The organism is Halobaculum sp. XH14, assembly GCF_032116555.1.
Taxonomy (GTDB): domain Archaea; phylum Halobacteriota; class Halobacteria; order Halobacteriales; family Haloferacaceae; genus Halorarum; species Halorarum halobium.
The window spans coordinates 1,498,645-1,552,149 of the sequence record NZ_CP134949.1; the positions used below are offsets into that span (position 1 = coordinate 1,498,645).

Below are 53,505 nucleotides of genomic sequence, written 5' to 3' on the forward strand. Positions count from 1 at the left end.
CCCGATCGGGACGCTGACGACCGACCGGTAGCGTCCCCGCGCCGGGTCGCCGTCCTCGACGGTTCGAACGTCGTCGACGCGGAGGCTCCGTCCCGACTGGAACGTCTCGCCGGCGAGCCCGTGGTCCTGCGGGACCGAATCGTGGAAGTCGCCGGCGACCCCGGAGGTGCTCGCTTTCGTGACCAGTTCGTTCCCCTCCGCGACCGCGACGGTGCTCGTGTCGAAATCGAGAATGTCGGTCGCCGCACCGACGGTCAGCTCGTGGACGGCCGACTCCTCCGAGCAGGCCTCGAACTGTGTGGCGACGTCGTGGAGCCGTTCGACGGGGCGAACCGCCCAGTCCTGCCGGGTCCGTGCCGGCGTGTCACGCACGTGGAGGACCACGACGTCGTCCTCGGACTCGGTCGCTCGCGCGGCGACCTCGGTCGTCACCTCGTTCCCGGCGCCGGTCTCGAACACCCAGTGGAAACTGCCGCCGGTCTCGACGCTCCGTGTGATCGTCTCCCACAGGCGGTCCGCGTCGTACATCGTCGGACTCCGCGGGCAGACGAGCGACAGCGGGCCGCCCCTGAGTTCCGTCGGTGCGAGCGCGAACAGGGACGCGGCGACGTCGTCCACGTCGAGCACCGTCCCGTCGGCCACGACGAGCACGCCGTCCTCGAACGGGCTGTCCGCCCGGGAGGAGGCGGTCACGTCGGTGGACTGTTGCTCGTCGGTCATCGGTTCTGGACCGGCCCCACGCCGAGGCCGGTTCCTATCTATGGGGAGGAAGCGAGTGGAATTTATATAAGCTTCGCCCCGGCCGGAAGACGAGGGCCGGCACCGCGACCTCGTCGCACCCGACCACGACGTACCGCGGTTCGGGGGTCCCATCTGGATCGACTCCCGTCGGGAGTTCACCGATCCAGCGCGTCGGCGACACGCTCGGTTGCGCTCTCGAGCGCGCCGGCTTTCGCCATCGCCGTCACGTAGTGACCGACGGGCCTCGAGAGCGCGTCCGCCCGGATCTCCGTCCCGCCACGGTCGACCAGGCGGTCGCCGTACTCGACGTAACTGGCAATTTCGGGGACGAGCGCGGCCGTGAGCGCCGGCTCGGCCGGGGCCGTTCTGGCACGCTCGATGGCGTCGACGGCGGCACCGCGGCGCTCCCGCACGTCGTCCGCATCCGCGACCCCGAACCGGGTTCCGTCCTCGACGCTGGACCGGACCGCGTCGAACCCGGCGAGCGCGGCGAGGCCGGAACCCGCCGCGAGGACCGTCCCTGCCGGCCGGAGCGTCACGTCCGCGTCCTCCCGGACGCCGCCGAGGGACGCCCGCTTGAGTTCGCTGAGCGCCCACGTCGCGGGGGTGTCATCCACGTCGCGTTCGACGTACGAGGCCGCGTCCCGATCCTCGGCGAGGGAACGCTGTTCGGCCCCCGCCCGGAGCTCGGCGGTCGACGACTCCGCCGCGGTTTCCAGCCCACTCGTCAGGTCTCGCGGTTCAGCGAGCGACTCGACGAACGCGTCGTAGAGCACTCGAGCGTGTTCGAGCAGCCCGCGGACCCCCTCCAGTCGTGCCGCGAGACGACCGACTCCCTGGACGCCGTCGTCGTCGCCAGGGCGGGCGATCGGCCGTTCGAGCCGCGCGGTCGCCCCGCGGCGGAACCCCTCCAGCGCGGCGTGGACGGCGACCGCCCGGCCGGGGTCCTCACCGACGTAGCTGACGTGGTCGTGGAGGTCGGCCAGCGCCCGCTCCAGCTCGTTGGACGCCGTTTCGAGGTCTCCACGCGTCACGTCACCCTCGATCGCTCGCCAGGTCGCCGAGGCCCGCATCGCGGAAACGCGGGCCGACCGCGCCGCGGCGAGCCCCTCCCTGGTCGATGCCGGGTCGTTCGCCCGGCTCAGCTCCGCTTCCGCGTTCTCGACCTCGAACGAGATGTCCTCCCTGATCACGCCGTTGGGAACCTCAGCCGGACCGAGCGGCGTCGGGAGCTCGTCGAGGAGGTTCCGGGCACGGCTCCGACTCTCGCCGATCGCACCGTCGTCGATTTCGACCGGGAACGTCTCCGGGACCGCGGGCTCGCGGTCGGCCACGACGGCTCGCACGTCGGTGCCGTTCAGCGTCGTCGGGCCCGAACCCGGGACCCGGAGGTCGCCACAGCCGGCGAGGAGGACCCCGCCGGCGAGCGCGAGCGCCCCCCGCCGCGTCGGGTTCCCGTCGCTCATTCCTCCTCCCCCGTCGTCGCCGAGGAACCGTCGCCAGCGGTGGGCTCCCGGATCCACGGCGGGAGGCGACAGCCGCCCGAACTCATCCCGGAGCCGTAGCTGCTGATCCGCTCGGGGTCGATCGCGGCCGGGATCCGAACGAACGTCGCCACGCTCGCGCGGACGTCGGCCCCGCAGGAGACATCCGCGTCGCGGAGGGTCCGGCCGTACCGCGTCTCGATCTCCGCGTCGGACCACCCGACGTAGCAGAGTTCGAGCCGATAGCACTCGCCGACCGACGAGAGGTCGACGTACACCGTCTCGGTCTCGAACTCCGTGGCCGCGATGAACTCCCTGACCGGTGCCGAGTCGACGCTCTCGGCGAAGCGCAGCCGATCGGCCGAGGCCTCGTCCACGATGAACCGGTCGGAGAGGTACCGTCTCGGGGTTCCGTTCGTCCCGGACTCCCCGTCGTCTACCCACACGATGCTCGCGTCGGTCGTCGCCCGCAGCGTCCGGTGTGGCGGGTCGGTCGCCACGTTCTCCAGGTCGCGCTCGCGCCCCGCGGTCGCGGTGGATTCTCCCGCCTCGAAGTCGCTACAGCCCGCTGCACCCGCGAGGAGAGCCGTCGCTCCGCGGAGGGCGGCCCGTCTGGTGATGGGGACCATCGCTTCGATGACTCTGGCTCGGCCGGGCACAAATAACGGGTGGATGGCTCCCCGTGGTCGGTCGAGGCCGATCCGGAACGGGCGAGAACCCTCGCCAGCCGCGCTTGGCCCATCACTTATCGGCGCTCCGCCCGACTGGCCACGTATGCCCTCGGTGACACTCGTCGACCGCGGTCGCGTCCGCGCGGACGCCGGCTACGTGCTCGACGGCCACACGATGGCGAGCGCCGGCGAGCCGAACCCCGACCACGAGCGCATCGACTTCGTCGTCTGGTGCGCGGTCGTGGAGGCGGGCGACCGGACGTTCCTCTGGGACACCGGCCCGCCGCCGAACGCCGCCGACTACTGGCCGGACCCGCTATACGGCGCGTTCGAGGCCTACGACGCGACCGAGCGCTCGCTGGCCGTCGACCTCGAACGCGCCGGCTACGCGATCGACGACGTCGACGCCGTCGTGGCGAGCCACCTCCACCTCGATCACGCGGGCGAACTGGCGGCGTTCGCGGGCACCGGGACGCCGGTGTTCGTCCACGAGTCGGAACTGAAGTACGCGTTCTACTCCGCCAAGACCGACGAGGGCTCCATCGCCTACCTGTCGTCGGACTTCGACGGCGACCTGAACTGGTCTCCCGTCCACCGGCATCGACGCACCCTCACCGAGGGGTTCGAACTCCTCCACCTCCCCGGACACACGCCCGGCGTGCTCGGTGCCCGCATCGAGACGGCAGAGGGGACGCTGCTGGTCGCTGGCGACCAGGCGTACGTCGAGGCGAACTACGCCGAGGGCGTCCCGCTCGGGCCGGGGCTGTTGTGGAGCGGACCCGAGTGGCGCGAGAGCCGCCGGACGCTGCTCGAACTCGAGACCCGACACGACGCAGACGTGCTGTTCGGGCACGACCTCGACCGGTTCGAGTCGCTGGCGACACGGTACTGAACCGGCGGACGGCCGGAAGCCGGTCGGAGCACGTGGGGGGCCGGGTCAGCCGAACGACCGGAGGTCCGCCACCGCGGCCATCACGTTCCGTTCGGCCTTCCGGAGGTGTTCGGCGGCGGTCCCCGCCGAACAGCCCAGTTCGTCGGCGACGGCTTCGGCCGTCGCCTCGCTCGGGACCGCGTAGTAGCCCAGGTCGACGGCGACCTCGACGGCCTCCCGCTGTCGGCTCGTCAGGCCGGGGTCGAACGTGGCCTGCCTGTCGTCGTACTCCCCGATGCGGTCCACGGTGACGTCAACGCCGTCCGGCGGGTCGTCGACCGCGGACTGGAGCGACGCGGGGTCGCCAAGCACCGTCAGGTTCGCCTCGCCGCCGCCGACGAACTCGATCGGCGGGACGACGATGACGCCCGTGCGGGAGAAGCGCTCGAACAGGCCGGCCTCGAATGCGGTCCCCTCCTGTTCGATGTACGCGTAGAACGAGGACTCCCCCAGGGGCGTGAGCTCGAAATCAACGATCGTTTCGGCGGCCGCCAGGGCCGACGCGTAGGCGTCCGCGTCGCCCTCGGCATAAAAGAGGAGCGTGTCCCAGCCGTCGCTGGCGGTGTTGCCGTGCAAGAGCAGGTCGCGCTCGACGTCGTCGCTCCGGTCGATGAACTCGTGGACCGGGTGGATGACGTCCTCGCGAAATCGGAGGGTCAACCGGACGTACTTCATCGGTCGCTCGGAACGTGTCTCGGCGGCGCTTATAAATGGCCTCATCGACGCGGCGAAACGGACTGGTCGCCCACGGCGAACGTACACCCATGAGCACGCAGTCGACGCGGCACGACGAGCGTTCGACCGACGGGGCGCTCGCGGAACAGACGCCGGACGAACTCGCGGCCCTGCTGGGCGAGCACGTCATCGGGCGGGAGGAGCATCTGAACGCGCCGGGCTACGTCGTGCGGCCCGACGAGGTGCAGGACGTGCTCTCGGCGCTCCGCACGGAGGCCGGTTTCGACCACCTCTCGTGTGTGACCGCCCAGGAGTACGAGGACCGGTTCGAGTCGATCTATCACCTGAAGAAGTACGACGACCCGACCCAGGAGGTCAGCGTCGTCGTCCCGACCGACCGTGAACGCCCCGTCTCTCAATCCGGCGAGGCGGTGTTCCGCACCGCGGACTGGCACGAGCGGGAGGCGTACGACCTCGTCGGCATCGAGTACGACGACCACCCCGACCTCCGCCGCATCCTGCTCCCCGAAACCTGGCAGGGACATCCCCTGTCCGCCGACTACGACCAGAACCGACCGCAGGTCGTCACCCACGCCGAGAACGTGAACCCGCTCCGGGAGGACACGCCCGGCGAGGGCTCCGCCGACGCGGACACGATGTTGATCAACATCGGCCCCCACCACCCCGCGACCCACGGCGTGCTTCACCTGGAGACGACGCTCGACGGCGAACAGGTCGTGGACGTCGACCCCGACATCGGCTACATCCACCGCTGTGAGGAGCAGATGTGCCAGAACGGCACCTACCGCCACCAGATCATGCCCTACCCCGACCGCTGGGACTGGGGCGGGGCGGGCCTGCTGAACGAGTGGGCGTACGCGCGGGTCGCCGAGGATCTCGCCGACATCGAGGTGCCCGAGTACGCGCAGGTGATCCGGACGATGGCGGCTGAGCTCTCGCGGATCCTCTCGCACATGCTCGCGGTCGGCGCGTACGCGCTGGACGTCATCGGCGACTTCACGGCGACGTTCATGTACGCCATCCGCGACCGCGAACGGGTCCAGGACGTTCTGGAGGACCTGACCGGCCAGCGGCTCATGTTCAACTACTTCCGGCTCGGCGGCGTCGCCTGGGACCTCCCCGAGCCCCGCGAGGAGTTCATCGAGAAGGTCCGCTCGCTGGTGAACGACCTGCCCCGGAAGCTCGCCGAGTACCACGACCTGCTGTCGGCCAACGAGATCATCCAGCTTCGAACCGTGGACACCGGCGTGCTGCCGGCCGAGGTCGCGAAGAGCTACGGTTGCACCGGTCCTGTCGCTCGCGGTTCGGGCGTCGACTACGACCTCCGGCGGGACGACCCGTACGGCTACTACGACGAACTCGACTGGGACGTCGTCACCGAGGACGGCTGTGACAACTACGCCAGACTGCTCGTTCGCATGCGCGAACTCGAGGAGTCCGCGAAGATCATCGAACAGTGCGTCGACCTCCTCGAGGACTGGCCCGACGACGAGCGGACGGTCCAGGCGAACGTTCCCCGGACGCTGAAGCCGGCGGACGACACCGAGGTGTACCGCGCGGTCGAGGGCGCGAAGGGCGAACTCGGCATCTACATCAGATCGGACGGCACGGACGAGCCGGCCCGATTCAAGATCCGCGGTCCCTCGTTCTCGAACCTCCAGGCGCTCCCGGAGATGGCCGAGGGCGAGTACGTGCCCGACATGATCGCCTCGCTCGGGAGTCTCGACACGATCATGGGGGAAGTGGACCGCTGAGGCCGACTGCCATGGGGGAGGTGGACCGCCGAGGACGATTACCGCCGTCGCGGCGGGTGAGGACCGTCGTTGCGGGGCGACTGCCAACTCACGGACACGGTCCGGCGTCCGCCATCGGCTCCGACGTCGGAACTTCGTAAACCATTACTTGTGCGTCGGTTTACGGACGCTCGATGAGCACTGACACTCGGCAGGTCGATCTCGTCGGCGACGCGGTCGTCGGCAACCTCGCCCGCGCGGCGCTGTTCGCCGCGCTCACGGGCGTCTTCGCGTACGTCTCGTTCCAGCTTCCGGTGACGTCGGTGCCGTTCACGCTGCAGGTGCTCGGCGTCTTCCTCGCGGGCGCGTTCCTCGGGCCCGTCTGGGGCGGGGCGTCGATGCTGCTGTACCTGCTGGCGGGCGTCGTGGGCGCGCCGGTGTTCGCCTACGGCGCCGCGGGCGTCGGCGTCCTGTTCGGCCAGTGGGGCGGCTACCTCTGGTCGTACCCGTTCGCGGCGGCGGTCGTCGGCCTCGCCACCCACGGCGCGGGCGACCTTCGCGACCCCGGTGACGTCGGCCTCGCGCGACTCGTCGGTGGCATGGTCGCCGCGACGCTCGTCGTCTACGCGTTCGGCACGGTCGGCTACGCCGTCGTCGGGAACGTCGGCCTCGTGGCCGCGCTGCTGGCCGCGGCGGTCCCGTTCGTGCCCGCCGAACTCCTGAAGATGGCTGCGGCCGTCGCGCTCGTGCGCAGCGACGACGTCGTGGCGCGGTAGGTCCGCCGGATGATCTCGGTCCGCGGGCTGGCTCACCGGTACGACGACGCGGTGGCCCTGGAGGAGGTCTCGCTGTCGATTCCTGACGGGGAGTTCCTCGTCCTCGCCGGGGCGAACGGCTCGGGGAAGACGACGCTCGTGCGCCACTTCAACGGCCTGCTGACGCCCGACGAGGGCGAGGTCGTCGTCGACGGCACGCCCGTCGCGGACGACGTCGTCGCCGCCCGGGCGGCGGTCGGGATGGTGTTCCAGGACCCCCGCGACTCGTTCGTCGCGGCGACGGTCGGCGCCGACGTCGCGTTCGGACCCGAGAACCTCGGTCTCCCGCGCGAGGAGATCGACGCCCGCGTCGCCGACGCGCTCGACGCGGTGGGGATGGCCGGCCGGCGGGACGAGCGGATCGACCGGCTCTCGGGCGGCGAGCGCGAGCGGGTGGCCGTCGCTGGCGCGCTGGCGATGGAGCCGAACCACCTCGTGCTCGACGAGCCGTTCACGGGCCTCGACGAACCGGCGAGGCGATCGCTCCGCCGGCACCTCGCGGAACTCCACGCGGCCGGCACCAGCGTCGTCGTCGTCACCCACGACCTCCGGGACGTGTTCGAGCGTGCGGACCGGGTCGTCGTCCTCGCGGACGGTCGCGTGGCGCTGGACGGATCGCCCGCGGAGACGCGGGAGGAACTCCACTCGCTCGGCGTCCGGCCCCCGGACTGATGCTCGCGTACGCTCCCGGTGACACCCTCCTCCACCGGCTCGACCCCCGGACGAAGCTCGCCGTCCAGGTCGCGTTCGTCGCCGCGGCGTTCGCCCACACGACCCCCACGGGATTGCTGGCGCTCACGCTCGTCGCGCTCGGCGTCCTCGCGCTCGCGGGCCTCGGTCCCGGGCGAGCCCTCCGGGAGTTCCGCGTCGTCGCGCCGTTCCTCCTCGCCGCGCCGCTGCTCGAAGCGGCGCGGCTCGGGTCGCCCTGGTTCGTCGCGGCCGACGCGGTCGCCCCCGCGATGGCGAGCTATCGGACGCTCCTGCTGCTCGCGCTCGCGCTGGCGTACGTCCGAACCACGCCCGTCCGCGAGTCCGAGGCGGCAGTCGCCCGGGTGCTTCCGGGGCGTGTCGGCAGACTGGCCGCGCTGGGCGTCGGACTGGTGTTCCGGTTCCTGCCGCTGCTGCAGGCGGACGTGGCCCGTGCACGTGCGGCCAGTCGGGCGCGCCTGGGCACCGAACGGCCGCTGCGGGACCGGATCCGACTCGTCGCGACGGCGGGGCTCGGGCGGGCGCTCGGCCGCGCGGACCGGCTCGCGGTCGCGCTCCGTGCGCGCTGTCTCTCCTGGGAACCGACGCCGCCGGCGCTCGCGGCCGGGCGGGCCGACCTGGTCGGCGGCGCGGTCTCGCTGGTACTCCTCGTCTGGGCGCTCGCACCCGTTTTCGGGGCGGTGCCGTAGGTCCGCGGGCGTCCGTGCGGGTCGGGTGATGCGTTCGGAAGGCCCGGCGGGTCGCTCCCGTCGGTCAGATGGCGACCGGATGACGACGGCCTTTTGAGGGTGCCAGTTGGACTCTCCCCCAACAATGGCCGAGAGAGGGGCGGAGGACTGGCTGATTCGCTATCTGGTCGTGCTCGTCGTGGGCGGCGTGGCGCTCCTGGCGCTGCTGTACGGCATCGCCCTGGAGTGGTCACCGGTCGCAGTCGTCGCGTCGCTGGTCGTGCTGGCGATCACGTCGGTCGTGGTCGCGCGCGACCTCAGAAACTGGCGGACGGCCTGAGCGGGACCGTCGCTCGGGTCGCTTCCCCGGCCGCTGGGGGCTCAGTCGCTCGCGCTTCGCAGGCGGTCCAGTTCGTCGTCCGCGAGCGAGAGCTCGGCCGCGCCGACGTTCTCCTCGAGGTGGTCGACGCTGGAGGTTCCCGGAATCGGGAGCGTCACGTCCGAGCGGGCGAGCAGCCACGCGAGCGCGACCTGCCGCTCGGTCGCGTCGTGGGCGGCTGCCACCTCGGCGAGCGGCTCGGCCGCCTCACCCAGGTCACCGGCCGCGAGCGGGAAGTAGGGGATGAAGCCGACGTCGTGTTCCTCGCAGGCCCGCAGGACGTCCTCGTGTTCGCGGTCCGCCACGTTGTACGAGTTCTGCACCGTCGCCACCTCGACGTGCTCGCGGGCCTCGTCGAGCTGCTCGACCGAGACGTTCGAGAGGCCGACGTGGCGCACGTGTCCCTCGTCCTTCAGCTCCGCGAACGCCGTGACGCTGTCAGCGAACGGCGTGTCGGGGTCCGGACGGTGGAACTGGTAGAGGTCGATGGTGTCGACGCCGAGCCGGTCCTTGCTGACGAGCACCTGGTTCCGGACGTACTCGGGGTCGCCGTGGGGTTTCCACTCGTGGGTGTCGTCCCGCAGGAGCCCGGCTTTCGTCGCCACGACCGCGTCCTCGGGCGCGCCAGCCTCCCGGAGGATGCGCTCGGAGACGCCGGGGCCGTAGGAGTCGGCGGTGTCGAGAAAGTCCACGCCGAGTTCCATCGCCCGCTCCACCACTGCGCGGGCGACCGCTTCGTCCTCGGGGCGGCCGATGATGCCCTCCCCGCAGAGCCGCATCGCGCCGAAGCCGAGCCGGTTCACGGTCGTCTCACCGTCGATGTCGAACGTCCCCGCGGCCGCCGCGTCGGGTGTCTCGCTCATGCGTCCCACCGGTTGGGTGCCAGCGGCAAAGTCCGTTCGGCCCCAGCGAACCGGGCTGGGTCACCGTCCCGCCCCGCTCAGCGTCGGACGTCGAGTTCCGCCCGACGTCGGACGCCGTGCTGGCCGCTCACGGGCGGGTGAAAATCTGGAAAGTGAGTGCGTCGCTCGGGGCGACGGGGTTCTTTACAGGCGCTCGAGGTTCGTGGCGCGCGGGCCCTTGGGGGCCTGCTCGATGTCGAACTCGACTTCCTGTCCTTCTTCGAGGTCGTCGCCGCCGATGTCTTCCATGTGGAAGAACACGTCGTCGTCAGCGTCCTCAGTCGAAATGAAACCGTAACCGCCCGTGTCGTTGAAGAAATCAACCTTGCCTTTCGCCATTGCGTGAGAGCATACTGTCGAACGGGGCATAACCTTTCCGAGAGTCGAGTTACCACGGCACTGCCGAGGGAAGCTGGTCGATTTCGCGCGGTTCCACCGGTAACCGGCAGCCCTCGCGTCCGATGCGGTTCGACCGGTGATCGGCTCGCTGGGGGGCCACGGATCAGTTCGGCGGCGGCGTTCCGGGCCGTCGGACCGTCACGACGACCAGTCCGTCCGCGCCCTCCGCGCGAACTGGCGTGATTCGAATCGAAACCCCTTTGACTGACTGGCCAGTCAGTTTCGGTAGAGCCGGTCGTTCGACCGGACCCCCGCTATCACGATGACGAGGACCCACGATACCGAGACGGCCATCATGGAGGCGACCCACTGCGCGCTCTGCGAGCACGGGTACGCGGACCTCACGATGCAGGCTATCGCCGACGAGACGGACAAGAGCAAGGCGGCCCTCCACTACCACTTCGAGGGGAAGGACGACCTCCTGCTGTGCTTTCTGGAGTACCTCCGGGACGACTTCGCGGAGCGGACCGCCGACCCGGCCGGCGACACCCCCGTCGAGCGCCTCGTCGCGCTCGTGCGGACGGTGCTGGGCACCGAGGGCGACGAGCCGAACCAGCAGTTCAACACCGCCTACATGGAGATCAAGGCCCAGGCGCCGTTCCGGGAGGGGTACCGCGAGGTGCTCCGCGAGATCGACGACCGCCTCCGGGTGCAGGTCCGGGACCTCGTCGCCGACGGCATCGAGGCCGGACAGTTCCGGAGCGACGCCGACCCGGACGAGGTCGCCGCGGTCGTGGTCACGTACATCCACGGGACGTGGACCCGATCGGCGGCGGTCGGCGAGGACGTCCCGGCGATGCGTGAGCGCCTCGTCATCTACGTCACTGACCTGCTGGTCGAGGACGTCGCGCTCCCGTTCGAGAGCGACGCGGATGCGGACGCGATCGGCGACGAAGGTGGGACCGGCGATGAGGCCGCGAACGCCGAGAGTGCGAACGCCGACGGCGACGGGAACCCACCCGCCGACTCAGACACGGAGGCCCGGTCGTGAACGTGGGCGACAGGCTCTCGTCGCTGTTCAAGAGCCGCGACGAGTTCGACCTCACGTCGGGTGAGATCGGCAAGCCGCTGTTTTATCTCTCGCTCCCCATCGTCGTCACGAACCTGCTCCAGACCGCCTACAACCTCGCGGACACGTTCTGGCTCGGCCAGTACAGCACCGAGGCGCTGGCAGCAATCTCGTTCGCGTTCCCGATGGTGTTCCTGCTCATCTCGCTGGGCATGGGCATCTCGGTCGCGGGAAGCATCCTCGTCGCCCAGCACACCGGCGCGGGCGAGGAAGGTCAGGCGAAGTACGCGGCCTCACAGACGGTCACCTTCGCGGCCCTCGCGTCGCTCGTCCTCGGCGGCGTCGGCTACGTGTTCGTCGGCGACTTCCTCGGCCTGCTGGGTGCCTCACCGGAGGTCCTCCCGCTCGCCACCGACTACATGGAAGTCATCGCGCAGGGGCTCGTCTTCATGTTCGGCTTCTTCGTGTTCGTCGCGCTCATGCGGGGGTACGGCGACACGATCACGCCGATGCTGGTGATGCTTGGGACGGTCGTGCTGAACATCGTCATCGACCCGTTCCTCATCTTCGGCTTCGAGTCGAACCCGCTGTTCGGGATGCTCGGCGCGCGCGGACTGGAAGCCAGCCTGCTCGCGGCGACCGGTTACACCGGCTCCGGCATCGCCGGGGCCGCGTACGCGACCGTGTTCTCGCGGGCGCTCGCGTTCGCCGTGGGGCTCGCCATCATGCTCCGTGGGACCCGCGGCGTCGAGATCACCCTCCGAGACATGGTGCCGGACCTCTCGTACGCCCGCCGGATCGTCAGACTCGGCGTCCCGGCGTCCATCGAGGGCACCGGCCGCTCGCTGTCGGTGAACCTGATGCTCGTCATCGTCGCGCTGTTCCCGACGACGGTCGTCGCCGGCTACGGGATCGGCGTCCGCGTGTTCTCGGTCATCTTCCTCCCCGCCATCGCGGTCGCCCGCGGGGTCGAGACGATGACGGGCCAGAACATCGGTGCCGGCAAGCCCGACCGCGCCGCCGCGGCGGCACGGCTCGCCGCGAAGGTGATGCTCGGCGTGCTGCTGGCCGTCGGGGTGGTCACCTGGCTCGCCGCCGCGCCGATCGCGGCGGTGTTCACCGACGATCCGACCGTCGTCGCCGTCACGAAGGACTTCCTCCGCTGGGTCGCCCCGAGCTTCGGGTTCATCGGCGTGATGCGGGCCTACACGGGGAGCTTCCGCGGCGCGGGCAAGACGCTCACCGCGGCGGCCATCTCCGTCCTCATGCTGGGATTCATCCGGCTGCCGATCGCCTACTTCGCGGTTCGCCCGCCCGCGTTCCTGCCGTACGCGCCGTTCGACGAGTCCGGCATCTGGCTCTCGTTTGCCGTCTCGAACGCGATCGGCGCGCTCATGGCCTACGCCTGGTACCAGCGGGGCACCTGGCGCGGCGGCGACCTGACCGAGAAGGGCGGTCGGGTCCCCGACGAGAGCGACGCGGGCACGCCCGCAGTCGACGACTGAGCCGGAAGAGCGGAGCGGGCGGCCCGCGGAGCCTTTTTGGGAGCAGTCCGCCTCGACGTACGTATGAGCGGAAACGCCGACGCTGCCGCCGACGAACGACGCCTGTGGCTCGTCGAGCGAACGTACGGCGACGACGAACTGAACCTCATCATCCTGGTGTACGCGACGCCGGACGGGAGCCGGTACGTCAGGAAGGAGCGCGCCCTCACGAGCTTCGCGGACGAGCGTCCGACTCGCGCGTCGATCACCGTCCCGCGCCACGACCTCGGCGACGTGACCGACGAGTCGGAGCGGCAGCGCTACGCCGAGGAGGCCTCCCGGATGGCGGCCGCCCACGACCCGGACGACCACATCTGAGTCGCGTCGCTCGCTCCGTGTGACGACCGGACGAGCAGGGTACCGGCTCCCGGTTTCGGAGCGGCTTTACCGGCACGCCGACAACGACCGTCGATGACCGGTCACTCGACTCCCGGCGGGGATGACGGGCGGTGGTCCGACGAAGACCGGGCCGAGGACGCGGGTACCGACACGTTCGGCGTCGGCATCCACGTCGCCGCCGAGGAGCTCCGGTTCGTCGTCCACGTCCCGTCCGACATCGACTCGGGCTGGGCCGACCCCGAGGCGTTCCAGCGTCGCATCGAGACGGTCACGTGGGAGACGCTGGACAGGGAGGCGACGCTCGCAACCGTGTCCTCGTCGGCCTCGACCGGCGAGACGGTGACGCTTGGCACCGTGACGATGCGACCCGGCGGCGACGTGGTCTCGCACACGCTCTCGGTTCCCGACCTGGACGACTGACGACCACGACGTGTCGAAAAACTGCGGAGAACGTGGCGACCGGGGTCAGTCCTCGAGCGACTCGACGGCCTCGCCGATGGCGGCGACGCGTTCGGGATCGTACGCCGTGAGGTCGTAGCGGTTGGCCGCCACCGTGTCCCCCCAGAGGCCCAGCGCGCCGAGTTCGACCAGCGCGCCCAGCGCCGCACCGAGCGTGCGCGGGGACGTTTCCGGGTCCCGGAGCGACGCGTGGACCTGCTTCGCCTGGGGGTAGCACATCTCCACGCTGTCCAGCCCGGTCCGCGCCTCGCGCCAGTGGCTCCGGAGGTAGCCGAAGTTCGTCGGGTCGGTCCTTCGGAGGTGTTCGAGCCCCGCCCTCGCCGCCGATTGCAGCACCGTCTCGTCGGCCGGGGTGAAGTGGCGGGAGACGACTGTCGCCGCCTCACAGTCCGCCGGGAGGCCGACGTGGAGGTCCGCGCCGGCCTCGGCGGCCACCGACGAGAGCGATGAGAGGGCCGCGTCGGGGTCGCCCGCGTCCTCGACGATGAACGTGGGATCGTCGACCACGACCGAGCCGCCGGCCGCCTCGTCGAACGCCTCGTCGACGACCGACGTCGGGTCGCTCACCGGGCGTTCCAGCACGGAGACGAACACGCCGCCGCCGACCGCGCGCCCGCCGGCCGCCGCGGCCGCCCCGCGGACCGTGTCGTCGACGCTCACGTAGTGGCACCTGCTGGGACCCGTGGCACCGAACGATCGGTGCCAGTCGTCGATAGTCGTCGACGAGAGCAGCGCGAGGTGGGTGCCGCCGGCGGCGGCCGCCGCCGCGCGCAGGCCCTGAGCGTCCCCGTGGAGACGGGTAGTGGGGGCAGGGCGCTCACTTGAAGCCATTCAGAATTCGATAGCCGTTCTATTCGCTTAAAATTATGGGTCTCACTCGATTCGGAGTTGTTCGGCGAACCGCACCGTTCACCCGAGGGCGTCGCAGTAATGGGTCGTTGCCCGGCCGTAACTGTAGCCTTTCGGAGACGCCGTCCCCGAACGCTGGAGAGACACACGGCTTTATAAACCATCGGTTTATAAATAGGGACGAGGAACGACGACGCATGACGGACCCGGCAGACTCAATCGAAATTCAGAACGTGGTCGCATCGACGGGTATCGGGCAGGAACTCGACCTCGAAGCGCTGGCCGAAGACCTCCCCGGGGCCGACTTCAATCCCGACAACTTCCCCGGTCTCGTGTACCGGACCCAGGAACCGAAAGCAGCCGCGCTCATCTTCCGGTCGGGGAAGATCGTCTGCACCGGTGCAAAGAGCATCGCCGACGTGCACGACGCGCTCGGCATCATCTTCGAGAAGCTCCGCGATCTCTCCATCCCGGTCGAGGACGACCCGGACATCACCGTCCAGAACATCGTCTCCTCGGCCGATCTGGGCCACCAGCTCAACCTCAACGCCCTCGCCATCGGGCTCGGCCTGGAGGACGTCGAGTACGAACCCGAACAGTTCCCCGGCCTCGTCTACCGCATGGACGAACCGGACGTGGTCATCCTCCTGTTCGGCTCGGGCAAGATCGTCATCACCGGCGGCAAGCGGACCGACGACGCCGAGGGGGCCGTCGAGGAGATCGTCGAGCGCATCGAGGCGCTCGGCCTGCTCGGCTGAACGGCGGCCGAACCGGGGGAAAACATTTATACGAATATTTGCAAGTGTCAGGTAGTGGCATCCCGACACGGGGGCTCCGGCGCCGGCCGGGCGGCGGACCCCAAATCGGCCGACGTGTCGCTTCCGACCGCCCCGCGCGGGCCCGGCGGCTCGCGCCCGGACCTCGGCGGACGTGACGTTTCCGCGCCCCCTTCACGCGACCCCACGACGTACGCGCAGACTGACCACTTCCGCCAGCGACTGTGCCAGCAGGGCCGGTACGTCACGCTTCCCACCGTCGGCGAGGCGATCAGGCGGGGACAGCTCCGGTGGAACACCAGCGACGGCTGGCGGTTCGCGCTCGTCGAGGACGGCGTCAGGTACGTCATCGTCGTCGGCGACACCGAGACGCCCTCGCCGGTGCTCGTCACCGGCTGGACCGAGATCGCCGACTGGGACGCCGTCGTCGACTCGGACCGCTGGAGCGAACTGGACGCCCACACCATCCGGCTCCGCGCGGACCTCTCCTCGCACAAGGAGCGACAGATTCCGGGCCGCATCAGGCCCCGCGTCGTGAGCCGGGCGTTCGAGATCGGCGGCCACCGCGTCGCCACCGCCGCCGGCGAGGGCTTCGTCGAGTGTGCCGACTGCGGCGGCCGCTTCCGCTCGAAGCGCGCGCTCCGTGAGCGGCACTGCCAGTGATCCGACCGGGCCGGTGAACCCGCCGGCCGACCCGCCGTCCAACTCGCCGCGGGAACGCGACCCCTTTACCCCGCGGCGTCCTACGGCCGGCAATGACGGACGAGGGCGGCGGCCGGTCGGGGACGGAGACCGACCCCGACGGGGCCGCTGACACGGGGGACCAGGGTGCCGGCGAGCCCGACCCGCTCGCCGACGATTCGGACCCGGACGGGGTCACGATGGACGAGTTCTACGACGTCGTCGAAGCCGAGGAGCGACCGGTGCTCACGGCCTCGCAGGTCGCCCGCAGGGCGGGGCTGAGCCAGGCCGGGGCCCGCGACGCGCTCGACGACCTCTCCGACGGCGGTGACCTCGAGCGCGTCGACGTGGAGACGGATCCGGTCGTCTACTACCCGAGCACCTGGGGCGAACTGGCCGAACGCGAGCGGGTCGTGCTGTTTCCCGAGCGTCGGGAGGTCGTCGTGGATCGGCCGACACAGTACACCCGCGCACGGCTCTCGCAGTTCGCCCACCTCGTCGACTCGACCGGAACCGAACCCGGCACTCGCGGCTACCTCTACGAGATCCGCCAGGAGGACGTCTGGGCGGCGCCGTTCGAGGACTGCTCCGAACTGCTCGCGCGGATGCGGTCGGTGTTCCCGCGTCGCTCGCCGCACCTGGAGGGCTGGGTCGAGGACCAGTGGAACCGGGCCAACCAGTTCACGCTCGAAACGCACGAGGAGGGCTACGTCGTCCTCTCGGCCGAGCGCGAGGAGCTGATGGGCAACGTCGCCCGGCAGAAGCTCGACGAGTCGCACCTCCAGGCCGACATGTCGGACACCGAATCCTGGGTCAACACCGAGGAACTCGGCGCGATCAAGCGCATCCTCTACGAGGCCGGCTACCCGGTCCGGGACGAGCGCGACCTGGAGTCGGGCGACCCGCTCGACGTCTCGCTCGACGTGGACGTTCGGGCGTACCAGGCGGACTGGCGTGACCGCTTCCTGGAGAAGCGTGCCGGCGTCTTCGTCGGCCCGCCCGGGAGCGGGAAGACCGTCGCGGCCATCTCGGTCCTCGCGGCGGTCGGGGGCGAGACGCTGATCCTCGTGCCGTCCCGGGAACTCGCCGGCCAGTGGACGGCGGAACTGCGCCGACACACCGACCTCCCCGAGGACCGGATCGGCGAGTACCACGGCGGGACGAAGCAGGTTCGGCCCGTCACGATAGCGACCTACCAGACCGCGGGGATGGATCGGCACCGCTCGCTGTTCGACTCGCGCGAGTGGGGCCTGGTCGTCTACGACGAGGTCCAGCACATCCCCTCGGACGTGTTCCGCCGGACGGCGGACCTCCAGACGAAACACCGGCTCGGCCTGTCGGCGACGCCGGTCAGGGAGGACGACCGCGAGGAGGAGATCTTCACGCTCATCGGGCCGCCGATCGGGACCGACTGGGGCGCGCTGTTCGACGCGGGCTACGTGCAGGAGCCGGAAGTCGAGATCAGATACGTTCCCTGGCGACACGACGACGCGCGAAACGAGTGGGCGAGCGCGGACCGCCGGGAGAAACACCGCGTCGCCGCGCGAAACCCGGCGAAGGTCGAGGAGATCCGACGGTTGCGGGACAAACACGACGACGCCAAGGCGCTGATCTTCGCGGACTACCTGGCCCAGGGTGAACGGATCGCGGAGGCGCTCGGAGTCCCGTTCGTCTCCGGGGAGACGCGCCACGCGGAGCGTCGACGGCTGTTCGAGGAGTTCCGGCAGGGCGAGCGGCGGACGCTCGTCGTCTCCCGAATCGCCGACGAGGGGATCGACCTGCCGAACGCGGAACTCGCGGTCGTCGCCTCGGGACTGGGCGGCAGTCGTCGGCAGGGGGCACAGCGCGCCGGCCGGACGATGCGACCCGCGGGCTCGGCGCTGGTGTACGTGCTCGCGACGCGGGGGACGAGTGAGGAGGACTTCGCCCAGCGGCGGATGAACCACCTCGCGGAGAAGGGCATCAGGGTGCGCGAACGGACGGTCGAGTAGACGCCTTCCGGAGCGACCTCGACCTCGATCCCGTTCGCGTGACCGGCCTCACTCCTCGAACTCTGGTTCGGCCCACTTCCCGTCGGCCTCGACAGAGGCGAGCGCGTGTTCGATCTCCGCCCCGGAGAACTCGACGTCGTACAGTTCCATGTTCCGCCGCTGCCACTCCGCACTGAGTCCGGTTTCGCCCTCCGGACCAACCCGAGCACCGTGGGTCTTGAAGAACCGAGCGCCGCGGCCGAGCCGGGATCCCTCGCCGGTGTGTTCGTCGAACGCGACGTCGTACTCGCCGCCGGGTTCGAACTCGCCGACCGGGAAGTCGTCCTCCGGCTCCTCGCCCCGCTCGCGGGCCGCCGCACGCTCCTCGGCCGCGTTCCGGAAGTACTCGTCGGCGTTCGGGCCCTCACGGGTCGAGGTCGCGCGGGCACAGGCGAGCGCGGCGTGGATCGCACAGAGCCGCCCGCGCCACTCGCCGGGCTCCCAGCGCTCGGTCGCCAGTTCCTCGTAGCGCTCGACGAGCAGCGCGACGTCCTCGCCCGCGCGGAGGTCCTCCACGACGTAGAGGGTCAGCCGGTCCCAGAGGTTCCACGCGAACCCGGAGCGGGCGAGTTCCCAGGCCGCCCACGCAGCGACCTCCTCGTCGGAGCGCCGGACGGCCTTCTGGAGCAGGCTGGACACCGCGTAGCGGCTGTAGCCGCCGTCCGTCTCGCCGGCGTCCTTGGGCTCGCCGAAGTCGTTCGTGTCGTCCGCGTCGGGGTCGCGCTCGGAGAGGTCGCCGTCGGCCCCGAAGGTGGCCTGTCTGCCCTCGTCGTCCATGTCGGTCGAATGTGGAGCGTGCGCGATAAACCCCCCGACGGAGGCGTGGTTCGACGTGGCGAACGGCCGATGAATGAGAATCCTTAAGTTCGCAACCGGGCGAGTAGCAGACGGACCGCCCTTAGCTCAGCCTGGTAGAGCAGCCGACTGTAGATCGGCTTGTCCCCCGTTCAATTCGGGGAGGGCGGACTTTCTCGCGAGTCGATACACCGCGGAACGGAGTCACGCAGTCGGACGGTTCACACCCGCAGTGTTTGGGCGAACGGGTAACCTGACTCGTGGTAGCGCCGTCGCTCGTCAGCGAGCGGCCGAGCGTATCGAGGGAGCGAGGACCGTTCGATCGAAGCGGAGGCCCGTTCTCAGTCGAGCCGGACGGCCTCGTGCGGGATGGTTTCCCTGAGCCTCCGGAAGGGTTCTCAACGGAACGTGTCGCCCCAGTCGCCGCCGTGGACGTGTTCCTCGACGTCCTTCCGCCGGCGAGTGTCTCCAGATCCCTCGATTCGCTCGTCCGCAGGATGGCCGACGGTGATCGCGCCGATGGGGTCGTACGCCTCGGGCACGCTGAAGGCGTCCCGGAGCGCCGGCCAGTCCTCGTCGGGGATGCCGAAGAACAGCGCTCCGAGTCCCTCGGCGACTGCGGCGTGGAGGACGTTCAACGCGGCCATCCCGGTGTCGATGTACCAGTACGGCACCGGCCAGCGCGACTCCTCGCGGTCGGTCCACCCCTTGTCTGGCTCGGCGTACCGGTCGAGATAGTCGTCCTTGCAGGCGAACGGTACCACCACCAGCGGCGCCCTGCGGACGCGCTCGGGCTGGACGTTGTGCTCGTTGGTCGACCAGAACCGCTCGCGGTCCTCCGGCGACTCGAGCACGAGGAAACCGAACCCCTGGCTGAACCCGGCCGATGGCCCCTGTAGCCCGGCGGTGACGATCCGCTCTGTTGCACCCTCGTCGATCGGATCCTCGCGGAAGTTCCGGACCATCCGACGGCGATGGATGACCTCGTCGTACTCCATACGCCGCGGTACGAACGTGCCCACTAAAGTCCTGCAGGCGACGTCGGCTGGTGGGTTGTCGCCGCTCCCGAGGGCAGTTTCCGATTCGTCGTGGTTCCGCTCCGGGGAAATCGTGGCCCGGTCGAGCAACGCGTTCGGACGCGTCCTCGACTGCTACGCGGAATCGAACCGGTCAGTTCTCCACCACCACGCGGAAGCAATCTGACGGCTAGAGGTCTCACGGCGGTTACCCGGCACGGTGCCGCTCGAGCGTCCCGATGCCGCCAGTACACGGGCTCACACCGATCACAACTCAGAGGGGGTCCAGTTCGTCCTCCTCGTCGGTGATCAGCTCCTGGATCTCCGCCGCGCGCTCCTCGGCCTGCTCGGAGACGTTCTCCCGGGCGTCGACCGCCTTCTCCTGCAGGGCGTCGATCCGCGGCGCGTCCGTCACGTTCGAGAGGAGGACGACCGCCGACACCGTGTCCGCGTACGGCCGCGGGCTGTCGCCGGCGAGCACCTCGATGCTGCCGGTCCGCTGTTCGAGCCAGCGGCGGGCGCTCTCAATGCCCTTCCGCGAGAACTCCTCCGGCGGGCCGGAGACGACGATGAGCGACCGCTCGGCCGACTCCACGTCAGCCGGGAGGGTCAGCCTGGACTGGATGGCTTGTCGGACCAGCCCGCTGAGCTTCTTGGCCGGGTCCGTTGGCTCGTCGGCACCGTTCGTCCGGAGTCGGGCGAGCAGGCCGCGGGAGTCCTTCGTCGACGGCTCGACGTCGGTCTCGGCGTACGCGATCGTGCTGACCCCGCCGGTCCCCAGCGTCCGCCTGATGTCGCTCGCGTCCATCGCGTTCTCCGAGACCGTCTCGCCGTCGACCTCGCCGGCGGAGAGCAACGCTTCGATCCGCGTTGCGATCTCCCTGTTGGTCCGGTCGTATCCGGCACCCACGGAGTCCTGGTGGCCGCGCCACGAGTCGTTGTCGAAGACGAGCAAGTTGTCCGTCGACTCGGCGAACGAGCGGAACGAGCGGGCCGCGTTGTACGACGCCCGGCCGCCCTCCTCCTCGCTCGGCAGGATGCCGAGCCCGTACACTGGCTCGTCGTACGTCTCCCGGAGCGCCGCGCTCAGGACCGGCGCGCCGCCGCTGCCCGTTCCCCCGCCCAGCCCCGCGACCACGAGGAACGCGTCGATGTCGTAGACTGGCACTTCGTCGAGTGCGCGTTCGATCTCGTGGAGGTCACGTCGCGTGACCTCGGCGCCCAGGTCCGGGTCGCTTCCGACGCCGTGGCCCTTGACCCGCTCGTCGGTCTGCCCGATCAGGAGCTGTTTCCCCTCGGGGATCCGGTCCAGCTTCGCAAGATCAGTTCGTGCCGAGTTGACAGCGAGGACGGCGCTACAGAGCGTGCGCTCCCGGTCGAGCTGGTAGGTGAACACGGCATCGGCGACCTTGCCGCCGGCGTTCCCGACCCCGATGAGCGCGATCTTCATGCGTGCGGAAGCGTCTCTCCGTGAGCCGGTTAGTTATGAAGATGATTATCGAGGGTCGCCTCGCTAGGTTCTGCTTACTCCACGGTCACTCGCCGGCCTTCGGTCGGTGCTCTCGGCCGCTCGCGGTCCAGTTTTATGCCCCTCGCATCCGAACGTCGTCCCATGGCTCACGTAGCTGTGGTCGGTGGCGGTGCCGCCGGACTGTCGGCCGCGATGTTCGCCGCGAAGAACGGGCTCGACGCGACCGTCTTCGACACGGACGCGAGCTGGCTGCACAAGGCACACCTGTTCAACTACCCGGGAATCGACTCGCTCGACGGCGACGCGTACCTCGACGTGGCGCGGGAGCAAGCGAAGCGGTTCGGCGCGGAGATCAACCAGGGCGAGGAAGTCACCGCGGTCACGGACGAGGGCGACCTCGCCGTCACCACCGAGGACGGCGAGTACGACGCCGACTACGTCGTGCTGGCGACCGGCGCGAACCGCGACCTCGCGGAGGAACTCGGCTGTGAACTGACCGACGAGGGTGCGGTCGACGTGGACGTGACGATGGAGACCAGCGTCGACGGCGTGTACGCGACCGGCGCGATGGTCCGGACGGAGGAGTGGCAGGCCGTCATCTCGGCCGGCGACGGCGCGGCCGCGGCGCTCAACGTCCTTTCCCGCGAGCGCGGCGAACACTTCCACGACTTCGACACGCCCGCAGACGCCGACGAGGCGCTGGGAACCCTGATCGACGACGAATAGCGCGGGCGGACTCACCCCACATCGTCTCATCTCACCTCGTCTCATCTCACCTCTTCCCATCTCACCACATCTCGTCTCATGCCGCACCATCTCGTCTCCTTCCGGCGAAGGTTGAAAGCCGATGAGGGGACCAGCCCGTCCGTGACCTGACCGACCGACGGCGGGGGGTCAGCGATCGCGCGGCCGCCCCCTCGCCGAACCGACCGTGCCGTCTGTCCGCAAACACAAGCGATAACGGCGTTGCCCGGAAGCGGGGAGTGTGTCGTCGTTCGTCGTCGTCGAGAACCGCGTGCCACCGTTCGCAGCGCTCGCGGTCGCCGTCGTCGCGATCTCGACGAGCGCCATCCTCGTGGAGTGGAGCCGAGCGCCGAGCCTCGTGAAGGCGCTCTACCGCGTCGTCTTCACCGTCGCGGCCCTCATGCCGGTCGCGCTCGCTCGGCCGAGCGACCGCGCCGGGTTCCGACAGCTTCGCCGTCGGGACACGCTACTTGCCGTGCTCGCGGGAGTCGCGCTCGCGATCCACTTCGCGTCGTGGTTCGAGAGCCTCCGCTGGACGTCCGTCGCCGCCAGCGTCACGCTCGTCCAGGCCCAGCCGCTGTTCGTCGCACTCGGCGCGTGGGCGCTGCTCGACGAGCGGGTCACGCCCAGGATGGTCGCCGGCATCGGCGTCGCGCTCGTCGGAATGGCCGTGATGAGCGGCGGCGACGTCGTGCTCGGGACGGCCTCGCTCGCCGGCGAGCGGCCGCTGTTCGGCAACGCGCTCGCCGTCCTCGGCGCCGTCACCGCCGCGAGCTACGTGCTCGCGGGGCGGTCGCTCCGCCAGCGACTCCCGCTCCTGCCGTACGTCCTCGTCGTGTACGCGAGCTGTGCCGTCGCGCTGTTCGCGGCGACCCTCGCCAGCGGCCACCCGCTATTCGACTACCCGGTGCGGGAATGGCTGCTGTTCCTCGGGATGGCTGCGGGGCCGGGCATCTTCGGCCACACCGTCATCAACTGGGCGCTCGCACACGTCGAGTCGAGCGTCGTCTCCGTCTCGCTGCTCGGCGAACCCGTCGGGAGCACGCTGCTGGCGGTGGTCCTACTCTCAGAGTATCCGACGCCGGTGACGCTGGTGGGCGGAGCCATCGTCCTCGGCGGCGTGTACGTCACCGCCGCGGCACGGGCGAGGGGAACCTGACCGGACGTCACGCGGACCGGTTCCGTTCTCACTCCTCCAGTAGCGCCCTCGTCCGCCGGTGACGGTCGCGGAACATCGGCTCGAAGCCGACCTGAGCGAACGGTCCGAGTACCCTCCCGACCGCTCCGCCGGGGAGCCGATACTGCACCTCGTCCTGGACGAGGGTTCCGCCGTCCTCGGCGCGAAACCGGTGGGTGTGTCGCCACCTCGGAAACGGCCCCTCCTCCATCGTGTCCACGAAGTAGCCCTGGTCGTCGCCCCTGGCCCGCTCCCGAATCAGCGCGGTCCACGGCTGTCGGGGGCCGACGCCGAACGGCCTGACGCTCATCTCCAGTCGGGTCCCGGGCTCGAGCACCTCCGGGTCGAGTTCGCCGTCCGGACCGACGACGCGCTCGATGCGGAGGTTCATGAACGCGGGCGTCACCGATTCGAGGCCGGATTGCCGCGAGTGGAACGACCACACCTCCTCGAACGGCGCGTCGACGTGGGTCCGACGGCGATAGGTGCTCACGGTCGGATCGTCGGCCCGCCGGTAGAAACAACCTCCGGCGGTGACCCCGTCGGCCGGAACGACCGTCCGTGACGACGCTGCCGGACCGCGAACGACGACGGTATCGGTGGCTTTTACGACTCGTCCCACCGAGAGTCGAGTATGAGCGAGGACGGAGACTTCCGCATCGAACGGGACAGCCTCGGCGAGATGGAGGTGCCGGCGGACGCGTACTGGGGCGCACAGACCCAGCGCGCGGTCGAGAACTTCCCGATCTCGGGCATCGGGTTCGGCCGCCGGTTCGTCCGCGCGCTCGGCGTCGTCAAGAAGTCGGCCGCGCAGGCGAACCGCGACCTCGGACACGTCGAGGAGGACGTGGCGGCGGCGATCACCGACGCGGCGGACGAGGTCATCGCCGGCGACCACGACGACCAGTTCCCCGTCGACGTGTTCCAGACCGGCTCGGGCACCTCCTCGAACATGAACGCCAACGAGGTCATCGCGAACCGGGCCGCGGAACTCATGGGCGAGGGGATCGGCGACCGCGTCGTCCACCCGAACGACCACGTCAACTTCGGCCAGTCGAGCAACGACGTGATTCCGACGGCCATGCACGTCGCGTCGCTCGAGGCGGTCGAGAAGGACCTCATGCCGGCCCTGGAGGAACTCCACGCGGCGCTGGAGGAGAAGGAGGCCGAGTTCGACGGCGTCGTCAAGACCGGGCGGACGCACCTGCAGGACGCGACGCCCGTCCGGCTGGGCCAGGAGTTCGGCGGCTACCGCGCCCAGATCCAGAAGGGCATCAAGCGCGTCGCCGACGTCCGGTACCACCTGCGGGAACTCGCGCTCGGCGGGACCGCCGTCGGCACGGGGCTCAACACCGACCCCGAGTTTCCCGAACTCGCGGCCGAGTACGTCTCCGAGGAGACGAACACGCAGTTCCGCGAGGCGGACAACCACTTCGAGGCCCAGGCCGCCCACGACGCGATGTCGGAGGCGCACGGCGCGCTCCGCACGGTCGCCGGCAGCATGAACAAGATCGCAAACGACCTCCGACTGCTCGCTTCGGGCCCCCGGAACGGCCTCGGCGAGATCGAACAGCCGGAGAACCAGCCGGGCAGCAGCATCATGCCGGGGAAGATTAACCCCGTCGTCGCGGAGGCGGTCAACCAGGTCCACAAGCAGGTCGTCGGCAACGACGCCGCCGTCTCGGCCGGGGCCGCCGAGGGACAGATCGACCTGAACCTCTACAAGCCGGTGCTCGCTCACAACTTCCTCCAGTCGGCGGAACTGCTCGCCAACAGCGCGTCGGTGTTCGGCGAACGCTTCGTCGCCAAACTCGAGGCCAACGAGGAGTACTGCGCCGAGCGCGTCGAGCAGTCGATGGCGCTGGCGACGGCACTCAACCCCGCGATCGGCTACGACAGGGCCAGCGAGGTCGCCAAGACCGCGCTCAAGGAGGACAAGACCGTCCGGGAGGTCGTTCTGGAGAAGGGGTACCTGACCGAGGAGGAGGCCGACGAAGTGCTCGATCCGGAGGCGATGACCCACACCGGGATTCTGGGCGAGGACTGAACGGAACTGGGAGTCCGTGAAGGTCGGAGAGGACTGAACGGAACTGGGAATCCGTGAAGGTCGGCGAGGACTGAACGGAACCGGGAATCCGCGGACGCCGGCGAGGATTGAACGAACGGTCACCGTGGAGCCGACACCTATCAGTTTTTCTTGGCGGCGTGACAACGACCCACGCGTGACCGACGAGATCGCACGCGGGCTGGAGGGCGTCACCGTCGCCGAGACGCGCTTGAGCAGCATCGACGGCGACGAGGGCGAACTGATCATCGGGGGGTTCCCGCTCGCGGAACTGGCCGGCAACGCGACGTTCGAGGAGACGGTGTTCCTGCTCCGGGAGGACCGACTCCCCGACGAGGGGGAACTGGCGTCGTTCCGGGCCGACCTCGCGTCGCGTCGGGGCATCGAACCGGAGACGCGGGAGACGCTTCGCGCCGCCGCCCAACGGGAACTGCCCGCGATGGATGCGCTGAGGATGGGCGTCGCGGCCGCGAACCTCGGCGACGACGCCGGCGAGTCGGGCGACCCGGAGACCGACTCGCTCACCGCGATCGCGGTGCTGCCGACGATCGTCGCGACGTACTGGCGATGCCGACAGGGCGCGGAGCCGGTGGAGCCGCGGACCGACCTCGGCCACGCCGCGAACTACCTCTACATGCTGGAGGGCGAGGTGCCGGACGACGCAGCGGTTCGGGGGCTGGAGACGTACCTCAACGGCGTCGTCGATCACGGACTGAACGCCTCGACGTTCACCGCGCGCTGTATCGTCTCCACCGAGTCCGACGTGTTCTCGGCGGTCACGGGCGCGGTCGGCGCGCTGAAGGGGCCGCTCCACGGCGGCGCGCCCGGGCCGGTGCTGGACATGCTGCTCGACATCCACGAGTCGGGCGACCCGGCGGCGGCCGTCCACGAGCGGCTCGATGCCGGCGAGCGACTGATGGGGTTCGGACATCGAGTGTACTCGGTCCGCGACCCGCGCGCGGCGGTCCTCTCCGAGGCCGCCGAATCGTTCTACGCGGACGCCGGGAACGCCGACTTCTTCGAGTCCGCCCGGGAGGCCGAACGCGTCGGCGCCGAGGCGCTCGCGGAGCACCGGCCCGACCTGAACCTGGAGACCAACGTGGAGTTCTACACGGCCGTCCTGCTCCACGGCATCGGGATCCCGCGGGAGCTGTTCACGGCGACGTTCGGCGTGGCCCGGGTCGGCGGCTGGACCTCCCACTGTCTCGAACAGCTTTCGGACAACAAGATCGTTCGACCCCGCGCGCGGTACGTCGGCGACGAGGGGCGCGAGTGGACGGCCGTTGGTGAACGGTAGCGTGGTCGGCCCCCAGTTTGCGGATCACCGACGAAACGGGGAAATAACCCCACGCTTCGGGAGCGCGGCATCGGTACGTTCAACATCCATCCCCCCGAGGGTTCGGATATGCAGCAACTCATCTCCCGGAGTACCGGCCGGGATCTCCTCCGGTGTCGCCGGTGTGGCACGGAGTTTCCGGAGGGACGCGCGACGACGGACGGCTGGCACTACGCCTGCCCCACGGACGGCTGTGACGCGACCGGGATCGGCGACGGGCTGAAGCGACTCGACTGATCCGTCTCGGCTCGAAGCGACCTGACTGTCCCTTCTCTCTCCCGACATCTCCCTCAAAGCAGTCTGTTCACTGTCCGGTGATCCAGCGTCGCCGCCGCTCACGAGTGTAGGTTCGAAGAATCGGACCGTCCTCAGGTGTCGCCGCGTGGCGACGGGCTGAAGTCGGCGTTAGTTGCGGACGACGTTCGTCGCGCGGGGGCCCTTCGGGGCCTGTTCGATGTCGAACTCGATCTCGGTACCCTCCGTCAGATCCTCGCCGCCGACATCCTCCATGTGGAAGAACACGTCGTCGTCAGCATCCTCGGTGGAAATGAAACCGTAGCCGCCTGTGTCGTTGAAGAAATCAACTTTTCCGTTCGCCATTGCAAATGAACGTGGGGACGACACGGGTAAAGCCCTTGCGAGGGTCGTGGTACCACGACCGCCGGGCCATCGATCCGTCCCCGAACCGAATCCTTCGGACCGTTTCGACCCACAGCGACCGTGACTCACACCCTTTTTGCCCCGGGCCGCCCCACGTCCGACAATGACCGACCGCGACTACGACGACCTGGGGCTCGTCGCCGGGCTGGAGATCCACCAGCAGCTCGACACGGAGACGAAGCTCTTCTGCGGGTCGCCGACGACGCTGCGCGAACCCGAGGACGCCGAACGGACCATCACCCGCTTCCTCCACCCGACGAAGTCCGAACTCGGCGAGATCGACGAGGCCGCCCTCGAGGAGTCGCAGGTCGAACGCGAGTTCGAGTATCTCGCGTACGACACGACCTGTCTCGTGGAGGAGGACGACGAGCCGCCCTCCCGGGTCGACGACGAGGCGCTCTCGGTCGCGATGCAGATCGCCGCCCTGCTCGACGTGACCGTCGTCGACCAGGTCCACGTCATGCGGAAGATCGTCATTGACGGCTCGAACACCTCCGGCTTCCAGCGGTCGATGCTGCTGGGCGAGGAAGGCGAGATCGAGACGCCCGACGGCCCGGTCGGCATCGAGGACCTGATGCTCGAGGAGGAGTCCGCAAAGCGCGTCGAGGAGACCGAGGAGGGCGTCCGCTACTCGCTGGACCGGCTCGGCATCCCGCTCGTCGAGATCGGCACGAAACCGGACATCTCCTCTCCGAAACAGGCGCGCGACGCCGCGGAGCGAATCGGCATGCTGCTCCGCTCGACGGGCACCGTGAAGCGCGGGCTCGGCACCATCCGGCAGGACGTGAACGTCTCCATCGAGGACGGCGCGCGGGTCGAGATCAAGGGCGTCCAGGCGCTCGACCAGATCGACGAGATCGTCGCGCTGGAGGCCGACCGGCAGGCTGAACTCGTCGGGATCGCCGCGGAACTCGACGAGCGCGACGCCGCGGTGGGTGAGCCGGCCGAGGTGACGGACGTGTTCGCCGACACCGACTCGGGCGTCATCGCCGGCGCGCTGGACTCCGGTGGGGAGGTCCACGCGGTCCGCCTCGCCGGATTCGACGGACTGGTCGGGTGCGAACTCCAGCCCGACCGCAGGCTCGGCACCGAACTGTCCGATCACGCGAAGCGCCACGGCGCGGGCGGCATCTTCCACACCGACGAACTGCCGGCCTACGGCGTGACGGAGGCAGAGGTCGACGCGCTCAGCGATGCGGTGGACGCCGCCCCCGAGGACGCCGTCGCGCTCGTCGCCGACGACCCGGACGTCGCGGCGCTCGCCATCGAGGCCGCGGCCGAACGTGCGGAGACGGCCACCGAGGGCGTCCCCGAGGAGACGCGCGGCGCGAACGACGACGGGACGACCCGGTACATGCGCCCGCTGCCCGGCGCGGCCCGTCTCTACCCCGAGACCGACGTCCCGCCGGTCGAACTCGACCCGACCGACGTGGAGCCGCCGGAACTGCTCACCGAGAAGGCCGAGCGCTACGCGGACGAGCACGGCCTCGACGCAGGGCTGGCCGAGCAGGTCGCGTACGGCCGACGGATGCCGCTGTTCGAGGAGGCGGTCGCGGCCGGCGTCGACCCGACGTTCGCGGCCACGACGTTCGAATCGACCGTGACCGAGCTCCGGCGCGAGGACGTGCCCGTCGAGCGCCTGACCGACGACCACCTGCTCGCGGTGCTGCTCCTCGTCGAGGACGGCGACCTGGCGAAGGAGGGCGTGAACGAGGTGCTGGCGACGCTCGTTCGGAACCCCGAGCTCTCGGCCGGGGAGGCGGTCGAGGAGGCGGGACTCTCGGGCGTGGACGAGGACGACGTGCGCGAGGCGGTGGCCGAGGTCGTCGACCGCAACGCCGACCAGATCGAGCAAGAAGGGATGGGCGCGTTCTCGGGGCTGATGGGCGAGGCGATGGGTGCGCTCCGCGGGAAGGCGGACGGGGAGATCGTGAGCGACGTGCTACGCGAGGAGATCCGGAAGCGGGCCTGATTCCGATGCCCGTCCAGGAGGACCTCGCGAACCCGTTCGGGATGGACGAGGAGTGCCGGAACTGTCCCGAGCTGGCGAGCTGTCGGAAGCAAGTCGTCCACGGCTACGGCGACGCCGGGGGGGAGGTCATCTTCGTCGGCGAGTCGCCGACCGCGGCGGCGGAGGCGAACGGCGTCCCGTTCACCGGCGACGACGCGGGTCGTCGCATTCAGCGGATCCTCGGCGAACTCGGCCTCTCCAGGTCCGAGCCGAACGCCGCGGAACCCGAACTGCAAAACGTCTATCTCACCTACCTCGCCCGCTGTCGGCACCCCGACCGCCGGGCGACCGACGAGGAGGTCGCCAACTGCGAGCCGTACCGCAACGCCGAACTCCGGATGATCAACCCGGAACTCATCGTCCCCGTCGGCCAGCGCGCGCTGGAGGAACTGGCCATCGAGTACACCACCCGCGCGCCGGAGAGCTTCGACGCCGACGAGGAGCACGCGACGACGGTTCGCGGACGTGGCTTCGAACTCCTCCCGATGAAGGACCTTGCTGACCTGACCGACGCCGACGCGGACGCGTTCGTCGAGCACGTCCGTGAGAACGTCTTCTCGCGCGACTACCGACAGACGAAGGGGCGGCGGAGCCGGTAGTCTCCCGTGTTCCCCTCGTCGCGCTCATGCGGTCACCAGTAGGTCGTCCGCCAGCGCCGGGGTGCAGTGTGTCGCCCCCAGGCGACGGCGAGCGCGACGACTGCGACCAGCATCGCGAGCGTGATCGCGACGCCGCCCAGTGAGAGCCCGGTCAGGGAAAGCGAGACGAGCGATCCGAGCGCCAACAGCGCGACGAGCAGCGTTCCGAGCACGCCGAACCGTGTCACGTCCATACCGTGGCTGTCGAGCGCGAGAGTATAAGGTTGAAGGACGCGCCCCGCCGAGGTGCGGGCATGACCGTCGTCGTCGTCCTGGCCGACCCGCCGCGCCCCGGACTCGTGCTCCCCGACCTCCCCGACACGTCCCCGCTCTCGGCCGGGGCGGCGACCGACCTGTACCGGGCGCTGTTGAAGGACACCGTCCGCGCGGTGGAGCGCTCGGGAGCGAGTCTGCTCGTGAACTACCGGCCGGACGACCTCCTGCCGGACGGGTTCGTGACCGACACAGCAAGCGAGGCCGCGTTGCGCTCGCTCGCGGCGAGCGCCCTGGAGGACGTGACCGACGCGCGGTTCGAGGAGCAGGTCGGCTCCGACGTCTCGGCGCGGGCCGGCAACACGATCTCGCACCTGCTCGGCGAGGAGGGCGCCCAGTCCGTGGCGGTCGTGCGCGGCACGGCGCCGCTGCTCACGCGGTCGCTGCTCGACTCCTCGGCGATGAAGCTCCGGACGAACGAGACGGTGCTCGGCCCGTCGACCCGCGGCCGAACGTACTTCGCGGGCTACACCGAGCCGGCGGACTTCGCGGCCGCCTTCGGCGACGCGGAACTGGAGACGCTGACGGACCGCGCACGGGACGCGGGCCACGACGTCGAGTACCTCCCGATGCAGGTCGCCGTCGAGACGGGTGCGGACCTCCGGGACCTGCTGCCGGTCCTCTGGTCGCGAATCTCGGCGGAGCGCATCGTCCCCGAGCACACGGCCTCGTTCGTCCACGAGCACGGGCTTCGGGTCCGCGACGGCGAACTCGTCATCGACAATCCTTAAGTCGGCTATCGAGAAGACCCACTCGTGGTGGGATGGCAGAGTGGCCCATTGCGCCTGCCTTGAAAGCAGGTAGCCTCACGGCTTCCTGGGTTCGAATCCCAGTCCCACCGCGACATTTTACGCTGCGTTCGCCGCGGCGAGCCGCGGCTCTCTCGGTAAACTGTCGATTAAAAGCACTCCTCACTCCCGTCGCTCGCTCCGCTCGCTCGCTCTCGGAGGGGCGCGTGGTGCGACCGCACCGTTGCTGCCGTGGCGCGCGGCCGCTCGCGCGAGGGACGAGCACCGCAGCGAACGAGCGGAGTGTGCGAGCACGAGGAGCGCAGCGGCCGCACCGAGTCGACAGCCGCGGGGGCTTTCGAGCAGTTGCCGTCGATGGATGCTGACACACATCCAGCCGACCCAGAGCATCGGACCCATCCCGCAACGCCCAAACGCCCACCCCATCAACCACTGACCAAGAAGATGGAGCCGAAACGCGAGATGACGTCGGTCGACCTCACCGCCCTGGTCGGGGAACTCGGGCGCTACGAGGGCGCGAAGGTCGACAAGGTCTACCTCTACGGCGACGACCTCGTGCGGTTCAAGCTGCGCGACTTCGACCGCGGGCGCGTCGAACTCCTCGTCGAGACGGGCGAGGTGAAGCGCTGCCACGTCGCGGACCCCGCCCACGTTCCCGACGCGCCCGGCCGACCGCCGGAGTTCGCAAAGACCCTCCGGGCCCGCATCGGCGGCGGCGAGTTCGCCGGCGTCGAGCAGTACGAGTTCGACCGCATCCTCACCTTCGAGTTCGAGCGCCCGGACGAGGACACGTTCGTCGCCGCCGAACTGTTCGGGCAGGGGAACGTCGCCGTGCTCGATGAAACCAGGGAAGTCCAGCGGAGCCTGGAGACCGTCCGGCTGAAGTCCCGGACCATCGCGCCGGGGAGCCAGTACGAGTACCCGCAGTCGCGGCTCCACCCGCTGAACGTCGACTTCGAGCCGTTCAGGGCACGGATGGACGAATCCGACACCGACATCGTCCGGACGCTGGCGACCCAGCTCAACTTCGGCGGCCTCTACGCCGAGGAGGTCTGCACCCGCGCGGGCGTCGAGAAGGGCACGCCGATCGACGAGGCGACCGAGGAGCAGTACCGGGCCGTCCACGACGCCATCGTCCGCTTCCGCGAACGGCTCGATTCGGGCGATCTCGACCCTCGCGTCTATCTGGATGACGGGGAGGTGGTCGACGTGACGCCGCTCCCGCTGGAGGAGCACGAGGGACTGGAGAGCGAGGCGTACGACGACTTCAACGCCGCGCTCGACGCGTACTTCCACCGCCTCGACCTCACGGAGGACGAGGGGATCGACGACTCGCCCGACTTCGAGGCCGAGATCGAGAAGAAGCGGCGAATCATCGACCAGCAGGAGGGCGCCATAGCGGAGTTCGAGGAGCAGGCCGAGGCCGAGCGCGAGCGCGCCGAACTCGTCTACGCCCACTACGACCTCGTGGACGACGTGCTCTCGACGGTGCAGGCGGCCCGGGAGGAGGGTCGTCCCTGGGAGGAGATCGAGGCGACGTTCGCCGAGGGGGCCGACCGCGGCATCCCCGAGGCCGAGGCCGTCGAGGACGTGAACGGCGCCGAGGGGACGGTCCGCCTCTCGCTCGGGGAGGCGTCGGTCACGCTGGACGCGCTCACGGGGCCGGAGAAGAACGCGGACCGGCTCTATCAGGAGGCAAAGCGCATCGAGGGGAAGAAGGAGGGCGCGGAGGCGGCGATCGAGAACACCCGCGAGGAGCTCGCGGAGGTACGAGCGCGCAAGGAGGCCTGGGAGGCGGCGGACGAGGAGCAGGGTGCGCCGGGGGACGGTGCCGAGTCGGACGCGGATGGCGAGGCGGACGACGACGGGGAGGAGCCGGACGTCGACTGGCTCTCCCGGCCCTCGGTCCCGATCCGCCAGCAGGACCACTGGTACGACCGGTTCAGGTGGCTCCAGACGAGCGACGGCTTCCTGGTCATCGGCGGCCGGAACGCCGACCAGAACGAGGAACTCGTGAAGAAGTACATGGACGCCGACGACCTGTTCCTCCACGCGCAGGCCCACGGCGGGCCGGTCACGGTCATCAAGGCGACGGACCCGTCCGAACCCGCACGGGACGTCACCATCCCCGAGCAGTCGCGCGAGGAGGCCGCCCAGTTCGCCGTCTCGTACTCCTCGGTGTGGAAGGACGGCCGCGGGGCGGGCGACGCCTACCTCGTGACGCCCGAGCAGGTGTCCAAGACGCCCGAGTCGGGCGAGTACGTCGAGAAGGGCGGGTTCGTCATCCGCGGCGACCGGGAGTACTACCGCGACGTCCCCGCCTCGGTGTCGGTCGGCGTGCAGGCCGAGCCGGAGACGCGCGTCGTCGGCGGGCCCACCTCGGCCATCGAGGACCGCGCGGAGACGACCATCAAACTCCGGCCGGGCAAGTTCGCGCAAAACGACGCGGCCGTGAAGTGCTATCGGGAGTTCAAGCGACGCTTCGCCGACGACTCGTTCGTCCGGAAGATCGCCTCCGCCGACCGGATTCAGGAGTTCCTCCCGCCGGGCGGGAGCGACCTGCTGGGGGTCTGAGATGCTACAGGAGGCGCTGGCGTTCCCGTTCCGTGGCGACCGCGGCGACGCGCTCGAGACGCTCGCGATCGGCGGCGGGCTCCACCTGCTCGCCGCGTTCGTTCCCCTCCTCCCGCTCGTCCCGGTGGTCGGCTACCTCGTCGGGCTGTTGCGAGCGGATGGCGGTGGCGTCGGTGGAAACCGGGCCGATGGCGGCGGCGACGACGCTGCCGATCCGAGCGGAGGTGTCAGCGACGACGGTGAGGCCGTCGCCGAGGGTGGCCCCCACGGCCACGGTGTCGAGCTCCCGCTGTTCAGGGGGCCGAGGCGACTGCTCCGGGACGGGCTGTTCGGGTCGCTCGTCTGTCTCGCCTACCTCGTTCCGCCGGTCGCGTTCCTCCTGCTGACGGTCGGCCGCGCCGCGATCGAGGGGGTTCCCGCCGACGTCCCGTCACGCCTGTTCGTCGTCGCCAGCACGCTCTCGCTGCTGCTCGCCGCCACGTTCGCGTACGTGCTGCCGGCGGCGCTCGTGGGGCTCGCACGCTCGGGGCTACGGGCCGCCTTCGACCCGCGGGGGCTGTGGGGAACGGTGACCGACGGCCGGTACTTCTACGCGTGGAGCGTGGGGGCTGTGACGATCGGGTCGGCCGTCGCGCTGGCCCAGCCGCTCAACCGGATCGCCCTGGGATTCTTCGTCCTGTTCTACGCCGAGGTCGTCGCGGCGCGGGCGATCGCCGACGGCGTGCGGGGAAACGGTTTTACATCGGCTCGGTGACCCATCACGCATGCTGGAAGAATCACTGCGCTACCCGCTGGAGAGCGACGACAGCATCGCCACGCTGCTCATCGGCGCGCTGCTCACCGTTCTGAGTATCCTCATCATCCCGGCGTTCATCGTCCAGGGCTATCTCGTCCGCGTCCTGCGCTCGTCGGTCGCCGGCGAGACGGAAGCGCCGTCGTTCACCGACTGGGGTGACCTGTTCGTCGACGGCCTCAAACTGTTCCTCATCAACCTCGTGTTCGGCATCATCGTCGCCATCCCGTTCGTCATCGTGACCGTGGTGTTCCTCGGCGGCGCGTTCGCGGCCGGCGACGCCGGAGGCGGATCCGGTGCCGCGGCGCTGGGCCTGCTGAGTCTGCTGCTGTTCGCGGTCGTCGGCCTGCTGGCGCTCGTGCTCGCGTACTTCCTCCCGGCGATGTTCGCGAACTTCGCCGTGGAAGGTCGCCTCGGCGCGGCGTTCGACCTCTCGACCGTGCGCGCGGTCGCGTTCACCTCGGAGTACTTCGTGGCCGTCCTGCTGGGCGTCGTGGCCGGTGCCGTTCTCAACTCGGTCGGCGGGACGCTCGCGTTCATCCTCGTCGGCCTGCCGATCCTGTTCTACGGGCAGGTCGTCACCTACTACCTGTTCGGCCGGGGCTACGCCGAGGGACGGACCGCCTCCGGGCTCTCGCCCGCGCCCGGGTCGACGGCGACGACGACCGACCGCTCCGGCGGCGTCTGAGAAGGCCTTAGTAGCCGGGTCGCCCATCCCCCTCCATGCGAATCGAAGGCCGCGGTCGCGGCGCGGAGGGCCGCGAGCGGCTCACGGTCGTCCCGGAGACGACCGACGACCTCTGGCACCTCTCGCACGTCCTGGAGCCCGGCGACCGCGTGGAGGCCGACACGACACGGCGCGTCCAGCGGGACGACGAGAACCTCCGTGACACCGGCGGCGAGCGCGAGCACATGCACGTCACCATCGAGGTCGAGGACGTCGAGTTCGCGCGCTTCGCCAACCGGCTCCGGGTCGGCGGCGTCATCGTCGGCTGCTCTCGCGAGGACCAGCTGGGCCACCACCACACGATCAACGTCGAGGAGCGCTCGGAACTCACCGTCGAGAAGCAGTTCAAGCCCGACCAGATCGAACGCATCGAGGAGGCCGAGGAGGCGACCGACGCGCCCGACGTCGCCATCGCCACCGTCGAGGAGGGGGCCGCGTACATCCACACCGTCCAGCAGTACGGTACGGAGGAGTACGCCAGCTTCACGAAACCGACCGGGAAGGGCGAGTACGCCCGCCCCCGCGAGGAGCTGTTCGGCGAACTCGGCGACGCGCTCGCACACGTCGACTCGGACGCGATCATCCTCGCCGGCCCAGGGTTCACGAAGAACGACGCGCGGGACCACGTCACGGAGCAACACCGCGAACTCGCCGACCGCATCACCGTCGTCGACACGTCGGCCGCGGGGGACCGCGGGGTCCACGAAGTGTTGAAGCGCGGGGCGGTCGCGGACGTCCAGCGCGAGACCCGAATCGCCCGCGAGGCGGAGCTCATCGACCGGCTGACCGAACACATTGCGGAGGGCGCGAAGGCGACCTACGGCGTCGCTGAGACGATGGAGGCCGCCGAGTTCGGCGCGGTCGAGACGCTGCTCGTCCTCGACGAGCGGCTCCGGCAGGAACGACAGGGCGAGGGCGACTGGGACGTCGACGCGAACGAACTCATCGAGTCCGTCGAACGGAAGGGCGGCGACGTGGTCGTCTTCTCGGCTGAGTTCGCGCCGGGCCAGCAGCTCCGGAACCTCGGCGGCGTCGCCGCGCTGCTCCGATATCGGCTGCAGTGAACGGCGACGGGTCCGCCAGACGCCCGCACCTGACGGCAAGCGTTTGACCCAGACGGCTCGACCCTGACGGTCGACGCTGAAGGGGTCTCCCGAACGCTCGACGCCGGACGTCCGGAACCGCCCGTGCCGCTCGGAGACCGTTTCGACCGACGTGGCGCCCGGCGTGTCGGTGACCCCGGCCGGGTCGAAATCGTGACATTTGGTACCAGTAGGCAAGAGATAAGCCCCGGCTTCTCCTATCGGGAACCATGGAGGTGATCGAACGCCCGACGTTCGAGTCGGAGGCGAGGAAACGCATGTACGAGTACGTCGAGCGGCACGGGACGGCCGAGCGCAACTTCCTCTTCGAGGTGGTGTCGGTGCCGAGCGAGGAGTTCCGGACCGAACTGGAGCTGTTGAAATCCAGAGGCTACCTCGAGGAGGACGGGGGGACCCTCAGCGTCGCCCTCGACGCCGGCTCCGTCGGGGAGTACGCGACCGGGGGCGTCGCGTTCACGATCAGGCCGGCCCGGCAGGACGACTTCGAGGGGCTCGTGAACGTGATCCGGGACGTGACCGCCGAGGAGACGTACGTCGTCGCCGAGAGCATCGCCGAACAGCTGCTGTACGAGGACACCGTCACGCGCCACAACACCGTCGAGTCGCGGCTGTTCTTCGTGGCGACCGTCGAGGGGTCGGTCGTCGGCTGGACCCACCTCGACCTGCCGCAGGTCCGTCGCGTCCGGGAGACCGCACAGCTGACGGTCGGCGTCGAGACGACCTCCCGCGGGTACGGAATCGGGAGCAAGCTCCTCCAGCGTGGGCTCGACTGGGCGGAGGCGAACGGCTACCGCAAGGTGTACAACAGCATCCCGGTGACCAACGAGAACGCCCTCTCGTTTCTCACCGACCGCGGCTGGAACACGGAAGCGATCAGACAGGAGCACTACACCATCGACGGCGAGTACGTCGACGAGGTGATGATGGCCTATGCGTTCTGATCGGGACGCTCCCGACCGGGGTCCGAGGGCCCGGGTCCTCCACGATTAGTCACCGACTACTATTGTCGGCGCACGGGCGTTCTCCCGTTGATGTCGAACACATGGGTGAGGGACGCCGCTCCCACGGCGGCGCTCCCGGACCCCGTCGAATCCCCGGCCGTCACGTACGACCCGTCGCTCGAACGGCTCCGGGAACTGGCAGCGGACGACGAAACGACCACGGAGTTCGGCTGTCCGGCCTACGTCAGCGAGCACCGCTCGCGCAACGCCGAGCGGACGAAAAACGCCGTCGACGACGAGTTCACGGCCGTCGACGACGCGCTGTTCGAGGACGCCGCCACCGCCGCCGGCGAGCGGGGGATGCTCTGTCTCGACCGCAGGATGGGCCGGCGTCCCGAACTCTCGTTCGTCTGTCGCTACTACGTCCCTCGCGAGCACGCACGCATCGCGCTCGCGTGGGCGACGCTGTTCGAACCGGTCGAGTCGGCCTCGAGGCTCGCGGAGCCACCGGAGCCGGACTTCGTGACCGTCCAGCTTCCGGACCGGAGCGAGACCGCCATCAGGGTCCTTCCCGACGAGGGGTTCACCGTCGTCCTCGGGACCGACTACACCGGCGAGGCCAAGAAGTCGTTCCTGCGGCTGTTCATGTACCACGCGAAGCAGGCGGGCGGGCTCGGGCTCCACGCCGGCAGCAAACGGGTCGTCGCGCGCGACGCCGACGGCGATCTGAACGAGGTGGGACAGCTGTTCCTCGGTCTCTCCGCGACGGGGAAGTCCACGCTGACCGCCCACGGCTTCGGGTTCGAACCGCCGGAGGGAGCGCGGATGTGTCAGGACGACGTCTGCGCGCTCCTCCCCGACGGCACCGTCGCGGGCAGCGAGGGTGGGGGACTGTACGTCAAGACCATCGGGCTGGACGCCGACGAGCAGCCGGCGCTGTACGGCGCGGTCACCCACGAGTCGGCCGTCCTGGAGAACGTCGCGATCGAGGAGGACGGGACGGTCGAGTTCGACGACGACGCGCTCACCAGGAACGGCCGCGCGGCCATCCGCCGGGACGAACTCTCCTCGGCCGCCGACGAGATCGACCTCGACGGGGTCGATCAGGTCTTCTTCATCACGCGAAACCCGGCCATGCCGCCGGTGGCGAAGCTCGACGCCGACGAGGCCGCGGCCGCGTTCATGCTCGGCGAGTCCGTCGAGACCAGCGCGGGCGACCCGGAGAACGCCGGCGAGTCCATCCGCGTCGTCGGCACCAACCCGTTCATCGTCGGCCCGGAGGGCGAGGAGGGGAACCGGTTCCGGGAACTCGTCGCGGCGCTCGACGTCGACTGTTTCGTCCTCAACACCGGCTCGGTCGGCGAGGACGGACGCGACGTCGGCGTCGACGACACGGTGACCGTCCTGCGCGAACTCGCCAGGGGACGCGTCGAGTGGCGCGAGGACGGGGCCACGGGGCTGACCGTCCCGCGGTCGGTGCCCGGGATGAACGTCGACGAGTTCGCGGTCGAGGAGAACGTCGAGGGGTACGAGCGGACGCTCCGGGACCTCCGCGCGGAGCGGCGGGCGTACCTCTCCGGGTTCGACGCGCTCGAGGACCGGGTCGTGGAGGCCGTCTACTGACGGGCCCCGCCCGGGTTCCCAACTCAGACGGGAGACGATCCGACTCGGCCGATCCGGCCGACCCGGCCGAACTCCTCCGTCCCGGCCGGCGTTCGCCGGGGGCACCAACGCTAAGGGCCGCCTGTGACACGAGCACCCATGGCAGGATTCGACCGCCGTCACCTCATGTGGGCGGCGCTGGCGTTCGGTTTCCTCTTCGTGAACTTCTTCCGGAACTCGACGGCCGTCCTCGCGGGCGAGCTCGCGGCGGACTTCTCGACGACGGCCGCCGAGCTGGGCCTGCTCCACTCGTCGTTCTACTACATCTACGCCGCCGCACAGCTCCCGGCGGGACTGGTCGCCGACCGCTACGGCCCCCGCAGGGTCGTCGCCGGCGGACTGGTCGGGATGGCCGTCGGGGTGACGGTGTTCGCAGCGAGCGGGTCGCTCGCGGTCGGCTTTCTCGGCCGCGCGCTCGCCGGCTTCGGCGGCAGCGTCATCTACGTCGCGGTGTTGCGCTTCTGTGCGAACTGGTTCGCGCCCGAGGAGTTCGCCACGATGACGGGCTTTACCATCGCCGCCGCCGGGCTGGGCGGCATCCTCGCGACCACGCCCCTCGCAATCGTCGCGGGCGCCGCGGGCTGGCGCGTCGTGCTCCTCGCCAGCGCGGGGACGATGCTTGTCGCGGCGGTCCTCGTCGCGGTCGTCGTGCAGGACCGCCCGACGGAGGCCGACGCGGCAGCCCACGAGGGCGTCGAGGGCGAACCGGACGGCGGGGAGGACGCCGCCGCGCTCCGGGACGTCCTCGCCGGCGCGCGGCGCGTGCTCGCCGACCTCGACACCTGGCTCATGGGGACGATGCTGTTCCTGGTCATCGGGCTCAACTTCACCGTCGTCGGGCTCTGGGGGGTCCCGTACATCGTGAACCTCTACGACGTGTCGGTCGCCACGGCCGCGCTGACGGTGCTGGCGGCCAACGTCGGCTTCGCGCTCGGCTCGCCGACGTTCGGCGCGCTCTCGGATCGGCTCGGCCGGCGGACCGAGGTGATCCTCGCCTCCTGTCTCCTGTTCTGTGGCTCGTACGCGGTCGTCTTCCTCACGGTGACGCCGCCGCTCGTCGTCGTCGCCGCCGCGTTCTTCACGGCGATGTTCGTCACGGGCGGGGCGTCCGTCGCGTACACGGTCGCCAAGGAGCGGCACGTCGACGACAGCGGCGCGGCGACGGGGACCGTGAACGGCCTCGCGTACGCCGGCGCGGCGGTGTTTCCGGCGGTGATGGGCGTCGTCCTCGACGCCTACTGGACCGGGGAGGTCATCGACGGGGCGCGGGCCTACACCGAGGCCGGCTACCGGGTCGCGTTCGGCCTCGTCACGCTCGGCGGCGTCGTCGCCGTCGCCTGCGCGCTCGCGCTCCACGTCCGCGAACGGCGGCGGGCCGACGAGCCCACGCCCGCGACGGCGGACTGACCCCGGCTGACCGCCCGCCGCGGTGGACCGTCCGCATCGGGAGCGTCGCCGGTTCGGCTCACTCGCCGGTGAGCGCCTGGCTCGCGCGCGAGACGTCGATCGGCGTCCCGAGCCCCTCCTCGCTTGCCTTCTCGTACAGCAGGTGTGCGGCCGCGGCGGTCTCGATGCCGGTGCCGCCCGAGTCGAAGATAGTGATCTCCTCCTCGTCGGTCCGGCCCGGCTCGACGCCCGCGACGACCTCGCCGAGCTCGGCGTGGACGTGATCCTCGTCGACGACGCCCGCCTCCAGCGCGGAGAGGAACGAGCCGGCGTCCGTCGTCGCCCTGGCGCGGAGGTCGGGGACGTACGTGGCTCGCTCGATCGCGGCGTGGTCGAGTTCGCGCTTCGCCGGGTCGTACTGGCCCATCGCCGTGACGTGGGTGCCGGGTTCGAGCTGGTCGCCGTCGAACACCGGTTCGGCCGCGCTGGTCGCGGTCACGACGATGTCGGCGTCCTCGATCGCGGCCGCCGAGGAGGCGACGGCCGCCACGGACGCGTCCACTGACGCGTTCAGTTCGCCCGCGAACGTCTCGCGGTGCTCCTTCGTGGGCGAGTACACCCAGACGGTCTCGAGGTCACGGACCGTCGCCGTGGCCTTCAACTGGCCGCGCGCCTGTGCGCCGCTCCCGATGAGTGCGAGCGACGAGGCGTTCTCGCGCGCCAGCGCGTCGACGCCGACCGCGCCCGCCGCGCCGGTCTTGAACGGGTTCATCGACGCGCCGTCCAGCAGCGCGAGCGGCTCGCCGGATTCGGCGTCGAACAGCGGCGTCATGAACCAGGCGTCCCGCTCGCCGAACCCGGCCGAGTACATGTACCCGCCCATCGCGCCCGTCTCCGGCAGGATGGCCGCGTACGCGGTGAACATGCCGGGCGGGTCGTCGTTGACCAGCTTCGTCCGGGGTTCGGCCGGCGCGCCCTCGCCGATCTGCCGATAGGCGTCGCGGACGGCGTCGACGTACTCTGCGGGCGTCGCGAGGTCGGCGACCTCGTCGCTCGACAGGAACAGCGCCTGGGTCATGAACCGCGGTTCGACGGCCGGGGTGATAAGAACTGTCGCCTAGTCGGCGTTCGGCGGCGACGCCGTCGCCGTCTCGGTCCGGACCGCCCCCTCGGCGGGGGTCGCGGTCGTCGGCCCGCGGACGAACATCGCGTGCGCGATCAGCAGCGCGGAGACACCACCACCGACGGGAACGGCCGCCTGAACGGACAACCCGCCCATCGCGAGAACTGCGGTGACTCCGAGCAGTGCGGCGGGAATGAGGCCGAGAACGTAGTCGTGGTATCCGGTCATGATGTACTACACACTATGGTCACCGGTCATATAGTTGTTTTGCATACGTACCCTATACTTCTCGGGTCGAGAATGAGGATAGCACTCATAACTTATGGAGAACGCAAGCTTCCAGATCGGATAACTCCCCCTTCCCGTCCGGTGGCATCCGCTTGGTAACTGTTGACAATGGGCCGGTAGGTGCCGGTTTCGCGGCGGGAGGGGCCCGTCGAAGCTCGCCGCGACCCCCTCGGCAAACGTCCCGACGCGGGCCCCGAGCGTGGTCGGCGCCTGCGGGACCCGGCTGAGCGCCACGCCGGCCAAGGGGTCTTTTGTCGTCACCGTCCCTGCAGCCGTCATGAACCGCGAAGCCGGCGTCGGGGCGTTCCTGGTCGCCGGCGTCGGGCTCGCGGGAGCCCTCGGCGGGGGGCTCCTGTTCGTCCCGGAGCGGGTCGGTCCGGTCGTGGGGCCGCCGACCCCGCTCACGTTCCTCGTCGCCGGCGGCGCCATCGCCTGCGTCAGCGCCGCGTTCGCCGTGCTCGCGTCGGGACCGTTCGGGGCGGGGACGGGCCTGGTTTATCGGGCGGTGTCGCGGACGTGGGGCTCGCGGACGGTCGGCGTCGCCGCCGCGTGGCCGTCGGTCGCGGCCTACGTCGCGCTGCTCGCGCTGGTGGCGAACTGGCTCGGCCACCTCGGGGTGCTCCCGGCCGGGACGCGAACGCTCGGGACCGGGTTCGGCGGGACCGACGCCGGTTCGGCGGTCGAGCTGCTCGTCGGCCCGCTCCCGTCGCTCCCGCCCGGACCGCTCGCCGCCCTGGCCTGCCTGCTCGCGCTCGGGGTCCACCTGCTGGGTGCCCGCCGTGCGATGCTGGCCGTGGCGGTCCCGGTCTGGGCGCTGCTCGGCGGCGCGACCCTCGCGCTCGCGCTCGCGTTCGTGCCGGGCGTCGGCGAGTTCGTCCCGGCGAACTACGACCCGCTGTTCCCCACGAGCGACCTGCGGGCTCGGGCGCTCCCCCGGTTCATCGAGGGGGTCGGGATCGCGCTGTTCGCGTTCGTCGGCGTCGACGCCGCCGCCAGCGTCGGGGACGGGGGGACCGACGAGCGACCCGTCGGCATCCTGCTGGCGACGGCGACGCTGACGTTCCTGACGGCGCTCGCGACGTTCGTCTCGCTCGGCGTCGTCAACTGGATCCGACTCACGCAGGCGGGCGTGCCGACGGCGGACGCCGTCGCGGCGTACCTCCCGCTCGACCCGGGACCGGTGACGGCCCTCGTGGGCCTGGTGTTCGCGTGGACCGCGCTCGTCGCGCTCGGGTTCCCGGCCTCGCGAACGCTGGCCGGCTTCGCGGAGCTCGTCGGGCCCGATCCCCCCGTCGATCCTGTCACCGCCGGGCTCGTCCTCGCCTACGGTGGCGCGGCGGCGATCTGCCTGTTCGGCGTCCTCGCGCCGGCGGTGTATCTCGCGGTTCCCGGGCTCGCGGTCGCGTATCTCGCCGTCGTCGTCACCGCGGCGGCGCTCTCGCACCGCAGTCCGGACCGGTGGGCGGAGTGCTCGATACGCCCCGGTCCTCGCCTGCGTGCCGCACTGGCGGTCGGTGGCGGCCTCGCGGCGCTCTCGATCCTCGCCGTCCCGGCGATCAGGGACCCGGCGACGGTGCTCTCCTGGACGCTCCACCGGGTCGAACTCGTCGTGCTCGGCTTCGATCTGGTCCGGGATCCGCTGGCGAGCGCCGTGCCGGCGCTGCTGGCCTGGGAACTGCTCGGCGTCGGCGTCCTCTTCGTGTTGCGTGACTATCGGGACGCAAACGGCATCACCCTCCCGCCGCTGTCGGGCTCCGGCCGCGAACCGTAACCGCCTCACCCCTGCGGCCGCTCCGGTCCGACGATGGAAACCGGCGCGATTCCCCTCGCCGACCTCGCCGGCCCGTTCGACCTGCAGTCGACCGTCGAGAGCGGCCAGTCCTACCTCTGGCGGCGCAGGGACGGCGGCACGTACGAGTCGCTGTCGGTCCACGGCGGCGACCACTGGTACGAGACCGTCGTCCCGCCGATGGACGACGTGAACGACGAGCGGGCGGCCGTTCGGGTCCGCCTGGCGGACGGCCGGCTGGAGTGGGAGTCGACCACGGACGCCGTGCCGATCCTCACGCACCTCCTCAGGCTCGACGACGACCTCGACGCGGTCCGCGAGGCCACGCCGACCCTGCCGCTGCTGGAGCGTGCGTTCGACGCCTACGAGGGGATGCGACTCGTCCGCGACCCGCCGTTCGCCTGCCTGATCTCGTTCATCTGTTCGGCCCAGATGCGCGTCTCGCGCATCCACGGGATGCAGTTGCGGCTCGCGGAAACGTACGGCGACGGGATGGAACTCGACGGCGATGTCGTCCACGCGTTCCCGACGCCCGCTCAGCTCGCCGCGCGGACCGAGGCCGACCTCCGCGACCTCGCGCTGGGCTACCGCGCGCCGTACGTCCAGCGCACGGCCGAGATGGTCGCCGACGGCGAGGCCGACCCCGCCGACGCCGTGGGGCTCCCGTACGAGGAGGCGCGCGACTCGCTGACCCGCTTCGTCGGCGTCGGCGACAAGGTGGCCGACTGCGTGCTGCTGTTCTCGCTCGGCTTCCTCGAGGCGGTCCCGCTCGACACCTGGATCAGGACCGCCATCGCGGACCACTTCCCGGACTGTGATCGCGGGAACTACGCGGCCACCTCGCGTGCCATTCGCGAGCGACTCGGCGGCGAGTACGCGGGCTACGCGCAGACGTATCTGTTCTACTACCTCCGCGCCGGCGGGGACTGACCCGAAGCCGGCGGTGCGTGACCGTCGGATCGACCTCACCGACGACCCGTCCGGCCTTCGACGGCTTATCGGTCCGCGACGCCCGCGGCGGTCAACACCCTGTCGGCGACCTCGTCGGCCGACTCCGCGAGGATCCGCGCGATCGGCTCCTTCCCGTGTGCGCCGTCGTCGACGACGACGTCCGGCGCGAGCGCCCCGTCGGACACGACCGTTTCCGCGACCCAGTCCATCGTCCCGTCCGTCGAGTCGGGTTCCTCGCGCCTGTCGAGAGTGGTGACCTCGTACTTATCGCGCAGTCGGTCGACGACGGCCGGGTCCGGACGGACGTTCGCGGCCGCCCGGACCGCCGGGTCCTCGGCGCGCAGGCCACAGAGCAGCCGTGCGAGGTGGTCCGAGGCCCCGCGGCGGACGTCCCCGCCGGCTCGGATGCCGTCGCGGGTGCGTCGCAGTCGCCCGTCGACCGCGACGATCTCGTCGGGCGTGCTCGCACACCGTGGCGCGAGCGCGACGTTCATCCCGACCTCCGGGACGACAGCGCCGACCGCGTCGCCGGCCGCCGTGAGCCTGCCGACCGCGTCCCGCAGTCGCTCGCAGGCGTCCGGGGTCGCGGCTTCGGTCAGCGTCGCCCCCAGGTGGTTCACGGGTCCGGGGCCGTCGCCGTACGGGAGCGATCGGGCGAGGGCGGCAGCGACGAACGCCTTCCCCTCCGCGACGGCCTCGGCGAGGGATGCGCCGCCGGCCAGTTCGGCCGCGACGGCCGCCGAGAGCGTACAGCCGGTTCCGTGCGTGCCGTCGGTGTCGACGCGGTCGCCCGCGAACCGCTCGGTGCCGTCCGGTCCCGCGAAGGAGTCGACCGGATCGCCGTCGAGATGGCCGCCGGTCACGAACGCCGCGTCGGCCCCCAGTTCACGGAGGTCCCGCGCCGCGTCAACCGCGTCGTCGACGTCGGCGATGGCCCGGCCCGTGAGCAGTTCCGCCTCGGCGACGTTCGGCGTGACGAGCGTCGCGCGGGGCAGGAGGCGGTCCCGAAGCGCGACCAGTCCGTCGTCATCGAGGAGCGTCGCGCCCGAGGCGGCGACCGCGACCGGGTCGACGACGAGCGAGAGTTCGGCCGGGATCGATTCGGCGACGGCTCGCACCGTCGCCGCGTCCCCGAGCATCCCGGTCTTTGCCGCCGCGACCGGGAGATCCGCCGTGACCGCGCGGACCTGTGCGGCGACGGTCTCGGGGGGAACCGGGTGGACCGACTCGACGCCGGTCGTGTTCTGGGCCGTCACCGCGGTGACCGCGGTGGTGGCGAACGCGCCGCACGCGTTCATGGCCGCGAGGTCGGCGGCGACGCCAGCGCCGCCGCTGCTGTCGGTCCCCGCGACCGTCAGTGCCACGGGCCGATAGGCGGTGACGGGCGCTGGCACGGGTCAGTCGTCCGCCGGCGCGGGCGGACGGGTGCCGAGTTCGACCGGCGGTGCGTCCACGTCCAGTTCCGCCAGCGCGAGTTCAGCCGCTCGCTTGCCCGAGACGAGCATCGCGCCGAACGTCGGCCCCATCCGGGTGAGCCCGTGGGTCGTCGCCGTCGCCAGCCCCGCCGCGATGAGGCCCTCGTGAACGAATCCCGTCTCTTCGACGACCTTGTCCTCGCTGTCGGCGATCCACATCGAGTCGTGGCCCGGGGAGTCGTGGCCAGGCGCGCCGTACTCGCCCTCGGCAGTGGTGTCCATGCCCGCGTCGTGTTCGCTCGCGTGTTCGACGCCCGGCGCGTCGACGACCCCGCGTTCGTGGAGCTTCGAGACGACGACGGCCTCGTGCCCGGTGGCGTCGATGACGAGGTCGGCCTCCACGGCGATGGGGTCCACGCAGGTCAGTTCCCTGGGCAGCGAGTGGACCGGCGTCCAGTTCATCACGACGCCCGCGACGCGGTGGTTCTCCCGGATCACCACGTCGGTGAACTCGGTCATGTTCTGGACGCGCGCCCCGGCGTCACAGGCCGCCTCGATGAGCGCCGAGGAGGCGTGTGGCGCGTCCGCGACGTAGAGCCCGTCCGCCTCGTCGGTCCCCCCGTAGGGAACGCCGAGCTCCTCGAGGATCAGTTCGGCCGGCTCGCGGACGGTCAGCTTGTTCATCAGGAACCCGCCAAGCCAGAACCCGCCCCCGAGGTAGTTGTTCTTCTCGACGACGGTGACGTCGACGTCCCGCTCGGCGAGCTCCTTTGCGGCCGTCAGCCCGGAGGGACCGCCGCCGACCACGATGACCTCCGCCTCGGTGCTGTCCATGAACTCCTCGTGCCAGCTGTCGGCGATGGCTCGGGTCACGCTCGCCTCGTCCGCGTCGCCGAAACTGTCGAACTCCATGAACACCTAGTAATACCACCAAATAATAAACGTTGTCACCGGCCGACGTCGAGCGGCAGCCGCCGGCCGAAGCTTCATGCCGCCAGCATCGGTACGTTTGGGTGCAATGGACTGCAGGGTCGTCGTCGAGGCCGCCGTCCCGGTGTACGACGTCGAGACGACCGACGAAGCGGTTCGCATCGCCATCGCCAAGACCGGCGAGATGCTGAACCCGGACCTCAACTACGTGGAGATCTCAACGGGGCAGCGACGGTCGCCCGGCGGGGAGGAGTTACCCCCCGCCTTCGTGGCGGCCGACGAGGCGCTCGTCGCCCTCGAACTCGCGCTGACCGTCTTCAACGTGGAGGGGACGAGACACGCGTCCCGCATCGCCCGAAAGGAGATCGGACAGCGGCTCGAAAACATCCCGCTGAAAGTGCTCGACGTGAGCGAGGTCGTGGAGACGGACGAGGACGATTCGGGGAACGAGAGCCGCGGTGACGATTCGGGGGACGTGAACCGCGGTGACGGTTCGGAGGACGTGGCTCAGGGCGACGGTTCGGGGTCGAACTCGAACGGCGGTGCCTCGGCCGGCAGAGGGGAGAGCGACTCCGATACCGACGACGACGATTCGGCCGACGACCCGGACGACGATCTCCTCCCCGGGTTCGAGGAGATGGTCGAGGACGGCTGAGGCTCCGAGCGGTCACGGTTCGAACCGGTGTCGGGAGCAGTCGCCCCTGAGAAACGAACTACTAACGGCGTCGCCACTCGACGAGCGTGGTGAGTTGAGGAAGTGTAACTGGCTCAGTCGGCCGTCGGGGCGACCGGCTCGGACTCCGCTTCGACGACCGAAGAGGTGATTCCTCCGGCCAGTTTGAACACTGCTGCTTTGTGGTCTGTCTTCGACTTGTGGATCGATGTCGGCTTCACGCCAAGTGTTTCGTACTCGGTGAGGTCGAGATCCGCATCGCGTGCTTCACACTCGCTTCGTACCTCGGCGAGAAGGCCGTGCAGGTGAATGAGTTCCTGCTTCTTCATGGACGAACTTGGATTGCGACCGGAGGGTTAAATGCTTATCTTGAGGGTCGTTAGCACGGTTCCCGATAGATTAACGGTTCGCGGGTTGACTCGTGTGAGGGGCCGATTCCCGTGGCTTTCGTGCCGGACGCGTGGTAAGTGCCGCTTATCGGCTCGTTCCGACGGTTCCCCGCCGGTCGCTCCCACCCGTCGAGCCGCCGCGAACGTTTTCCCGCCCGCGCCCCTTCCTGGGGGCATGGTCTACGACGACATGCTCGACCGCGCAGTCGAGGAGTCGCCGGATGCGGAGGGAACCGACTCCCGGTTCGACGTGCCGGAACCGGTCGTCCGCGTCGACGGGAGCGTCACGGTCGTCGACAACCTCGGCGAGATCGCGGACACGCTGGACAGGGACCCGGGCCACGTCCTCCAGTTCCTCCAGTCCGCGGTGGGCACCGCCGGGAGCGTCGACGACCGGGGCCGCGGGCGGCTGACCGGCGAGTTCAAACGGGGCCGGATCTCGACGGCACTCCGGGAGTACGCCGACACGTACGTCGTCTGTCCGGACTGCGGGCTCCCGGACACGGACCTCCTGACGGAGGGGGACGCGACCCGGTTGAAGTGTGCTGCCTGTGGTGCGGTCACGACGGTCGAGGAGCGATAGTTCGTTCCTGGTCGCTCCCGAATCGCCTCGGAGAATCGGCGGGGAACGGCGACCGATCAGTTGAACTGCTTCAACGCCTCGAGGTCGCGTTCGGTCCGCATGAACTCGGCGAGGCGTCGCGTCGCGTGACAGGAGGGACACGAGTAGTTCTCCCGGTGGGCGGGCAGTTCGGTCGGGTTCTCCTCCCAGTCCTTGGAACACTCCGGACAGATCAGTCGGATGAACGCCTCGACCATACGCCGATCCGTCGGCGGGCCGGTCAATAAACCTTTTCGCGGCCGAAAAAACGGGAACTCCTCCGGGACTGTCGGGTTACGCCGTCCGGCCCTCGGCCGCCTCCAGGAGCTCCTTGTACCGGTTCCTGATGGTCACCTCGCTCACGCCCGCGACCTCGCTGACCTCGCTCTGGGTCACCGACTCGTTCGTGAGCAGGGCGGCGGCGTACACCGCGGCGGCCGCGAGCCCCACGGGCGACTTCCCGCTCGTCACGCCGTCCTCCTGTGCGCCCTTGAGGAGTTCCCGCGCTCGCCATTCGCCCTCGTCCGAGAGGTCGAGCGCCGAGGCGAACCGCCCGACGTACTGGGCCGGGTCGGCCGGCGCGACCTCCAGCCCGAGTTCGCGGACGACGTAGCGGTACGTCCGGGTCAGTTCCATCCGGTCGATCCGCGAGACCGACGTGACCTCGTCGAGCGAGCGGGGGGTGCCGGCCTGGCGGGCGGCAGCGTAGAGGCTCGCGGTGGCGACGCCCTCGATCGACCGGCCGGGCAGGAGGTCGTCCGCGAGCGCGCGCCGGTAGATGACCGACGCCGTCTCGCGGACGTTCTCGGGCAGGCCGAGCGCGCTGGCCATCCGGTCGATCTCCCCCAGCGCCTGTTTGAGGTTCCGCTCCTTCGAATCCCGCGTCCGGAACCGCTCGTGCCAGGTGCGGAGCCGCTGCATCTGCTGGCGACGGCGCGAGGAGAGCGCCTTCCCGTAGGCGTCCTTGTCCTGCCAGCCGATGTTCGTCGAGAGCCCCTTGTCGTGCATCATGTTCGTCGTCGGCGCGCCCACGCGGGACTTGTTCGTCCGCTGTCCGTCGTCGAACGACCGCCACTCGGGACCGTGGTCGATGGCGTCCTCCTCGACCACCAGCCCACAGTCCCGGCACACCGTCTCGCCGTGTTCCTCGTCGGTCACGACCGTCCCGCCGCACTCGGGGCAGGCGGTTCGCTCCCGCGTTTCGGCCCCTCGCGTCTCGGCCTCTTGCGACTCGACGTTCGATTCGCGCTCGTAGTTGCTGATGGTGGTTCTGGTTTCCGTCATGGCGTCCCGGAGCGACCACGACCGGTGGAAGAAAGGGTTCCGACGGCAGTCGTCCTTACCTATAGTGAGGGACAGAAGTATATAAACATTTCGAAATCGTGTACGGCAGTCACACGCACTATACCGTTCGATTTTCCTGATTCGACCCCGGATTGGTGGGGCGGTTCTCCCGCGAAGAGGACTATTTAACTGATTCGTCCGTCGTGGCAGCCGTCGGCCCGACACCCAGCGGACTTTTGGTCCGGGACGCCGGCCCATCTCGCATGGACGACACTCGAACGGTCTGCGTGCTGGGGGCCGGGACGATGGGTCGGGGCATCGCCCACGCCGCCGCGACGGCCGGCCATCGCGTCCGCCTCCGCGACGTCGACGACGACGTGCTCGCCGAGGCGAGCGAGGAGATCAGGTCGACGCTCTCCGGCGGCGTGGAGCGCGGGAAGCTGTCGGCAGGGGGGGCCGACGCCGCGTTCGACCGGATCGAGACGACGACCGACCTCCAGTCGGCGGCGGCCGGGACCGACATCGCCATCGAGGCCGTGCCCGAGGACGTCGACCTCAAGCGGGACGTGCTCTCCGGGGCGGAGGCGCACCTCCCCGACGGGGCGCTCGTCGGCTCGAACACCTCCTCGCTCCCGCTGACCGGCATCGCGGCGGCCCTGGAGCGGCCGGACCGGGCCGTCGGGCTCCACTTTTTCAACCCGGTCCACGCGATGGGGCTCGTGGAGGTCGTGCTGGCCGAACAGACGACCGCCGCGACGCGCGAGCGGGCGGAATCGTTCGTCGAGGGGCTCGGCAAGACCGCGGTCACCGTCACGGACACGCCCGGCTTCGCGACCTCGCGGCTCGGCGCGATGCAGGGCGTCGAGGCGATCCGGATGCTCCAGGCAGGCGTCGCCGGTCCGCGCGACATCGACGCCGGGATGGAACTGGGGTATCGGCACCCGATGGGTCCGATCGAACTCACCGACGTCGTCGGCCTCGACGTCCGCCTCGACATCCTCGAGCACCTCCGAGAGGAACTCGGCGAGCGATTCGCGCCGCCGCCGCTGCTCCGCCGGAAAGTCCGTGCCGGAAAGCTCGGCCGCAAGACCGGCGAGGGGTTCTACGTCTGGGAGGACGGCGAGGTCGTCGGCGTCTCGGGCGGGCACGGAGCCGCGGGCGAACGGGATGTGGACGACGCCGAGACGGGGGGACGATGACGACGCCCGCCGAAGCTGCTGCCGAGGGGAACGAGTTCGTCGCCGCCGAGGTCGGCGGTCGCGGCGAGCACGTGGCGACGGTCACCATCGACCGACCGGACGCGCGGAACGCGCTCAACGCGACCGTCCGGTCCGAACTGAAGTCCGTCTTCGCCGCGATCGCCGAGGACGATTCGGTCCGCGTCGTCGTGTTGACCGGGGGCGAGGACTCGGGCGCGTTCGTCGCGGGCGCGGATGTGACCGAGCTCCACGAGCGGAGCGCCGTCGAACAGCGCGAGGCGAGTTCGTTCCCGCGCGTCTACGAGGTCGTCGCCGAGTGCCCGAAGCCAGTCGTCGCCCGCGTGAACGGCCACGCGCTCGGCGGCGGCTGTGAACTCGCGCAGGCCTGTGACGTTCGCATCGCCGCCGAGGGCGCGAAGCTCGGGCAGCCGGAGATCGGCCTCGGACTCATCCCGGGCGGCGGCGGCACCCAGCGGCTCCCGCGGCTCGTCGGCGAGGGCCAGGCGCTGAAGCTGATCCTGTCGGGCGAACTCGTCGAGGCGACCGAGGCGGCCGAACTCGGCCTCGTCGAGGAAGCGGTCCCCGAAGGGGAACTCGACGGCCGCGTCGACGACCTCGCCGGGGCGATCGCCGAGAAGAGCCCGCTGGCCGTCCGACGCGCGAAGCAAGCGGTTCGGGGCGGAGCGGATCGATCGTTGCGACAGGGACTGGCTTACGAGCGCGAACTGTTCGTCGGCCTGTTCGACAGCCACGACAAGAACGAGGGCATCGGCGCGTTCCTCGAGGACCGGGAGCCCGACTGGCGTGGCGAGTGAACGGGGGGAGCCGAGCGACGGGGAGGCCCTCGTGACCGCCGGCCAGTGGATGGTGGTCAATCGACGGGCTGCTGGTGATGACGGCCGTTCGGCCCGTTCAGGCTCGATCGGTCGGCTCCGCCACTGCTCCGGGTCGTGGGTCCTGTTCACGAGGCTGCCACACGACTTATGCGGCGGCCGTCGGAACGCGGGTCCATGCGTCGACGACAGCTACTCGGGGGGGCCGGCATCGCACTGACGACGGCGACGGCGGGCTGTCTCGGATTCATCACGGGCGAGCAGTCGCTCTCGTTCGCCGCGGAACCGGCCGTGGCCGCGGAGAGCACGGTCGGCGAGACCGATTACGAGACGGAGGGGCCACAGGCACGGACGCAAACACGGGAGTTCACCGTGGCGGGCCAGACGCGCGAGGTCGAGGTGACCAACCGGATCACGACCTACCAGAAGACCGTCGACAACCCGCTCTTCGGCGAGGCGCGCCTCGCCGTGTTCGCGGCCATCTCCAGCCCGAAGGTGACGGTCGCGGGCCAGACGCTCAACCCGGTGGAAGACTACTCGAACGAGAAGCTGGTCTCGCTGCTCACGAGCCAGTACGAGGGGTTAGACGAGCCCACCCGCGTGGACGGCCGGACCGTCCGAACGCTCGGCAGCGACGTCGAGCTCGACAAGTTCGAGGCGACCGCGACCGTCGACGGCCAGGAGGTCGACGTGTACATCCACGTCGGTCGAACCGAACACGAGGATGACTTCGTCATCCCGATGGGGATGTACCCCAAGCGGCGGGAGAGCGAGGAGCGGCCGACCGTCGTCTCGCTAACCGAGAGCCTGGAACACCCCGCCTGATCCGGGTTCGGGTGAATTCGGACCCGGTTGACCCATAGCTATATACGTCAGACGCTCCCTACCGTATGGCGAGGTAAGCGCGAATGGCGAAAGGAACGGTCGCATTCTTCAACGACACGGGCGGTTACGGCTTCATCGAAAGCGAGGACGCGGACGAGGACGTCTTCTTCCACATGGAGGACGTCGGCGGTCCGGACCTCGAGGAAGGGCAGGAGGTGGAGTTCGACATCGAACAGGCCGACAAGGGTCCGCGAGCGACGAACCTCCAGCGGCTGTAGGAGAGTACGGGGACCCGACTCGCTCGGGTTCACTCGTCGCCGCGGGCGGTTCCGTTTTTACGGTGATCGGTCGGTGAGTGCCGACGGCGTCGCTACCGCGGGTGTTTCAGCGAGGCGCCACAGTCCGGGCAGGCGGCCCTGTACGAGAGGACGCTGACCGAGCGGGAACATTCCGAACAGACGAACGCGCTGCCGACCATCGTGCCGTCTGACGGACGTCATCCTGTTAAATGTTACCATGGATAGACCACCGCGATTTTTACCGTCCCCCGCGGTCCATCCGAGTATGCCATACAGCTACCGGCCACACCACTTCGAGGACTTCGAGGAGGGCCAGACGTTCGAGAGCGTCGGCCGCACCGTCACCGAGTCCGACTTCGTCATGCACTCGGCGTTCACCGGCGACTGGACCGAACTCCACACGAACGCCGACTACGCGGCCGACTCGCAGTTCGGCGAGCGCGTCGCCCACGGTCCGATGACGTTCTCGCTGGCCACCGGGTTCGTCTACCGGTGCGGCTTCCTCGAACGCACGGTGATGGCGTTCCTCGGCATGAACTACATGGACATCCCCGCGCCCGTCTACGAGGGCGACTCCATCTCGCTCGACATGGAAGTCACCGAGACGAAGCCGTTCTCCTCGCGCGAGGACGCCGGCCTGGTCGTCATCGACACGGAGATGACCAACCAGGACGACGAGACGGTGTTCGCGGGCGACATGAAGTTCATGATCGAGCGCGAGTCGTAGCGCCCCGCCGCCGGACGGGTCGTCCCGGTCCCGTCATCCGAGCATCTGTTCGAACAGCGCTCCCTGTCCCCGTCGGAGCCGCTCCAGGAACGCCGACTTGCTGATGCCGAGCTCCGCGGCCACCTCGCTCGCCGTCGATTCCTTGGGAACTGCAAAGTAGCCCGCCGCTAACGCGGCTCGCAACGCGGCCTCCTGTGGCGGGGTCACGTCCCATCGTCCCGCCGCCTCGGCCGAATCCGGACCG

General features: G+C 69.9%; 58 protein-coding genes and 2 tRNA genes (2 of these 60 cut by a window edge). 39 read left to right on the forward strand and 21 right to left on the reverse strand.

Going from position 1 to position 53,505, the window contains the following annotated elements; genetic code table 11:
* The 3 genes from RJT50_RS07625 to RJT50_RS07635 all read right to left on the reverse strand — a co-directional run.
* Window positions 1-720 carry the start of a GAF domain-containing protein gene (locus RJT50_RS07625; protein WP_313695577.1) on the reverse strand. It extends 1,674 nt beyond the left edge of the window, so the window shows 720 of its 2,394 coding nt (coding positions 1-720); it begins with the start codon at window positions 718-720; its stop codon lies beyond the left edge, outside the window.
* Between the two features lie 176 nt (window positions 721-896).
* Complete coding sequence (locus tag RJT50_RS07630) at window positions 897-2,207, reverse strand: hypothetical protein (protein ID WP_313695579.1); 1,311 nt, start codon at window positions 2,205-2,207, stop codon at window positions 897-899.
* Window positions 2,204-2,854 (reverse strand): hypothetical protein, encoded by a 651-nt coding sequence (locus RJT50_RS07635; RefSeq protein ID WP_313695581.1) that lies wholly within the window; start codon window positions 2,852-2,854, stop codon window positions 2,204-2,206. The genes RJT50_RS07630 and RJT50_RS07635 overlap by 4 nt, the downstream gene beginning before the upstream one ends.
* 145 nt (window positions 2,855-2,999) lie before the next feature.
* On the opposite strand from RJT50_RS07635, the gene RJT50_RS07640 reads away from it, so the two are divergent.
* The gene (locus RJT50_RS07640; protein WP_313695584.1) at window positions 3,000-3,788 is read left to right on the forward strand and encodes an N-acyl homoserine lactonase family protein; all 789 of its coding nucleotides are present in this window, start codon (window positions 3,000-3,002) and stop codon (window positions 3,786-3,788) included.
* A gap of 45 nt (window positions 3,789-3,833) precedes the next feature.
* Here RJT50_RS07640 and RJT50_RS07645 read toward each other — a convergent pair whose 3' ends face one another.
* The gene (locus RJT50_RS07645) at window positions 3,834-4,502 is read right to left on the reverse strand and encodes a helix-turn-helix domain-containing protein (RefSeq protein ID WP_313695587.1); all 669 of its coding nucleotides are present in this window, start codon (window positions 4,500-4,502) and stop codon (window positions 3,834-3,836) included.
* Between the two features lie 89 nt (window positions 4,503-4,591).
* Here RJT50_RS07645 and RJT50_RS07650 point away from each other — a divergent pair, with 89 nt between their 5' ends.
* The 5 genes from RJT50_RS07650 to RJT50_RS07670 all read left to right on the forward strand — a co-directional run bounded on the left by RJT50_RS07650 (window position 4,592) and on the right by RJT50_RS07670 (window position 8,787).
* Window positions 4,592-6,277, forward strand: a complete 1,686-nt coding sequence (locus RJT50_RS07650) for an NADH-quinone oxidoreductase subunit D (protein WP_313695589.1) — start codon at window positions 4,592-4,594, stop codon at window positions 6,275-6,277.
* 173 nt (window positions 6,278-6,450) lie between these two features.
* Window positions 6,451-7,032, forward strand: coding sequence for a biotin transporter BioY (locus RJT50_RS07655; protein WP_313695591.1), 582 nt, complete (start codon window positions 6,451-6,453; stop codon window positions 7,030-7,032).
* Between the two features lie 9 nt (window positions 7,033-7,041).
* On the forward strand, window positions 7,042-7,743 hold the full coding sequence (locus tag RJT50_RS07660) for an energy-coupling factor ABC transporter ATP-binding protein (RefSeq protein WP_313695593.1): 702 nt from the start codon (window positions 7,042-7,044) through the stop codon (window positions 7,741-7,743).
* On the forward strand, window positions 7,743-8,468 hold the full coding sequence (locus RJT50_RS07665) for an energy-coupling factor transporter transmembrane component T family protein (protein WP_313695595.1): 726 nt from the start codon (window positions 7,743-7,745) through the stop codon (window positions 8,466-8,468). Before RJT50_RS07660 ends, RJT50_RS07665 begins: the two co-directional genes overlap by 1 nt.
* A gap of 124 nt (window positions 8,469-8,592) precedes the next feature.
* Window positions 8,593-8,787, forward strand: coding sequence for a hypothetical protein (locus RJT50_RS07670; protein ID WP_313695597.1), 195 nt, complete (start codon window positions 8,593-8,595; stop codon window positions 8,785-8,787).
* 41 nt (window positions 8,788-8,828) lie between these two features.
* Here the strand turns inward: RJT50_RS07670 and RJT50_RS07675 are convergent, their stop codons facing one another.
* Window positions 8,829-9,689, reverse strand: coding sequence for an aldo/keto reductase (locus RJT50_RS07675; RefSeq protein ID WP_313695599.1), 861 nt, complete (start codon window positions 9,687-9,689; stop codon window positions 8,829-8,831).
* Between the two features lie 183 nt (window positions 9,690-9,872).
* Complete coding sequence (locus RJT50_RS07680) at window positions 9,873-10,067, reverse strand: cold-shock protein (RefSeq protein ID WP_313691446.1); 195 nt, start codon at window positions 10,065-10,067, stop codon at window positions 9,873-9,875.
* A 322-nt stretch (window positions 10,068-10,389) separates the two neighbouring features.
* On the opposite strand from RJT50_RS07680, the gene RJT50_RS07685 reads away from it, so the two are divergent.
* The 4 genes from RJT50_RS07685 to RJT50_RS07700 all read left to right on the forward strand — a co-directional run bounded on the left by RJT50_RS07685 (window position 10,390) and on the right by RJT50_RS07700 (window position 13,439).
* A complete protein-coding gene (locus RJT50_RS07685; protein WP_313695601.1) occupies window positions 10,390-11,118 on the forward strand; it encodes a TetR/AcrR family transcriptional regulator in 729 nt (242 codons plus the stop codon).
* Window positions 11,115-12,641, forward strand: coding sequence for an MATE family efflux transporter (locus RJT50_RS07690; protein WP_313695604.1), 1,527 nt, complete (start codon window positions 11,115-11,117; stop codon window positions 12,639-12,641). Before RJT50_RS07685 ends, RJT50_RS07690 begins: the two co-directional genes overlap by 4 nt.
* A 63-nt stretch (window positions 12,642-12,704) precedes the next feature.
* Window positions 12,705-12,998: a DUF7967 family protein gene (locus tag RJT50_RS07695; RefSeq protein ID WP_313695606.1), complete on the forward strand. Its 294-nt coding sequence runs from the start codon at window positions 12,705-12,707 to the stop codon at window positions 12,996-12,998.
* A gap of 93 nt (window positions 12,999-13,091) precedes the next feature.
* On the forward strand, window positions 13,092-13,439 hold the full coding sequence (locus tag RJT50_RS07700; RefSeq protein ID WP_313695609.1) for a DUF8124 family protein: 348 nt from the start codon (window positions 13,092-13,094) through the stop codon (window positions 13,437-13,439).
* A 45-nt stretch (window positions 13,440-13,484) separates the two neighbouring features.
* Here RJT50_RS07700 and RJT50_RS07705 read toward each other — a convergent pair whose 3' ends face one another.
* Window positions 13,485-14,309, reverse strand: coding sequence for a hypothetical protein (locus RJT50_RS07705; RefSeq protein ID WP_313695611.1), 825 nt, complete (start codon window positions 14,307-14,309; stop codon window positions 13,485-13,487).
* Between the two features lie 215 nt (window positions 14,310-14,524).
* Between RJT50_RS07705 and RJT50_RS07710 the strand changes: the two genes are divergently transcribed.
* The 3 genes from RJT50_RS07710 to RJT50_RS07720 all read left to right on the forward strand — a co-directional run bounded on the left by RJT50_RS07710 (window position 14,525) and on the right by RJT50_RS07720 (window position 17,775).
* Complete coding sequence (locus tag RJT50_RS07710) at window positions 14,525-15,085, forward strand: TATA-box-binding protein (protein ID WP_313695612.1); 561 nt, start codon at window positions 14,525-14,527, stop codon at window positions 15,083-15,085.
* A gap of 54 nt (window positions 15,086-15,139) precedes the next feature.
* Window positions 15,140-15,766, forward strand: coding sequence for a hypothetical protein (locus tag RJT50_RS07715; protein ID WP_313695613.1), 627 nt, complete (start codon window positions 15,140-15,142; stop codon window positions 15,764-15,766).
* 92 nt (window positions 15,767-15,858) lie between these two features.
* On the forward strand, window positions 15,859-17,775 hold the full coding sequence (locus tag RJT50_RS07720) for a DEAD/DEAH box helicase (protein WP_313695615.1): 1,917 nt from the start codon (window positions 15,859-15,861) through the stop codon (window positions 17,773-17,775).
* A gap of 48 nt (window positions 17,776-17,823) precedes the next feature.
* Here RJT50_RS07720 and RJT50_RS07725 read toward each other — a convergent pair whose 3' ends face one another.
* On the reverse strand, window positions 17,824-18,591 hold the full coding sequence (locus RJT50_RS07725; RefSeq protein ID WP_313695617.1) for a hypothetical protein: 768 nt from the start codon (window positions 18,589-18,591) through the stop codon (window positions 17,824-17,826).
* A gap of 115 nt (window positions 18,592-18,706) precedes the next feature.
* Here RJT50_RS07725 and RJT50_RS07730 point away from each other — a divergent pair.
* Window positions 18,707-18,780 (forward strand) — tRNA-Tyr (locus RJT50_RS07730).
* A gap of 227 nt (window positions 18,781-19,007) precedes the next feature.
* Here RJT50_RS07730 and RJT50_RS07735 read toward each other — a convergent pair.
* Together RJT50_RS07735 and RJT50_RS07740 are read right to left on the reverse strand one after the other, a co-directional pair.
* Window positions 19,008-19,607 carry a nitroreductase family protein gene (locus RJT50_RS07735; protein WP_313695618.1) on the reverse strand — a complete coding sequence of 200 codons (600 nt, stop codon included), beginning with the start codon at window positions 19,605-19,607 and terminating at the stop codon, window positions 19,008-19,010.
* Between the two features lie 292 nt (window positions 19,608-19,899).
* Window positions 19,900-21,075: a tubulin/FtsZ family protein gene (locus RJT50_RS07740; protein ID WP_313695619.1), complete on the reverse strand. Its 1,176-nt coding sequence runs from the start codon at window positions 21,073-21,075 to the stop codon at window positions 19,900-19,902.
* A 162-nt stretch (window positions 21,076-21,237) separates the two neighbouring features.
* Between RJT50_RS07740 and RJT50_RS07745 the strand changes: the two genes are divergently transcribed.
* The gene (locus tag RJT50_RS07745; RefSeq protein WP_313695621.1) at window positions 21,238-21,822 is read left to right on the forward strand and encodes an NAD(P)/FAD-dependent oxidoreductase; all 585 of its coding nucleotides are present in this window, start codon (window positions 21,238-21,240) and stop codon (window positions 21,820-21,822) included.
* 259 nt (window positions 21,823-22,081) lie between these two features.
* Window positions 22,082-22,999 (forward strand): DMT family transporter, encoded by a 918-nt coding sequence (locus tag RJT50_RS07750; protein ID WP_313695623.1) that lies wholly within the window; start codon window positions 22,082-22,084, stop codon window positions 22,997-22,999.
* A 28-nt stretch (window positions 23,000-23,027) separates the two neighbouring features.
* On the opposite strand, the gene RJT50_RS07755 is transcribed toward RJT50_RS07750, so the two are convergent.
* Complete coding sequence (locus RJT50_RS07755) at window positions 23,028-23,510, reverse strand: SRPBCC family protein (RefSeq protein ID WP_313695625.1); 483 nt, start codon at window positions 23,508-23,510, stop codon at window positions 23,028-23,030.
* A gap of 141 nt (window positions 23,511-23,651) precedes the next feature.
* Here RJT50_RS07755 and RJT50_RS07760 point away from each other — a divergent pair, with 141 nt between their 5' ends.
* The 3 genes from RJT50_RS07760 to RJT50_RS07770 all read left to right on the forward strand — a co-directional run bounded on the left by RJT50_RS07760 (window position 23,652) and on the right by RJT50_RS07770 (window position 26,655).
* The gene (locus RJT50_RS07760) at window positions 23,652-25,064 is read left to right on the forward strand and encodes a class II fumarate hydratase (protein ID WP_313695627.1); all 1,413 of its coding nucleotides are present in this window, start codon (window positions 23,652-23,654) and stop codon (window positions 25,062-25,064) included.
* A gap of 175 nt (window positions 25,065-25,239) precedes the next feature.
* Entirely contained in the window at window positions 25,240-26,379 is a 1,140-nt protein-coding gene (locus tag RJT50_RS07765) for a citrate/2-methylcitrate synthase (RefSeq protein ID WP_313695630.1), read from the forward strand.
* A gap of 108 nt (window positions 26,380-26,487) precedes the next feature.
* Window positions 26,488-26,655 carry an HVO_2901 family zinc finger protein gene (locus RJT50_RS07770; RefSeq protein ID WP_313695632.1) on the forward strand — a complete coding sequence of 56 codons (168 nt, stop codon included), beginning with the start codon at window positions 26,488-26,490 and terminating at the stop codon, window positions 26,653-26,655.
* A 168-nt stretch (window positions 26,656-26,823) separates the two neighbouring features.
* Here the strand turns inward: RJT50_RS07770 and RJT50_RS07775 are convergent, their stop codons facing one another.
* On the reverse strand, window positions 26,824-27,018 hold the full coding sequence (locus RJT50_RS07775; protein ID WP_179169020.1) for a cold-shock protein: 195 nt from the start codon (window positions 27,016-27,018) through the stop codon (window positions 26,824-26,826).
* 163 nt (window positions 27,019-27,181) lie between these two features.
* On the opposite strand from RJT50_RS07775, the gene gatE reads away from it, so the two are divergent.
* A complete protein-coding gene (gene gatE / locus RJT50_RS07780) occupies window positions 27,182-29,050 on the forward strand; it encodes a Glu-tRNA(Gln) amidotransferase subunit GatE (RefSeq protein WP_313695637.1) in 1,869 nt (622 codons plus the stop codon).
* Window positions 29,051-29,055: 5 nt separating this feature from the next.
* A complete protein-coding gene (locus RJT50_RS07785; RefSeq protein ID WP_313695639.1) occupies window positions 29,056-29,688 on the forward strand; it encodes a uracil-DNA glycosylase in 633 nt (210 codons plus the stop codon).
* A gap of 32 nt (window positions 29,689-29,720) precedes the next feature.
* On the opposite strand, the gene RJT50_RS07790 is transcribed toward RJT50_RS07785, so the two are convergent.
* Window positions 29,721-29,921 carry a hypothetical protein gene (locus RJT50_RS07790; protein WP_313695641.1) on the reverse strand — a complete coding sequence of 67 codons (201 nt, stop codon included), beginning with the start codon at window positions 29,919-29,921 and terminating at the stop codon, window positions 29,721-29,723.
* Between the two features lie 60 nt (window positions 29,922-29,981).
* Between RJT50_RS07790 and RJT50_RS07795 the strand changes: the two genes are divergently transcribed.
* The 9 genes from RJT50_RS07795 (at window position 29,982) to RJT50_RS07835 (ending at window position 39,956) form a co-directional block, all read left to right on the forward strand.
* Window positions 29,982-30,731, forward strand: coding sequence for a DUF2064 domain-containing protein (locus RJT50_RS07795; RefSeq protein WP_313695643.1), 750 nt, complete (start codon window positions 29,982-29,984; stop codon window positions 30,729-30,731).
* Window positions 30,732-30,757: 26 nt separating this feature from the next.
* A tRNA-Ser gene (locus RJT50_RS07800) sits at window positions 30,758-30,841 on the forward strand.
* Window positions 30,842-31,193: 352 nt separating this feature from the next.
* Complete coding sequence (gene rqcH, locus RJT50_RS07805) at window positions 31,194-33,323, forward strand: ribosome rescue protein RqcH (protein ID WP_313695644.1); 2,130 nt, start codon at window positions 31,194-31,196, stop codon at window positions 33,321-33,323.
* Window position 33,324: 1 nt separating this feature from the next.
* The gene (locus RJT50_RS07810; protein WP_313695647.1) at window positions 33,325-34,077 is read left to right on the forward strand and encodes a DUF4013 domain-containing protein; all 753 of its coding nucleotides are present in this window, start codon (window positions 33,325-33,327) and stop codon (window positions 34,075-34,077) included.
* Window positions 34,078-34,087: 10 nt separating this feature from the next.
* Window positions 34,088-34,804, forward strand: coding sequence for a DUF4013 domain-containing protein (locus RJT50_RS07815; protein WP_313695649.1), 717 nt, complete (start codon window positions 34,088-34,090; stop codon window positions 34,802-34,804).
* Window positions 34,805-34,839: 35 nt separating this feature from the next.
* Complete coding sequence (locus tag RJT50_RS07820) at window positions 34,840-35,907, forward strand: mRNA surveillance protein pelota (protein WP_313695652.1); 1,068 nt, start codon at window positions 34,840-34,842, stop codon at window positions 35,905-35,907.
* A 248-nt stretch (window positions 35,908-36,155) separates the two neighbouring features.
* Complete coding sequence (locus RJT50_RS07825; RefSeq protein WP_313695655.1) at window positions 36,156-36,887, forward strand: GNAT family N-acetyltransferase; 732 nt, start codon at window positions 36,156-36,158, stop codon at window positions 36,885-36,887.
* 90 nt (window positions 36,888-36,977) lie between these two features.
* A complete protein-coding gene (locus tag RJT50_RS07830; protein WP_313695658.1) occupies window positions 36,978-38,510 on the forward strand; it encodes a phosphoenolpyruvate carboxykinase (ATP) in 1,533 nt (510 codons plus the stop codon).
* Window positions 38,511-38,648: 138 nt separating this feature from the next.
* Complete coding sequence (locus tag RJT50_RS07835) at window positions 38,649-39,956, forward strand: MFS transporter (protein WP_313695660.1); 1,308 nt, start codon at window positions 38,649-38,651, stop codon at window positions 39,954-39,956.
* 58 nt (window positions 39,957-40,014) lie between these two features.
* On the opposite strand, the gene RJT50_RS07840 is transcribed toward RJT50_RS07835, so the two are convergent.
* Together RJT50_RS07840 and RJT50_RS07845 are read right to left on the reverse strand one after the other, a co-directional pair.
* Window positions 40,015-41,013: an ornithine cyclodeaminase family protein gene (locus tag RJT50_RS07840; protein ID WP_313695661.1), complete on the reverse strand. Its 999-nt coding sequence runs from the start codon at window positions 41,011-41,013 to the stop codon at window positions 40,015-40,017.
* Between the two features lie 39 nt (window positions 41,014-41,052).
* Window positions 41,053-41,286, reverse strand: a complete 234-nt coding sequence (locus RJT50_RS07845) for a DUF8015 family protein (RefSeq protein ID WP_313695663.1) — start codon at window positions 41,284-41,286, stop codon at window positions 41,053-41,055.
* A 337-nt stretch (window positions 41,287-41,623) separates the two neighbouring features.
* Here RJT50_RS07845 and RJT50_RS07850 point away from each other — a divergent pair, with 337 nt between their 5' ends.
* Together RJT50_RS07850 and RJT50_RS07855 are read left to right on the forward strand one after the other, a co-directional pair.
* Window positions 41,624-43,117 carry an APC family permease gene (locus tag RJT50_RS07850; protein ID WP_313695664.1) on the forward strand — a complete coding sequence of 498 codons (1,494 nt, stop codon included), beginning with the start codon at window positions 41,624-41,626 and terminating at the stop codon, window positions 43,115-43,117.
* A gap of 33 nt (window positions 43,118-43,150) precedes the next feature.
* The gene (locus RJT50_RS07855) at window positions 43,151-44,065 is read left to right on the forward strand and encodes a DNA-3-methyladenine glycosylase family protein (protein ID WP_313695665.1); all 915 of its coding nucleotides are present in this window, start codon (window positions 43,151-43,153) and stop codon (window positions 44,063-44,065) included.
* Between the two features lie 65 nt (window positions 44,066-44,130).
* On the opposite strand, the gene thiD is transcribed toward RJT50_RS07855, so the two are convergent.
* The gene (thiD, locus tag RJT50_RS07860; RefSeq protein WP_313695668.1) at window positions 44,131-45,480 is read right to left on the reverse strand and encodes a bifunctional hydroxymethylpyrimidine kinase/phosphomethylpyrimidine kinase; all 1,350 of its coding nucleotides are present in this window, start codon (window positions 45,478-45,480) and stop codon (window positions 44,131-44,133) included.
* A gap of 3 nt (window positions 45,481-45,483) precedes the next feature.
* On the reverse strand, window positions 45,484-46,413 hold the full coding sequence (locus RJT50_RS07865; RefSeq protein ID WP_313695671.1) for a sulfide-dependent adenosine diphosphate thiazole synthase: 930 nt from the start codon (window positions 46,411-46,413) through the stop codon (window positions 45,484-45,486).
* 106 nt (window positions 46,414-46,519) lie between these two features.
* Between RJT50_RS07865 and RJT50_RS18655 the strand changes: the two genes are divergently transcribed.
* Window positions 46,520-47,086, forward strand: coding sequence for a DUF555 domain-containing protein (locus RJT50_RS18655; protein ID WP_425499714.1), 567 nt, complete (start codon window positions 46,520-46,522; stop codon window positions 47,084-47,086).
* Between the two features lie 113 nt (window positions 47,087-47,199).
* Here the strand turns inward: RJT50_RS18655 and RJT50_RS07875 are convergent, their stop codons facing one another.
* A complete protein-coding gene (locus RJT50_RS07875; RefSeq protein WP_313695674.1) occupies window positions 47,200-47,433 on the reverse strand; it encodes a UPF0058 family protein in 234 nt (77 codons plus the stop codon).
* Window positions 47,434-47,668: 235 nt separating this feature from the next.
* Between RJT50_RS07875 and RJT50_RS07880 the strand changes: the two genes are divergently transcribed.
* Window positions 47,669-48,076: a translation initiation factor IF-2 subunit beta gene (locus RJT50_RS07880; RefSeq protein ID WP_313695676.1), complete on the forward strand. Its 408-nt coding sequence runs from the start codon at window positions 47,669-47,671 to the stop codon at window positions 48,074-48,076.
* Between the two features lie 56 nt (window positions 48,077-48,132).
* Here RJT50_RS07880 and RJT50_RS07885 read toward each other — a convergent pair whose 3' ends face one another.
* Together RJT50_RS07885 and RJT50_RS07890 are read right to left on the reverse strand one after the other, a co-directional pair.
* On the reverse strand, window positions 48,133-48,312 hold the full coding sequence (locus RJT50_RS07885) for a DUF7836 family putative zinc-binding protein (RefSeq protein ID WP_313695678.1): 180 nt from the start codon (window positions 48,310-48,312) through the stop codon (window positions 48,133-48,135).
* A 76-nt stretch (window positions 48,313-48,388) separates the two neighbouring features.
* Window positions 48,389-49,378, reverse strand: coding sequence for a transcription initiation factor IIB (locus tag RJT50_RS07890; RefSeq protein WP_313695680.1), 990 nt, complete (start codon window positions 49,376-49,378; stop codon window positions 48,389-48,391).
* 263 nt (window positions 49,379-49,641) lie between these two features.
* Here RJT50_RS07890 and RJT50_RS07895 point away from each other — a divergent pair, with 263 nt between their 5' ends.
* The 5 genes from RJT50_RS07895 (at window position 49,642) to RJT50_RS07915 (ending at window position 53,261) form a co-directional block, all read left to right on the forward strand.
* Window positions 49,642-50,577: a 3-hydroxyacyl-CoA dehydrogenase family protein gene (locus tag RJT50_RS07895; RefSeq protein WP_313695682.1), complete on the forward strand. Its 936-nt coding sequence runs from the start codon at window positions 49,642-49,644 to the stop codon at window positions 50,575-50,577.
* Entirely contained in the window at window positions 50,574-51,392 is an 819-nt protein-coding gene (locus tag RJT50_RS07900) for an enoyl-CoA hydratase/isomerase family protein (protein ID WP_313695684.1), read from the forward strand. The genes RJT50_RS07895 and RJT50_RS07900 overlap by 4 nt, the downstream gene beginning before the upstream one ends.
* 195 nt (window positions 51,393-51,587) lie before the next feature.
* On the forward strand, window positions 51,588-52,235 hold the full coding sequence (locus RJT50_RS07905; RefSeq protein WP_313695687.1) for a DUF6517 family protein: 648 nt from the start codon (window positions 51,588-51,590) through the stop codon (window positions 52,233-52,235).
* Window positions 52,236-52,318: 83 nt separating this feature from the next.
* Window positions 52,319-52,513, forward strand: coding sequence for a cold-shock protein (locus RJT50_RS07910; protein ID WP_179168318.1), 195 nt, complete (start codon window positions 52,319-52,321; stop codon window positions 52,511-52,513).
* Window positions 52,514-52,799: 286 nt separating this feature from the next.
* Entirely contained in the window at window positions 52,800-53,261 is a 462-nt protein-coding gene (locus RJT50_RS07915) for a MaoC/PaaZ C-terminal domain-containing protein (RefSeq protein ID WP_313695694.1), read from the forward strand.
* Between the two features lie 33 nt (window positions 53,262-53,294).
* On the opposite strand, the gene RJT50_RS07920 is transcribed toward RJT50_RS07915, so the two are convergent.
* Window positions 53,295-53,505: the 3' end of a helix-turn-helix domain-containing protein gene (locus tag RJT50_RS07920; RefSeq protein ID WP_313695695.1), read on the reverse strand. 425 nt of this gene lie beyond the right edge of the window; only the last 211 of its 636 coding nucleotides appear in the window; its start codon lies beyond the right edge, outside the window; the stop codon is at window positions 53,295-53,297.

Excerpts from the sequence above, each read along its gene's own strand:
- RJT50_RS07660 (WP_313695593.1), top strand. The coding sequence starts at position 7,042 with ATGATCTCGGTCCGCGGGCTGGCTCACCGGTACGACGACGCGGTGGCC.
- RJT50_RS07915 (WP_313695694.1), top strand. The coding sequence starts at position 52,800 with ATGCCATACAGCTACCGGCCACACCACTTCGAGGACTTCGAGGAGGGC.
- RJT50_RS07640 (WP_313695584.1), top strand. The coding sequence starts at position 3,000 with ATGCCCTCGGTGACACTCGTCGACCGCGGTCGCGTCCGCGCGGACGCC.
- RJT50_RS07650 (WP_313695589.1), top strand. The coding sequence starts at position 4,592 with ATGAGCACGCAGTCGACGCGGCACGACGAGCGTTCGACCGACGGGGCG.
- rqcH (WP_313695644.1), top strand. The coding sequence starts at position 31,194 with ATGGAGCCGAAACGCGAGATGACGTCGGTCGACCTCACCGCCCTGGTC.
- RJT50_RS07655 (WP_313695591.1), top strand. The coding sequence starts at position 6,451 with ATGAGCACTGACACTCGGCAGGTCGATCTCGTCGGCGACGCGGTCGTC.
- RJT50_RS07795 (WP_313695643.1), top strand. The coding sequence starts at position 29,982 with ATGACCGTCGTCGTCGTCCTGGCCGACCCGCCGCGCCCCGGACTCGTG.
- RJT50_RS07910 (WP_179168318.1), top strand. The coding sequence starts at position 52,319 with ATGGCGAAAGGAACGGTCGCATTCTTCAACGACACGGGCGGTTACGGC.
- RJT50_RS07810 (WP_313695647.1), top strand. The coding sequence starts at position 33,325 with ATGCTACAGGAGGCGCTGGCGTTCCCGTTCCGTGGCGACCGCGGCGAC.
- RJT50_RS07680 (WP_313691446.1), bottom strand. The coding sequence starts at position 10,067 with ATGGCGAAAGGCAAGGTTGATTTCTTCAACGACACGGGCGGTTACGGT.
- RJT50_RS07840 (WP_313695661.1), bottom strand. The coding sequence starts at position 41,013 with ATGACCCAGGCGCTGTTCCTGTCGAGCGACGAGGTCGCCGACCTCGCG.
- gatE (WP_313695637.1), top strand. The coding sequence starts at position 27,182 with ATGACCGACCGCGACTACGACGACCTGGGGCTCGTCGCCGGGCTGGAG.
- RJT50_RS07675 (WP_313695599.1), bottom strand. The coding sequence starts at position 9,689 with ATGAGCGAGACACCCGACGCGGCGGCCGCGGGGACGTTCGACATCGAC.
- RJT50_RS07745 (WP_313695621.1), top strand. The coding sequence starts at position 21,238 with ATGGCTCACGTAGCTGTGGTCGGTGGCGGTGCCGCCGGACTGTCGGCC.
- RJT50_RS07790 (WP_313695641.1), bottom strand. The coding sequence starts at position 29,921 with ATGGACGTGACACGGTTCGGCGTGCTCGGAACGCTGCTCGTCGCGCTG.
- RJT50_RS07825 (WP_313695655.1), top strand. The coding sequence starts at position 36,156 with ATGGAGGTGATCGAACGCCCGACGTTCGAGTCGGAGGCGAGGAAACGC.
- RJT50_RS07740 (WP_313695619.1), bottom strand. The coding sequence starts at position 21,075 with ATGAAGATCGCGCTCATCGGGGTCGGGAACGCCGGCGGCAAGGTCGCC.
- RJT50_RS07635 (WP_313695581.1), bottom strand. The coding sequence starts at position 2,854 with ATGGTCCCCATCACCAGACGGGCCGCCCTCCGCGGAGCGACGGCTCTC.
- RJT50_RS07850 (WP_313695664.1), top strand. The coding sequence starts at position 41,624 with ATGAACCGCGAAGCCGGCGTCGGGGCGTTCCTGGTCGCCGGCGTCGGG.
- RJT50_RS07815 (WP_313695649.1), top strand. The coding sequence starts at position 34,088 with ATGCTGGAAGAATCACTGCGCTACCCGCTGGAGAGCGACGACAGCATC.
- RJT50_RS07905 (WP_313695687.1), top strand. The coding sequence starts at position 51,588 with ATGCGTCGACGACAGCTACTCGGGGGGGCCGGCATCGCACTGACGACG.
- RJT50_RS07630 (WP_313695579.1), bottom strand. The coding sequence starts at position 2,207 with ATGAGCGACGGGAACCCGACGCGGCGGGGGGCGCTCGCGCTCGCCGGC.
- RJT50_RS07670 (WP_313695597.1), top strand. The coding sequence starts at position 8,593 with ATGGCCGAGAGAGGGGCGGAGGACTGGCTGATTCGCTATCTGGTCGTG.
- RJT50_RS07895 (WP_313695682.1), top strand. The coding sequence starts at position 49,642 with ATGGACGACACTCGAACGGTCTGCGTGCTGGGGGCCGGGACGATGGGT.
- RJT50_RS07645 (WP_313695587.1), bottom strand. The coding sequence starts at position 4,502 with ATGAAGTACGTCCGGTTGACCCTCCGATTTCGCGAGGACGTCATCCAC.
- RJT50_RS07880 (WP_313695676.1), top strand. The coding sequence starts at position 47,669 with ATGGTCTACGACGACATGCTCGACCGCGCAGTCGAGGAGTCGCCGGAT.
- RJT50_RS07865 (WP_313695671.1), bottom strand. The coding sequence starts at position 46,413 with ATGGAGTTCGACAGTTTCGGCGACGCGGACGAGGCGAGCGTGACCCGA.
- RJT50_RS07885 (WP_313695678.1), bottom strand. The coding sequence starts at position 48,312 with ATGGTCGAGGCGTTCATCCGACTGATCTGTCCGGAGTGTTCCAAGGAC.
- RJT50_RS07775 (WP_179169020.1), bottom strand. The coding sequence starts at position 27,018 with ATGGCGAACGGAAAAGTTGATTTCTTCAACGACACAGGCGGCTACGGT.
- RJT50_RS07770 (WP_313695632.1), top strand. The coding sequence starts at position 26,488 with ATGCAGCAACTCATCTCCCGGAGTACCGGCCGGGATCTCCTCCGGTGT.
- RJT50_RS07760 (WP_313695627.1), top strand. The coding sequence starts at position 23,652 with ATGAGCGAGGACGGAGACTTCCGCATCGAACGGGACAGCCTCGGCGAG.
- RJT50_RS18655 (WP_425499714.1), top strand. The coding sequence starts at position 46,520 with ATGGACTGCAGGGTCGTCGTCGAGGCCGCCGTCCCGGTGTACGACGTC.
- RJT50_RS07695 (WP_313695606.1), top strand. The coding sequence starts at position 12,705 with ATGAGCGGAAACGCCGACGCTGCCGCCGACGAACGACGCCTGTGGCTC.
- RJT50_RS07900 (WP_313695684.1), top strand. The coding sequence starts at position 50,574 with ATGACGACGCCCGCCGAAGCTGCTGCCGAGGGGAACGAGTTCGTCGCC.
- RJT50_RS07735 (WP_313695618.1), bottom strand. The coding sequence starts at position 19,607 with ATGGAGTACGACGAGGTCATCCATCGCCGTCGGATGGTCCGGAACTTC.
- RJT50_RS07665 (WP_313695595.1), top strand. The coding sequence starts at position 7,743 with ATGCTCGCGTACGCTCCCGGTGACACCCTCCTCCACCGGCTCGACCCC.
- RJT50_RS07875 (WP_313695674.1), bottom strand. The coding sequence starts at position 47,433 with ATGAAGAAGCAGGAACTCATTCACCTGCACGGCCTTCTCGCCGAGGTA.
- RJT50_RS07685 (WP_313695601.1), top strand. The coding sequence starts at position 10,390 with ATGACGAGGACCCACGATACCGAGACGGCCATCATGGAGGCGACCCAC.
- RJT50_RS07720 (WP_313695615.1), top strand. The coding sequence starts at position 15,859 with ATGACGGACGAGGGCGGCGGCCGGTCGGGGACGGAGACCGACCCCGAC.
- RJT50_RS07710 (WP_313695612.1), top strand. The coding sequence starts at position 14,525 with ATGACGGACCCGGCAGACTCAATCGAAATTCAGAACGTGGTCGCATCG.
- RJT50_RS07820 (WP_313695652.1), top strand. The coding sequence starts at position 34,840 with ATGCGAATCGAAGGCCGCGGTCGCGGCGCGGAGGGCCGCGAGCGGCTC.
- RJT50_RS07725 (WP_313695617.1), bottom strand. The coding sequence starts at position 18,591 with ATGGACGACGAGGGCAGACAGGCCACCTTCGGGGCCGACGGCGACCTC.
- RJT50_RS07705 (WP_313695611.1), bottom strand. The coding sequence starts at position 14,309 with ATGGCTTCAAGTGAGCGCCCTGCCCCCACTACCCGTCTCCACGGGGAC.
- RJT50_RS07785 (WP_313695639.1), top strand. The coding sequence starts at position 29,056 with ATGCCCGTCCAGGAGGACCTCGCGAACCCGTTCGGGATGGACGAGGAG.
- RJT50_RS07890 (WP_313695680.1), bottom strand. The coding sequence starts at position 49,378 with ATGACGGAAACCAGAACCACCATCAGCAACTACGAGCGCGAATCGAAC.
- RJT50_RS07855 (WP_313695665.1), top strand. The coding sequence starts at position 43,151 with ATGGAAACCGGCGCGATTCCCCTCGCCGACCTCGCCGGCCCGTTCGAC.
- RJT50_RS07700 (WP_313695609.1), top strand. The coding sequence starts at position 13,092 with ATGACCGGTCACTCGACTCCCGGCGGGGATGACGGGCGGTGGTCCGAC.
- RJT50_RS07830 (WP_313695658.1), top strand. The coding sequence starts at position 36,978 with ATGTCGAACACATGGGTGAGGGACGCCGCTCCCACGGCGGCGCTCCCG.
- RJT50_RS07835 (WP_313695660.1), top strand. The coding sequence starts at position 38,649 with ATGGCAGGATTCGACCGCCGTCACCTCATGTGGGCGGCGCTGGCGTTC.
- RJT50_RS07845 (WP_313695663.1), bottom strand. The coding sequence starts at position 41,286 with ATGACCGGATACCACGACTACGTTCTCGGCCTCATTCCCGCCGCACTG.